This window comes from Providencia sp. PROV261, from assembly GCF_028477945.1.
Taxonomy (GTDB): Bacteria; Pseudomonadota; Gammaproteobacteria; order Enterobacterales; family Enterobacteriaceae; genus Providencia; species Providencia stuartii.
In genome coordinates this window covers 57,672-115,342 of record NZ_JAMPMC010000012.1, presented here as the reverse complement: position 1 = coordinate 115,342, position 57,671 = coordinate 57,672, and the positions used below count along the sequence as shown (strand labels likewise).

The following is a 57,671-nucleotide window of genomic DNA, read 5'->3' as shown; positions in this document are numbered from 1 at the left end:
CAACCATCTTTTTTCATGCTGGAAACAAGATCATCGTAATTATATTTCACACCAGTACCTAGTTCTGTTTTATTGTATGAAACTGTATTTTGCGAAAAACTAATTTCATTAGCGTCAAATGAGATTGCATTTCCTTTTGGTGGAGTCACATCAGGTTTCACATTTGGCTTACCTGTAACTTTATTTCCTAAATAATCACCTGATACCGCCAATCCACCAAGACCAACATTGATACTACCCTCAGCTATTTTACCATCTGCAATTTGTGCAAGACCAGTTCCAGTCTGATAAGAGCCTCCTGAAATCAAAGCTAGCCGCATTATTTGGCTAACACGTCCCGGACCAGCCAATAAGGCATCGGTACCAATCATCGCTTGCCATTCCTGTCGAGCTTGAGTACTTAACTGACTTAATGCTTGATTATATTGCTTATCTAAGTTAGGTCCAACATGACTGGTTTCTTTCAATATATCCGCTATTTGTTTTTGTGCATCTGCTTCACTAACTCCCCTTAATTGCAATTGCACACCAACAGCATTTAAATACTCAACTAAAACAGCTTGTTCTTTTTCATTTAGCAATCCTTTACTATTTCTTTCAATCAAGCTATTCGTATATTTATCTTTATCTATCAAATGGATGATGTCTAAAGATGCAGATTTAAGGTTTTTTCCTGCCTCTTAGTCATCAAGTGCTTTATTCAGTGTAGCTCGTTCATCTTGGCTTAAGCGGTTATTCTCAACTACTAATAATCATTCAGTATTCTTGTTTTCTTTGCTCATAATTGGATTTAATCTAAAAAATAATGGTTAAATAATTATTCCTCTAAATAATACACCCCATGAGAACCTTCTAGAGATGCATAAATATTCATCGCTTCTTCTCCTTCTGCTATGTACTCTACATCAATGGGCTCAGGAGGAACGTTTGGATTATTAAAATCTCTTTGTAAGAATTCTTTATATTGCTCAAGAATATAAATTAGCTGTTCTATCGTAAGGATAACTCTTTGTTCTTTAACGTATTCACAAGCAATAAAAACTAAATTATTTGTTACCATTACCCAGTGAGCATTACCTATACCAAAAAAACCATCTGGTGCTCTGCTGGATTCTAGGTTAGTTAAATTATTAATCCAAATCTCAATAGAATTTAGGGAATATTGAATATCATCAGATAACCAGCCTGCTAACTCTCGAGAACCATAGCCTAAAGTGGTTTTATCAGTTGATAACCATAATTTATTACCTACTGGTGTGAAATCTTTACTGTTATTATTCCACCAGAAATTTATTTTATCATTTAGCATTGGTATTCCTACTATCAAATACGGGCCATGCAGTCGCACCTGAACCATCAGGTTTACCATAATAACCTTCTATCTTAACACCACTATTCGAATATCCAGTCCATCTTTCTGTATTTGGTATATTTGTTGAATTTTTTAAATGCGCTTTCAATTTCTTGTGCTGTTTGTCTTTTTGACCAATATTCAGGGAAAAATGTTGTTTCCCCTTGCTTTTTAATCCATTGACCAGATCGAAGGATCTCGGACGGATATATATCCTTTTGAAACCCCATTAGCATCAGGAGTACCTGTCCATGATTCAACCCTTACATTTGGATCACGCAAATAGTGCCCACTGGATGCTACTTTTGTTCCATTTTTATATGTCTTAACTTCTCCGTTAAGAATATGATCAAGCCTAATGTATGCGGTTGGTGATTCTTTTCCAGCTTGTTGTTGTACAAGCTGTAGTGGGGTTGGTGAAGGTTTAAAATCGTCGAGATACTCACCAGCACTGTTAACCTTGCCAAGGCTTTCTTGTTTTATTTGTCCATTTTTACCAACACCGACGCTAATAATCTCACCAGTTTTAGCTGACTTAAATATTAATGTTGTAGTACCAGCAATATTCACCCCTGAATAAACAACTTCTGAATATTCAGGCGGAACGCCTAATGTTTCCAGTAATTCAGCACCAACAGTTTTAGTATATTTCCCTGTTACAACGGTATTCGAGCCAGCATACAAATTATCAAAACCAGACGAAGCAACGATGGTTCCAGTAGCACAAGTCACGACCCCCACACAACTTGCTCCACCAGCGATGATTTCAACAGCACCACCGCTAGCTTGAATTAATCCCATTCCTCGCTCTGTGAGCTGATAGGTTCCATCCATATAGGTTGCCCCATCAATAATGGCTCTAGCATTATCATATTGAAATAATGGAATGGAATACGTAATTGTTGCCCCAGTGTTTGGGTCAACATAACTTACTGTAAATTGCTCATTCGCAAGCTTATCACGTAATTCAGCATACTCTGGCTGATTACCAATTTGTTCCAGCTTTTCGTAATACGCTTTTTCAGGGGGACCTTCTGCAAATCCAGCAGAACATTTTAGTAACGCACAGGATGCGGCATCTAGCTCTTCTTTTTTGCAATACTGTAGTGGTCAACAAAAATTGGTCACCGTTTTAGAGTTTTCCCAATACAATCGTTCTGATTCATTGGGTGTTAAGCCACTGTTATATTGATGGGGTCTAAGCTGACTATAATACCCGATGATATATCGTGTTATTTCTTGCTGTGCTTCTATGGAATTACGGTAGCCTAAAATGGGTACCCATTCTGTCTTTAAACTTCGAAAAAATCGCTCCATCGGCGCATTATCCCAGCAATTACCTCGCCGAGATAAACTTTGCTTTATCTGATAACGCCATAATAATTGGCGATATTGGCGGCTTGTATAATGACTTCCTTAATCTGAATGAAACAGGATATTCCTTGGCTTACCTCTTGATTCAAAAGTCATTGATAATGCTTTTTCTGTTAGCTGGCTATCCGGTGAAAATGACATCACCCACCCAAACTTGGTTTGGCTCCGTGACCGCAAATTGACGTCTGAGATGATTCGGTATTTCAACGTGCTCTTGAGTCGTTTTTTTATATCGATGCTTCGATGTTTGACAACTCACCAAGCCAAGTAATTTCATTAACTTACTTGCACGATAGCGCGTTAAAGGAACCTGTTTTGTATTCGATACAATGTCAGCAATAGTACGAGCACCAGCAGAACCGTGACTACTTTCATGGGCTTCTCGAACAAGAGCCCGAAGCCGTGTTTGTTCCACTGACGGTATCTTTGAGCGATGACGCCAATATTGATAGCTACTGCGATGAACACTGAACACGTTACACAGTTGTTTAATACTAAAGCGCCGACTGAGTTTCTCGATCAGCGAGAATTGTTCAGAGAGTCCGACATCACCAGCGCTGTAGCCTTTTTTAAGATCTCATTATGCTCTTCAAGTCGTGCAATTTTCTTTTTCAATTCACGGATTTCGACTTGTTCTGGCGTCATGGGTGACGCTTTCGGTGAAATCCCTTTGCGTTCTAGCTTGAGTTGCCGAACCCATTTGTCCATGGTTGATTTACCGACGCCCATGGCGTTGGCGGCCTCGACTACGGAGTAGCTTTGGTCAAGCACCAGTTGAGCGGCTTCAAGTTTAAATTCAGCACTGAAAAGTCGTCTTATACGTTTCGCCATAATTATCACCTATCTGTTTATGAAGTGATGATATCACCTCTGACTTGGTGACCAAATTAACTATGCCACTACACTGTTATTTGATTGGTATCTTGAAGCGGATACAAGGCTGATTGGGTTAATTGACACTATCCCATCAGTAATGGCTTCATCTAGCGAGCTACGTAAGAAAGAGAGCTGATTACGGATGGTTTTTAATACCGTTGTTTGTTTTTGTATCCAGTTTTTTAGGAGCGCTGGTGTGAGTGATGAAACATGTAATTGGTGAAAATCAAACAAGGCGCTTTGGCATTATCTCGATAGTCTTTTTTAATAATCCGAGTGTGATGAAACTCGATAAGCTCTGTTGAGACGTGCTGTAAATCATTAAGTTCATCAATTCCCTTATCAAGGTTGCCATGAAAATCATCCATTTCACGCTGCCACCATGCGTTGACTAATAACTTGAGTTGCTGCTGAAAAAAGGCAATGTGTTCCTTGGTCATCTTGGGGCTTCCTGAATATTGGACTTGCCAGTGATTATATTGACTATTGAGGATTAAGGCTAATGATCGGGCTGCATGCAGTTGCTTTGTTTTGAGACTTAAGCGGATATCATGGCGAGCGTTTGTGGTCGGGATGGTTTTACGAAACCACCACGTATTAGCACGTTGGTAAAGGTAGTGGGGGAGCTTTAATGTCGTCATGCGGTACATTCCTGCGGCACAATTTCGACATGATAGAAAGAAAAACGACCTGAAACTTGTTAAGAATCAGGTCGTTAGATAGTGGGGCTGGCGTCCCTGTGTTTTGTTTTTTATTTCTATGATTTAAATGTTTTTTTTGTTTGTTTCTTTCGTTTAGGGTTCAATAAAGGAACCTAAAAGTAATGCGAGAATAGCTTCTACTTTTCCGGGGCTAAAATCTTAGTTAGTGCAACCCTGAGGAGTTGAACTCACAAAGCATAGCCGTGCTTATCCCGAGTCTATCTGCCATATGCAAGATGCAAACCATTTACCTGCAACCAAGCCTTTTCTCAATTTTGACAAAACTTGTAAGCGTTGAAGTACAGAATTTAATCACAAATAATATAACCGTTTGATAAATAGTATATTATTAGAAAAAACTGAGTGCAAAAGAAAAATAGCACTTTTTGCAAAAATAGTTCTATGCCAGTGCTGACCTGCTTTTACAGTTGCTTCTTACAAATCTGTCTGAAAAAACACCAATCTTTGATCAATTCTGGCTTTTTAGGAGTTGATCGTCATAAGCGATCTGAAGATACTACATCCATCAAAACAACAATGGAGAAATGTATGGCAGAAATAAAAAGATTTATCCGTTTACCTGAAGTGCTACAAAGAACCGGATTTAGTAAGGCTTGGATTTATCGAATGATCAAAGACAAGAGTTTTCCATCACCTATTAAAACTGGTTCGCGTTCTATTGCATTCATCGAAAGTGAAGTCGACCAGTGGATTGATGAAAAGATTCTTTATTCACGTAATCAAGCTGCTTAAAAATAAATATCACATACTATTTATTATTACTTATATTGACACACAGCTTCTAGTGTGAAGTGTCTCAAAATCGCATACAGAGCGTTTTAAGGCTATATATGAAAGGTATTATGTATTTAAAATAAAAGGCTAGATTTTTATCTGGCCTTTTTTGTTTTTATTTTTTATCTAAACGAATATAGTGATGAAAAAATCATTGGTTTGTTCTTGACAGGTAATATATTGAGAGATATAAAAAAGAAGATACAAAAAAAGCCAGATATTAAATCTGACTTTTTAAGGACTAAAAAAGTTTTCGCTGACTTTTTTTAGCCTTGTAATCAGTTAGAGGAATAACTTGATTACAAATATAATAGAGTATTAAATAATCTTTTTATATTTGTCAAATCTAAACCTAAGCTTTTTACAAGTCTTTAAAATACCTATTCCAGAATCCTTTTTAATCCTCGAAAGCAATAACGTTAAAACCTGCTGTATCGGGTATAGGAATACGAAGGTCCCTCAAGTGATGGTGAATCTTATAGTTATTGCGACAACGGTAAACCGGGAGCGATGTTGTCAGCCTGAATCGCCTTACCTAAAATTTATAAAGCATATAGCTTCTTTAGTAAAACGAGGAGTGCTTAAAAAATCAAGGTAGGGTTTGCGCGGGTCGCGGGGGGGAGTATCAGATTGGAAACGATCTGAATACTTTTTGAGTAATCAAAGCGCAATGAGCATTCTTTTTTCCTTTCTCTATCTCTTTAGCGATTTTAATTTTTCGCGTGGGGGGAGGGGGGGGGAATGCTCCAAGAAAAACTAAGTTTTCCTGACGGAAAACTACTACGACTGAAAGTCGCCATCTAAAACCCCAGAACCTACTCTGATAAAATTCTAGTACAACTAGTACAAAAATTTAATTAAAAAAATAAAACGCAAAACTAAATCTAAAATATTAAAACTTTCCTTGCACCAGCTAGCATTCACAACACTTTATCTTTTTATCCACTCACGAGACGAACCTTTAGATAAATTTAGATCGGTATAAAAGATCGATAATTGGGTATTGATAGGTTTTGGCAATCAAAGCGGTCTTATCGATCGGTGTTTAATTGTTTTTAACGATCGATTATTGCATTATGATAGGCAATGACTATCTCGATGTTTTTTTCGAACGGTACAAACGATATGACTGAGCGTGAAAATAATTGAATTCTAAGGTGTTTACAGGTCAAGCGTAGATCTGTGTCATTAGTGAGGAAAAAGGTATGCGCAAGCTTATGTTAGTAGCAGGTCTGGCTGCCATTTTGTCGGGTTGTGGCGATGATGGAATTTATGGCAACTACGTTAATCAACAATACGGTGTCAGACTTGATATTCAGAAAGACGTAATCAAGTTCAGAAATGGCGTTTTTACTGTTAAAAGCTGGGATGAAAGCCAAAAGCCTATTTATATCGCAAGAACTCAAAATAAAGATCTCGGTTCTTGGACTTTTAAATTAGAAAAAGTCAAAGACGGTGTGGTTTACCAAGGTGCGGTTTTTAAGAAAGATTAGAGGATTAGGAAATGGAAAACAATACTATTCAGTGCCCATACTGTCTGAAGGAAAGCCAGAAAGGGGTTCACGTATGTACAGGATGTATGGCGACAGTTTTGTACGGAACATACCCCAGCTGGTATGCTTTCGTTATTATTGTATTGTCCTTCGGTCTGTCTATCTTGATCGGAATGTCTACAGGAATGGCTGGAGCTACTATCAGCTTACCAATAATTGCGGTTGTTGGGTTTATTGCGGGCAAGGCGATATTCTCTGATAATATTGTTTTTAGAAGAAGAATGTAAAACACGCCTTCTAAGGTGATGGCTCGCAGAGCGAATCATCACCTATCTAAAGTTTATTTCCTTCATTGCGTCATCAAGTAATAAATCGGAACCCACTGACATAACCATCAGCGGGACCCCACGATCTATTACTTGACGATTTGACCACGCCGCAAATTTTACGCAAAGCTACCTATTAAGCAAAGCTACAAAAAAGATAATATATTATTTACCTTATCTTTATTTGCATTTTATTTATTGTGCAGTGTATCTATTTATGTAGCCGCTATTGACAAACATTTAAGATCGGTTATTTATTTAAATATAGATTGAGTTCGACTTTATTTTTGTTTTTCGGAAACTGAGGCAAGGTGTAATAGCGTATCCGCTATTTACCCAATCCTTCGGATTGCCCTATCTCGCTTTGCTCGTAGGGTTGAAAAAAATCTACCCTTCCGCCTAATCACCCTATCAAGAGTTGGCGGTAAACCATACAGTTTAATATTATAGGAGTGTTTGAAATGAATAATGACTTAGGTTTTATAAATAACATAGATGGTAAAGTTTTATTAGAGCATTATCAATATTTAACTAATGCTATATTGGGTGATGATGATGCGAAAAAAGAATTTGTGAAATATGAACATTATGAATTGGATTACTTAAGGTGTTATCTTGAAGCAAGTATCTATTTTTTAGGTGAAGCAAGAGATGAAGCAAATAGAGATGTTGAAATAAAAGATTTATACGAAGTTGTGGAGATTATCAATAAATTATCAAATAGAGCTAAAGTTGCTTTAGCTGAACATATTATATTGTGGTTTGAAGATATTTCATTGGTAGGTTCTTATAATACACTATTTAGATTTTTAATCAGGGAGAAAAAAATATTATGGTGTTTGTAGCTGTAGTAATGGTAATACTTTGTATTATGCTTGGTGGTTTTATGATTAGAAGCTGTACAGCAAAAACTAACTCATCAGGCGAAATGAAACAAACAATATCAGATGTTAAAAAAATCATAGATAAAAAGGAGTTGATAAAATACAAAAGGAGTCAAAGAAGATGATTGATCTAAGTAAGATTGATTTTAATGTAAAAGCAGAAATATTAGCACGATTCTTTTATTACATAGAGCAAGTTAGAGATATTCCATTTAGTGAAATAAATGATGATGAGCGTAGTTTTTGTTATTTTGTTGCTTACGACTATATGACAACACATATAAAGGCTGATGATTTATTACAAGCATTGATCGATGAAAATGATGAAGACTATATAAAATCTATAATAGATTATATGCATACAGGATTATAATATGGATACAGATAGAAAAAGAGGTCGCATAGATTTAACTCACGAAAAACGCAGAGATATATCTATACAGTTCAGAGTAAACAAAGCAGAGTTTGAATATTTAAAAAAACTTGTTGAAGCATCTGGGCTGGAAAGAGGTCATTACATTAGAAAAGAGATTTTAAGCGCGGAACCAGTTATTAAAAGGAAAATGCCTGAAGTAAACCAGAAGACCTATATACAACTTTCAGCTATAGGCAACAACATAAATCAGGCTGTTAAAAAATTAAATGGCAATGAGTATTTTGATAAAAATGAAGTTGATAAGCTTAATTTTAATATAAAGCAAACCAGTAGAAGGATAATAGAAATAAATAAAGACTTGGGGTATGTATGAAGGAAACGTAGCTAAGACAGGTAAGTCATTTAAAAATAGAGTTGATTACATTCTTAAAGATGATCATAGTTTCATTTGTAGTAATATGTTAGCAGATAAAGATAACGTTAGTGATTTAACTGATGAGTTTAAAACCGTAAGCAGTTTTAGACAAGATATAAAAAAACCAGTCTTTCACGCTTTTTTATCTCTTCCAAAGAATGAGCATTTAACAGATGAAAAATGGCAAGAGATAGCAAAAGACTATTTGAAAGAAATTAATATTGATATAGAAAAACATCAATATATTTGTGTGCGTCATAAAGATACTGATCAAGACCATATCCATATAGTAGCCAACCGTATTGGCTTAGACGGTTCTGTTTGGCACGGTCAGCACTCAGCATTTAATACAATATCAGCTTGTGAACGTTTAGAAGTAAAGCACAGCTTAACCATTACTAAAGGCTTGCAGGGGCAAAAATCAGACGTATCAGCACCAACCAAGAACGAGATCGAGCAAGCCCTCCGTACAGGTGAAAAACCAGCTCGTATCGTGCTACAGAACGCATTACAAGCGGCTATGACAGGAAAACCAGACCTTGAGACGTTCGTAGAACGTCTGCAGGCCGTAGGCATTGAACCAAGGTTCAATGTTGCCAGCACTGGCAACGTGGCGGGGGCTTCATTCAGTGTAAATGATATAGCATTTAAAGGCTCACAGTTGGGTAAAAAATTCAGTTGGAACACAATTAAAACGAAGGTGAAATATGACAAAAATAGAGATGATGAACTCGTTAGAAGATTCGCAGCAAGAAAAACAGATGACGAAAATAATATTGGACGATCACATACTAAACCAGATTTCAATGACAGTAGAGCCGTTGACGGAATCGATGATGATATTATCCGAATCAGTCAGCACAGCAATAAAACAAACGCAACAGACATTAACAAGGGTGAACAGCTCATTAGAAGCAACAACAACCGCTATAAACTCAGCGAAAAATATAATAGATCAACAAGCCCTAAAATTAGAAGAACAACACAAAAAACTGCACAAGTACTCAACAGAGTTAAAAAACAATACAATAAAGAACCAATCAGGCCTTATAATCAAGGTGGCTTCAATAGTTGGAGTTCTAAATTTATCAGCGGTTCTATTAGTAGGATACTTGATCATGCAGAAACAGCCACAACTGCTACCAATCAATTTAGACTCAAAGGTCGTGGCAAAATCAATAGTAGAGCAACTAAGATCGAAGAAATAAGAGATCGTTTAGGTATTAAAAAACCAGTTATTCAGCCGAAGAATAAAGAAAAAGTGATTAAAGAAGAAATAAAGAAAAAGCCTTTAGGGTTGCGTATGGATGAAAAAAGATTTAAATCGAAGCTAAAAGAAGCTCTTAAAAAAGAAACGCCTAAAAATGAGACAACACCACTTCAGCAGGAAGAGGATCAGCATTTAAAACCGAGAGGTTTTAAACCGCGATAAAAGAGGCTTTAAGCCTCTTTTATTAATCTCTGTGTAAATCAACCTAACGCACTATGTTTTTTGAATTAACTATCTTCTAAAAATAAACTGAAATTAAGTTATTATTGACTAATCTTAAATCCGTTTACTTGCAGAGTCCTTTTGTTGAGCATCAATATGAATAATTTTTGAAACTTTCTTACCTTCTTTTTCTGCGGCAATTCTGGCTTGTTGAACTTTTTGATATTTGTCTCCGATATAGCCAATATCAACTATTACGAAAAATGCACGTTCAGTGTCATCCCCTTTTTTATAAATTTCAAGCTGCTTTTCATATCCGTGCAATAACTTACCATTAGACGAGAGTTTTACTTCCACTAATACTTTTTGCTCGAAGCCTTGTGAAAGCTTAAAGTCAACGGGACCATTTCCTGAATCGGCTTCAGGGCTTATATCTAAGTTGTTTGCTTTACAATATGAATATGCAACGGCAAATAGCAAACGTTGGGCAGCTTTTTCTTTACGTGGCTTTTTATCATCAGCCCACATTTCTTTCCATAACCCTTTATTTTCAATGAGATCCTTGAATTGATTTAAAATGTCGCTTACAAGATGTTCAACATCATCCAAAGTTAGTTTTTTGTTATATCCTGAGAGATTAAAAGGGTATTTCTTGTCTATTGAAGATGCCAATCTTAACCAGAATAATTCGCCGTTTCTATCCGCTTTAAAATCGTAGGGCTCTTTTTCTACTTCTTTTATTAATGTTAGTAAATCCTCAAAGTATTCTTTTTTCTCTAAAGCTCTACGTTTGGCTTCCTCCTTTTGTTTTTTGGTCATAGATGCGAGGAGATTACCAATATTTGTATTGATTCTGTCTCTTAAATCAGTATTCTCCTTCATTGTGTGGACTGCACCACTCCAATCTGTAGAAATTGGTAAGTCTCGGACAATATCTTTAGGAACTAATATTAGTGGCTTATCTGTTAATGGATTATGGGGGGCGTTGTATTTATTCCCTTTAAAAGTGAATTCTTTTGTTGGGATTTTAAGTGTTGTATTTACTCTTTCAGAAAACTTAACTAAAGAATCAAATATTATATTGGTGGTCATATCACTGATTCGGTCAGCACCAATACCTTCTTCAAATAATGACATAACCATGAATAAATCAGGATCATCAATATCCATACTTACAATTTGATGAGCAGTTTTCATCGTGTTATTAACAAGCTGAGGCCCAAATCCTGAGCCTTTGGCTGATGAACCATAACCCAGACATGTCCATCCTATTTCGGAAAATGAAAATAATTTTTTTGCAGTTCTCCATGCAATATCACTGTCATTAGCTATTTTGCATGCACTAAGCAGCTTTATTATTTTTGTGAAAGTGTCGATGTATTTTTGATCTGCATCATCTTTCATTTCTGAATGTTTACTTTCAGGGAGCAGCATTGGGTCAATAAAAAGCAATGTATCTGATTCTAACAGAACATCAACAACATCTAATTGATCAAGTGTTGAAGGGGGAATTTTAAAGTAAGAAGAAATGGTATCAATTTTCTTAACTGTGCTCATATATAATCCTTTCTCATACAATATTTAGTTTTATAAAACAGAACGAGTCAGATTTAATTTATATATAAATTTTGCTGTATGGTTTCATTCCTGTTTTCTCCATTCACTTAGAATGCAAGAATGTAGACTTGATCACATTATTTTGAACATCTGAGCCTGTGTTGGGTGCTAATAACAATCCTAATATATCTAACCTGCTACAGTATGCTCATGCTCTGTACATTCCTTCGTGATGTTAGCACATTTTATTCGTAAGTTCAGGGCATTAAGCTGTCATGTGAGGGATTAGACAACTTAGTAGAACATTTCCATAATGACAAAAATTAATGGGGGTATCTTTGGAGGTATAACTAAAAGTAAAACAGGTTATTTTATTTAATAATTAATGAAATAATGTTTATGTATCGTTCCTCTTATCGCACCAGAACCGGATTAGAGTTTCAGAAGCAGATCAAGAAGAGCAGAAGATTCAAATCTCGCTAAGCAACAATCTTCTTAGTGGGAAAGATAACAAAATGAAAAATTTTAGATACAAAAAAAGCCCGTTTACACGAGCTTTTTATGCACCATACAATGCACCATAAAATCAAAACTACACTTCAAGTTATTGACTTCATTAAAGATTTGGCGGAAGCGTAGGAAGGTGTCGCTCTTTCACGCAGCAATTGCCTTATATTTCTGCGCCTGAACGTAATCTCCCCACCACTGCATCAGCTCTGTTCTTTCAGCAAGATACTCAGCACGATTGTAAGCGGCTATGATTTCATTGTTCTTAGTATGAGCTAAGGCTGATTCAAGCACCTCTGTTCTGAATTTACCACTTTCTTCAGCGGCCGTTCTTGCTATAGACCGCATTCCGTGAGCAACCAGTTCACCACCGAATCCCATACGGATAATTGCAGCATTGGCTGTTTGTTCATGCATGTGGTTAAGGGGGGCCTTGATGCTTGGGAAAACCCACTCTCTATGACCACTGATCGGTTTAATTGACTCAAGGATGCGCATAGCTTCTTTGCTCAGCGGAATCTTGTGAGGGCGCTTCATCTTCATAAACTCACCGGGGATATTCCAGAACCGATTATCTTCGTCTATATCACTCTAACGAGCACGGACAGCTTCTCCCGGGCGAACCCACGTAAGAAGCTGCCATTCAATTAGAAGACGTGTTTCGAGTCGTATGGAAGCGTTAGATATGGCGAGCATGAACCGGGGGAGTTCATTCGGTGGTAAAGCTGGCATATTTTGCTTCTTGGGTTTGCTGAATCTCTGGCCGAGATTGTCAGCAGGATTAAACTCAATAAGTTCTTCTGTCGCAGCCCAACGGAAAATTTCATTCAGACGTGAAATGATACGGCGCAGGGTTTCCAATACGCCTCGTTGTTCTATGGGGTCAAGGTGTTGTTTTAAGAGTTTGGGACGGATCTCTTTGATAGGAACGTTGCCTAAACCGGGGAAAATATTTCGTTCAAGGCTCCGCCAGATGTCTTCTGCGTGGTCTGGAGAGATACCAGAGGTCTTAACCTTCTCATCTAACCATTTCCTAGCAACCGCCTGTAGCGTGTGCTCAGTGGCATCCTTAAGAGCATTGGCTTTATCGCTGTTGTGAATCTGCGGATCGATACCATTTGCAAGCAACGACAAGTATTCATCACGTAAAGCCCGGGCTTTGGCAAGTGTGAGATGAGGATAGGTTCCTAAGCTCATCTTTGTTCGCTTTTTATTCACTGGCACTGCATACCTGAAATACCAATTTTTCCTACCACCCTTTGATAGGGGAGCGATTCGTAGCATCAGGCCGTCACCGTCAAAAAGGTTGATCTCTTTTTCTGCTGGCTTGGTATTTTTGATTTCAGTGTCAGTGAGTTTCTTGGCGATTTTTGCCATTTTTAGGACTCTCGATTTTGGGACCCTTTGCGTTGGGTCCCAAAAAGGGTGCCACAAGGAGTAGCTTCTAGCAAATTTCAGTAGACTTCTGTAGACGTAAAAAAGCCCGCAAGGCTGGTTCCATGCGGGCTCAGTAGACTTCAGTATACTTCAAACAACTAAAAAGTGGTGGAGCTGGCGGGAGTTGAACCCGCGTCCGAAATTTCTACATCCTCGGTACTACATGCTTAGTCTAGTCTTTAAATTCATTTGCCAGCTGCGGACAGACACGCCACCAACAAACTATCCTGATTAAATTTAACGCTTCAACCCCAGGCAAGGCATCCACGCGATCTCTTTTGGGTTTGACCTCTCTTGATCCCCGTCCTAAGAGCGGAGGCTAGGGAGAGAGGGCTCTATGCAGGTTATTAAGCTGCTAGTGCGTAGTTTTCGTCGTTTGCGACTATTTTTTTGCGGCTTTTATCGAGGCCAACCGCCCCTCGGCATGCACCTTGGGTTTCGCAAATCCCGTCGAATCCAGAATCAGCCCCAAGTTGTTAAGTGCAGTATAACAGAAAAATACTCTAAAAAGCTAGAACTTAGCGATTAGAATGTTTCATTATACGTGCTTTATCTAGTTTCCATTCGCGTTCTTTAATATCAGAACGTTTGTCGTGTGCTTTTTTACCTTTTGCAACGCCAATTTTGACTTTGCACCAAGCATTTTTCCAATATAAAGAAAGAGCAACGACAGTATAACCTTCACGGTTTACGCGACCATAAAGGGTGTCTAATTCTCGTTGGTTCAGTAACAACTTTCTGCTGCGTGTTGGGTCACAAACTACGTGAGAGGATGCAACATTTAAAGGTGTGATATTCGCACCAAATAAATAGGCTTCACCATCCCTAAGCAGGACATAGCTATCACCAATGTTCGCTTTACCAGCACGGAGCGATTTTACTTCCCAACCTTGTAGGGACAAGCCAGCCTCGAATTCATCTTCGATAGAATACTCGTGGCGAGCACGTTTGTTTAGGGCAATAGTTGCCGAACCAGGTTTATAAGCTTTTTTCTTTGTCATAGTTTGTTCATTATACTGTAAGCTGAAGTGAAATAAATCTTTCCGTGTTTAAAAATGTGCCGATTGTGCAATTATTGTGCTTAATCCGTTTTGTTTTTTGTTTAACCAATCAATAGTGGTATTATATGGGCAGTTTTTGGGGATAGGAATTGATATGCCACAGATTAGTCGCTCTGCGTTAGTCCCATTTAGCGCGGAACAAATGTATAAACTTGTTAATGATGTCATTGCATATCCAAGCTTCTTGCCTGGATGTGTAGGTAGTCGGGTGATTAGTCATAGTGATGATGAAATGACCGCTTCTGTTGAGGTTTCAAAAGCAGGTATCAGTAAGACCTTTGTAACCAAAAATGTGTTAGAGGATAACAAGGGTATCCATATGCAATTGGTTGAAGGGCCTTTTAGTAAACTAACGGGAGGATGGCGCTTTATACCTCTAAGCCCAGATGCTTGTAAGATAGAATTCCATCTTGATTTTGAGTTTACTAATAAGCTGATTGAACTTGCATTTGGCAAAATCTTTAAAGAACTTGCGAATAACATGGTACAAGCTTTTACGTTGAGAGCGAAGGATATCTATAGTGTCTGAGCTAAATGTTGAAGTCACTTATGCTTTGCCGGAGAAGCAATATCTATTACCAGTTAAGGTTTTGGAAGGTGCTACAGTTGAAGATGCAATAATGGCATCTGGTATCCTTGCATTACGGGCAGATATTGACCTTAAAAAAAATAAGGTGGGTATTTATAGTCGCCCTGCAAAACTGAGTGATAAGTTGAATGAGGGTGACCGAGTGGAAATTTATCGGCCTCTTATTGCTGATCCTAAAGAGTTACGCCGTAAACGGGCTGAAAAATCTAAAGATAGTAAAAAATAACTCTCTTTTTTGTGATTAAACCGAGTACTTGCTCGGTTTTTTATTGCCTGTTTTTGGATGGTTTAATCGGGCTGGTAGTATTACGGCTTAATCAGAATCTTTTCAACCAAATGAAAGAATTTTGCTATTATCATGTCTGGGTGCATATATTATGCCAGTACAAAAGCGCAGTATATTGACAGCATTCTATGAAAAGCGCTGTTGGTAATGAGAAGAACACTGGCGAAATAACGCCAATGAAATAGAGCTTAGCACTAGAGACAATGGCATTAGTGTAATAGAGGATAGGGGGAGACTCTTACTATTGCATTAAGTTGAGAGTTTTTATTACCTGTTGATGAGTGCCTTGATGGATTAAACGGTATTAATGTAATACGCGATACTCATGATGCCAGTCAAATAGAGTGCAGCAGTAAAAATAGCTTTTATTGAACAAATTGAGAGTTTTTGGTTTTGATAGTGCGTACTTTGAATGGCTAAGTGGCTAATTGTATTCATCGCAGCGCAATTTAGTGCTAGGTTTGAGAATTCTTTAGATAGCCTAAAGCAGCAATAACTACCTGTTTTATATTGATGACAGGTAGCTATTGTAAGGCTAATTAACAAATAAGTGGATAACGAATATCAGTTAACAAGCTTATTTGCTTAGCATCTTTTTAGTCGCGGGAGCTGCGGTTTGTGGCTGCTCTGAAACAGGTTCACTAGCTTCAGTGTTGCTAGAAGCCGGCTCAGCAGATACTGGCTGTGCATTTTCAATTTCTTTTGCTTCCATAGATTCCTGCTCTGAAAGATCCTTCTCATTTTTGATATCAGTCAGGATACCATTACGGTCAAAGCTAAGAGTCAAAGTTTGTTGCTTAACGGGATCATGACCAAGCTCTTGGCGGAAAACATAATACCAAGTTTGAGTACCAAACGGGTCGGTTAACATTGGTGTGCCCAAAGTATACGCGACCTGTTGCTGAGTCATTCCTTTTTGTATCTTAGCAACATCTTTCGCTGTCAGGTAATTACCTTGGTTAATGTCAGGGTGATAGACCAGACGCTCCATCATTGAACAACCTGATGACATTAATGCGAGTGATAGTGCAGCAGCAGTTAACAGTTTATAACGCATGGATATCTCATTCCTTTTGGAGTCAGAACATCAATGATAATCGACATTGATACATTTTAAAACCTTCCGTATTGACTCTAAGACCATAGGAGTGCAAAAAAGTTGTCAAAATTTATGCGGCAAGTAACTCTTTTGCATTTGCCAATGTGTTTTTGGTCACTTCACTGCCTGCTAATAAACGTGCAAGTTCTTGTAAACGTGATTTTTTATCAAGTAATTGCATATGTGTCTCGGTTTCTATGCCGTTCGTTTCTTTACTGACATAAAAATGATGGTGCCCACAACCTGCAACTTGGGGTAGATGTGTTACACACATGACTTGGGTTGATTCACCTAATTCACGGAGTAATCGCCCAACAATAGCAGCCGTTGGGCCGCTAATACCGACATCGACTTCATCAAAAATCAGTGCTGGTGTATCCATTTTTTTCGCTGTGATCACCTGAATAGCCAATGCGATACGTGATAATTCACCTCCAGAAGCAACTTTAGCAAGTGCTTGATGTGGTTGCCCTGGGTTTGTTGTGACATTGAACTCCACCTTGCTTGCCCCATCTGGCTGTAGATGCTCAGGGGTAAACTTAACATCAATAGTAAACCGACCATGAGGCATAGAAAGTTGATGCATACTATTAGTAATCAGTTGGCTCAGTTCTTGAGCATACTCTAAACGGATTTGGTGCAGATCTTGAGCACAAGCCATCGCATGTTGATGATCTTGGTGAACTTGCTCACTTAGCATTTCACAATCTTCATTTTGGTTGGCTATTTTTTCTTGTTCGTCTAATAACTGCTGATAAAGCTCAGGTAATGCCTCTGGCATAATATGATGTTTACGAGCAAGGCTAATTTGTTTTGATATACGCTGTTCAAGTTCATACAAGCGATTAGGATCCAATTCATACTGATCACAATAATGCCTTAACTCATCGCTTGCCTCGCTGACTTGAATAGATGCTTCTTCTAGCATATCGAGTAGACTAGAAAATTTAGTATCAAGGGATGCTAGCTCGGCTAATTCATGCTTGGCGCTGTTGAGTAAACTCAAAATATTAGCATCATCACTCTCGGACATAATTTGCATGGCATTTTGCCCAAGCGTTAAAAACTGCCCGTAATTAGCGAGTTGCTTATATTCCTGCTCAATACTTTCAAATTCACCTTGAACAGGTGAAAACTCAGCTAATTCTTTTAAATGATAATCAAGCAACTGTTGACGCGACTCACGCTCTTGCATCTGTTTTTGAAACATGGCGAGCTGTTGGCATGAATCATGCCACTTTTGCCATGCGTGTTTCATTTGTAAGAGACGCTCTTGTTGATTGGCATAGGCATCCAGCAGTGATTTCTGATGGTTATTATCGAGTAAAAGCTGATGTGCGTGTTGCCCATGGATTTGGATAAGCAGAGCGCCCAGTTCACGAAGCTGTGAAAGTGGCACCGCTGTACCATTAATAAAACCACGTGAACGACCATCTAACGTAATGGTACGCCGTAAAAGACATTCACTTTGATTATCAAGTTCATGTTCAATGAGCCACTTGGCAGCCATATCTGCATCCACTAAGGAGAAGCGTGCACATAAGTCAGCGCGTTGTGCGCCGGGACGTACCATATTGGCATCGCCGCGGCTACCTAAGCAGAGACCAAGTGCATCAATAGCGATAGATTTACCTGCACCAGTTTCACCTGTAATTGTGGTCATACCGCTACGAAAATCGATTTCCAGATCACGAACGATAGCAAAATTATTAATGGTAAGTTGGGTAAGCATCTGCGCTCTCCTGTGAAAATACACACCTGTGTTTGTATACAGTGTATCCTGTTTTTTTATACAGTAAAGAGGCAGATGAAAAAAAATTAGAAAGTTTTTTTGGCCCAGCCTAATTTTGAGCTTAACGTATTGAAATAGTTATAATCTTTTGGGTGAATAAGATTTAAACTTTTATTACTACGCTGTATGACGACTTCTTCACCATCTTGTATAGGAAGCATGATTTGGCTATCACAGCTCACTTCATAGTCAATATTACTGCGTAAAAATTTCAGGCAAATACGACTATCACTGCTGATCACTAATGGGCGTGAAGAGAGCGTATGTGGGAACATAGGGACGAGTACAATTGCATCAAGATTTGGTGTGAGAATTGGCCCTCCAGCAGAGAGTGAATAGGCTGTCGAGCCTGTCGGAGTGGCGATAATTAACCCATCAGAGCGTTGTGAAAAGGCAAAACGATCATCAATGTACACTTCGAATTCAATCATATGAGCGACTTTACCGGGGTGTAATACCACCTCATTAATTGCGCTACTTTTTCGTGCTTTCTGATTCGGTTTTATTACTTGTGCTTCCAGCAAAAAACGTTGTTCTTCATGATATTCGCCATCCAACACGCGAGATAATTGCTGTAAAGCATTATCAGGGTCAAGATCAGTGAGAAATCCAAGGTTCCCGCGGTTAACACCAATCACTTTATTATTGTAGCGAGATAGAATTCTAGCAGCCCCTAGCATGTTGCCGTCACCGCCAACAACAATAACTAAATCAGCCTGTTGACCAATCTCTGTAAGGTTACCTGTGTTCGCATTTTGTAGTTTTAAATCTTTGGCCACTTGTTTATCAATAATGGCATGATAATTTTTAGATAATAGCCAATTATAGATTAATTCATGGGTCGCTAAAGCTTCGGGATGACGTGGATGCCCCACAATACCGATAGTTCGAAAATTTGTTTTTTGCGTGTTATTACCCTTACGCATAATTTTTTGGCCTCTCATTGCGTGACGTCCCTTGAATCCCTGTTTTATATCCCCATAATACTCTAATAAATGGGATTAATGCTAAATACGCGGAGAAATTCATGAGTAGTAAAGAACAAAACATGCATGATGAGCAAGCCCCTGAGCTAAATGAAGAGCAAAAGTCGGAGTTAGAGCAAGAGCAAGAAGCGCAGCAGGCGGATCCACAGGCAGAAGTACAAGCGTTAGCAGCGCGTATTGCTGAGCTTGAAGAACAACTCGCAGCGTCACAAAAAGTGGAGCGCGAAGCGATGCTACGTGCACATGCTGAAATTGAAAATATCCGTCGTCGTACGGAGCAAGATATTGAAAAAGCGCATAAATTTGCGCTTGAAAAGTTTTCAAATGAGTTGTTACCCGTGATTGATAACTTAGAACGTGCTATTGATGCCGCTGATCATGAAAGCGAAACATCAAAAGCAATGTTAGAAGGCTTAGATTTAACTCTTAAAACCTTTTTAAGTGCTGTCGGGAAATTTGGTATTGAAGTCGTTGGTGAGTCCAATGTGGCCTTTAACCCTGAAGTCCATCAGGCAATGACAATGGTTGAATCGCCTGACCATCAACCAAACCAAGTGATTGATGTGATGCAAAAAGGTTATCTTTTAAACGGTCGCTTATTAAGACCTGCAATGGTTATCGTTTCTAAGTAATTAACGCATAACTAAATTGAAACCGGGTGAGCAATAGCGACCCGGTTTTTTTGTCACTCAAAAAGTTAAGCTTCGATAACAGGCGTCCAATCGATGGCTTCAAGCCCTTGCTGCTGCAATAGTTGATTCGTTTGTGAGAAGTGCCCACAACCTAAAAAACCCCGGTGAGCTGACAACGGCGATGGGTGAGGGGCTTTTAGTACATGATGGCGCTTAGTATCAATGATACGGCCTTTCTTTTGGGCATGTGAACCCCACAACAAGAAAACAACGCCTTCTCTATGCTCATTAATGGCAGCAATCACTTTATCTGTAAAAGTTTCCCACCCTAAATGGGCATGAGAGTGCGCATTGCCTTGCTCTACGGTTAATACTGTATTTAACAAGAGCACCCCTTGTTGCGCCCAACTCAGCAGATAGCCATGATTGGGGCGTTTAAACCCAGGGATGTCATTTTCTAACTCTTTGTACATATTGACCAATGAGGGAGGGGGCTTAATTCCCGGAAGAACCGAAAAAGATAAGCCATGGGCTTGACCCGGACCATGATAAGGATCTTGACCCAAAATGACGACTTTAACATCGGCAAGCTCGGTATATCTAAAGGCGTTAAACACATCTTGCTGTGGGGGATAAATAATTTTTCCTTTTTGACGTTCGTTCGCCACATAGGCAAGCGTGTCTTTAAAATAAGCCTGTGTTTTTTCTGAGCCAATGACGTCGTGCCAAGTAGGTGTGTTTGACATGAAAATTCCTATAACAAACAAATTATGTCTATAAGCTTACAGTTTAAGACCCAAGAGATAAAGGCGAGCTTTTGTCTATTTGATTAAAAATTTTTTTAAAAATAACTAAAAAAATTGATTTTTATAAATAATAAAAATTGATTTAAAACATAGTGTTGGGTGAATGACGGTTAATTACCTCTTGAAATTGTTGATAAATATCAAAGAAGCTGAGGGTTCTAGCTGGTATATAGTGTGTAGAAACATTGGTTAGACCAAATATTTTATTGGCAGTCAAATGAGTGGATTGATCCCAATCCTACCCGAACGTGGAGGTCGACATGATTACTGGTATTCAAATTACTAAAACTGACAATGCAGCGCTATTGAACTCTTTTTGGTTACTTGATGAAGAGAAAAATGAAGCGCGTTGTGTTTGTGCAAAAGCAGATTATAACGAAGGACAAATTGTTGCTAAGGATGAGTTAGGTGCTTTTGAGTACCGTGAAGTACCTTTAGAAGTTAAGCCAACAGTCCGTGTTGAAGGTGGTCAACACCTGAATGTCAACGTTTTAAGCCGTGAAACCTTAGAAGATGCGGTGAAAAACCCTGAAAAATATCCACAGTTAACAATTCGTGTTTCTGGTTATGCAGTGCGTTTTAACTCTCTGACACCAGAACAACAACGTGACGTGATCACTCGTACTTTTACTGAAAGCCTGTAATTGTTGTATTGTTCAAGGTAGAAGTATTAGTTTAAAATTAATTCAAAAAGCCATTGAATTCAATGGCTTTTTTATTCTTCTCTAATAAAGTACATTCTTTTTCCCTGCTGAAATTTCGCCTTTAATGATCTCCCTTATCACATCTTCAATGGGGAGAGTCTATGTCTTCTATCAATCAGAGTATCCAAACTAACTCATTAAATGAAATATCGTTAATTAAAGAAAGCATTAATATCTATCAGAGAAAAAGTGGTGTATTGGCACTGTGCTCTGAACAAAATCAATGGACGCAGACGCTATCGCCAAAACAACTTTTAGGCCCACATGCTCAATCGCATGATTATCTTATTGGGTTAATTGCTTATGGGGTCTATCTTAAAGATTGGAAAAATCTGCATGGTGTTGAGCGCCTTAATGCTCTGCAACTCAAAGAAATTGGCATTGATCCAAGCTTACTACGCGATAAATCAACAGGTTTTGAAGCTAATATTTGTCGCTTTAATGATTTGTATATTATTAGTTTTGCTGGTTCTGATGAACTCGTTGATTTCTATGCTGATTTACGACAAGGGCTGGGCTACTTTGAACCGCAATATTTTCAAGCGGTAAATTTAACCAACATTCTACATCGGGTCTCTAAAGGGAATATGATTTGTATAGGTCACTCTTTAGGCGGCGGATTAGCCACATTTGCAGCTCTTGCAAGCCAGACACCTTGCATCGCCTTTAGCTCTGCTGGTGTTTCTGCGAATACTATCAAGCAGATTGGTATGGATTACGAGACCGCAAAACAAGTGGCAAAGGATGGTCTCGTTCGCTTTTATGTGGTTCGTTATGATTGGTTAGATTTGTTGCAGTCAGTGATGCCATTTCCTCCCGCCTTAGGTAACAAAATTGTGTTGGATTACTATAAAGGGGAAAAAACGTGGCGGGATTGGCTCCCTCATCGTCTGTTAACACGTAACTTTATCGCCCATACGATGCCAAAAATTCTCAAAATGATGTGTCATTTTACACCGTGGGTAAATAAACAGGCGATGGTTAATGATGATTTTAATACACAGTTAGAAGAATTTAGCTGCAATTTTGCATTGAGTCATGACAGCACTCTGGCAGATTGGCAAAACAGCTGTGAAAACAGTATTAAGCAAGGCAATGTGACTGAATTTTCTACCTTGCTTTCAATGAGAAATAAACCAGCGAATTTTAATGAGCTACTAGGGTATGCCGTTCGTTCGACTGATCCTCGCTTTATGAAAATTCTTCTGAGTTCTGCTTACACAGATGAAATCAGAAAAACGTCATTGCCACAAAATCGCACTTATTTGCATTTAGCGGCGCAGTCAGGAAGGTTAGAGCAACTGGAAGTTTTATTAGCTGAAGGGGTAGAAATCAACGCAGTAGATGATTTAGGTAACACATCGTTACATGATGCATTAGGGAGCCATGCATTATCAGTTGCTGAGTTTTTACTGAGCCAAGGTGCTGATTGGCGTATTAAAAACTATCAGGGGTATGATTGCCGTGATGTTTTAGTAAACCATATGATTAAAGTGGATATGTTATCTGCGCAAGGAAAAAGAATGCGTGAAAAATTGCAGATGGTAATGATGCAATAAAAAACGGGCCGTAGCCCGTTAGTTGCATTATTCAGCGTTATCGCGAGTTGGTGCCGTAGAAGAGGAATTTGGTTTACGGCGTTTGCCAATGTTCTTTTTGTCACGATGACGAACTTTGGTTTTCTTTTTGGACTCTTCTTCTTTTTTCTTTTTCTCTTTACGTTTTGCGAGCACTTTCTTAGATGGTTTTGGTTTATTCATCATAGATTCTGAAGGTGCTTTGGTGCTTGGGCGTAGACTATCGATGACTCGCATTTTAATGGGGTCTTCAATATAACGGCTGACTTTACCGAACAGCGGATAGTCATGAGCTTCTATCAGTGAAATAGCGGTGCCTTTGCGGCCTGCACGACCGGTACGACCAATACGGTGGAGATACACATCAGCGGTGCGCGACATGTCAAAGTTAAAGACATGACTGACATTATCGATATCAAGTCCTCGCGATGCAACATCGGTCGCTACGAGTACTTTGACTTGCCCTGTCACTAAACGACGAACGGCTTCATTACGTTTCGCTTGAGCCATTTCTCCTTCAAGGTAACAAGACTCAATACCTGCATCTCGTAACCATTGTACGACTTCACGGACACGCTCACGCTTACGAACAAAAACAATGGACTTAGTCACATCCTCTTGTTTTAGCAGATGGCACAACAAGGCTGTTTTGTGTTCTAAATTATCGGCACGATAGTAAAACTGTTGTATTTTTTTACGTTCGCGACGTGACGATTCGGCATCAATTTCAACAGGATCTTCTAGCAGTCGTTCAGAAAAATCACGAATAGCTTCGCCTTCAAGGGTAGCAGAGAACAGCATAGTTTGTTTACGCCAGCGTGTTTCACCTGCAATTGTTTCAATGTCATTGGCAAAGCCCATGTCGAGCATGCGATCAGCTTCATCAAGGATCAGGATTTCAACGGCGCGGCAGTCAAAATTTTCTTCTTTGATGTATTGAAGCAAGCGGCCTGTTGTCGCGACAACAATATCTTGGTTTTCGCTAAAAACTTCAGCATGGTTCATATACGCGACACCGCCTGTAATCGTAGCGATATCGAGATGGTTATGTGCACATAACTCTTTTGCTTGGTCTGCAACCTGCATGGCTAGCTCACGCGTTGGTGTTAATATCAGCACTCGCGGAGGACCGGACTTTTTCCTTGGAAAGTCAAGTAAGTGTTGGATGGCTGGCAGCAAAAATGCGGCGGTTTTACCCGTACCAGTAGGGGCTGAACCTAAAACGTCACGCCCATCCATTGCGGCAGGGATAGCGGCAGCCTGAATTGCAGTTGGGCGTTCATAGCCTTTGTCTGCCAGCGCGTTGATCAGGCTTTCATCGAGTTCAAGTTCAGTAAATGTGGTTGCAGTCATGATATACCTCTATTTGGGGCGCTGATTATAAACAGGTTAGCCAAATTGTTCATCAGAAAATATCGATCTTTTAGCAAAGTGTACCTGTTTTAAGTTTCAACGGGCAGTGATATTGCCAGAAAGCGTGCTTTTCCGAGGTGAAAAGCACGCGATGGGGGTTAGCTGAGGATATTAATTAACCAAGTATGATAAGGGATACCAACTAAATCAATTAAAACAGCACCACTTAGCGGAACGATCATGAACGCTTTCATTGAGACATGTTTATAGCGTTCGCACACAGAGGACATATTTGCCATTGCATTAGGTGTCGCTCCTAATCCATGCCCCATTAATCCAGCACACATAACAGCGGCATCGTAATCTTTGCCTAAAAGTTTAAAGATCACGAATACAACCAATAGAACGAGGACAACCACTTGGGCGAATAGAATAATAAAGAGTGGTAAGGCAACGTCTTTGAGCTCCCAAATTTTTAGCGACATCATTGCCATGGTTAAGAATAGGCCGAGAGAGACCTCAGAAATTAAATCAACAGATTTTTGGTTGATTTTAAATAGGTTAACTTGGTCATTAATATTACGAATAATAATCGCAATGATCATAGCACCGACATAGCTAGGCAAAGAGAAGCCCGTTGCTTTGGTAAATTGTGCAGATGCGAATTGACCAATTACCATGATCCCGAGTACCAAAGCGAGCATTTTCAAAAAGGCATGGGCGTCAATGGACTCAATCTTACCTGCAATGGTCTCTGTTACTTTTGGGCTTTGCACTGACTCATCCGCTTGGATGGTCACCTTATATTTTTTAATCAGGAAAGAGGCAATGGGGCCGCCTAGTAGGCTACCGGTGATTAAACCAAAAGTTGCCGCTGCAATCGCCGCAACCGTCGCTGACTGCACACCTAAGCCTTCTGCCATTTGACCAAATGCAGCAGCACCGCCATGGCCTCCTGTTAATGAAACACCACCTGCCATAACGCCAATGACTGGGTCAATGCCTAATAAATGCGCCAGTCCGGCACCAAACGTATCTTGGAAGATCACTGTAAACCAGCAAATAAACAGATAAATAAACAGGAGCTTACCGCCGTTTTTGAGAATGCGAAAGCTGCCATCAATACCAATCGTGGTAAAGAAGGCAACCATTAAGAAGGTTTGCAAACTCGTGTCAAACTGGATTTCAGCTAAATTAAAGGATTTTAGCCCCCAAATAATCAGGCTTACTAAGAAGCCACCAATTACTGGGGATGGGATACAAAAACGTTGTAGCCATTCGATACGTTTTTTTAAATGGATGCCCATAAGCAGGCACAATACAGTAAGCAGAAGTGTAGATAATGTGTCTAGTTGTAATGTCATATAATTTTCCCGGTGTGCCCGCTTTCACAATTTGTCGTCTTTAGCGGCTAACCGCACCCTTATTGATACTTTAAAGGTTGCTTGTACGCTGCCTAGCGACAGTTTTGAAATCCCAAAGCCTATTTCTACTTAGCTGATTAACTAAAGAAGAACATGCTAGAGATCTATCATTGCCGCTTTATTTTTTGTCAGTACTTTTTCAAATACTGTTATTGTTATATCGCTACAAATTGAGTCTACGGGCGATTTATCAGTCGCGTTATTGTGTTTATTAGAATAAAAATTGGTAAATCAAATAAGCTGCTAATTTTGAAGTATGATTATCGATATCGAATTCTGGGTTGCACTCTGCAATATCAAAGAGTGCAATTTTGTTGCTGGCTTTAATCACCGAAAACAGTTCATCAAAGATCTCAGTAGTGATCCCTTTCGCTGCGGGAGCGCTGACTCCAGGCGCAATTGCGGCAGAAAAGACATCCAGATCAACGGTTACATATAAATAATCGACGTTATTAATAAACTGTTGAAGCCGCTCTATGGCCTTAGGTAATTGACTGTGATTTAGTTCTTTATCACGAATATATTGGCAACCTAATTTATCCGCCGTATCAAATAACACTTTCGTATTACCATGATCAGCAATACCTAAACAGAGATAATTAAATGGGCGATGATGCTGCTGGCATAAGTGTGCCGATTGTAAAAAAGGTGTGCCGGAAGTGGCTTCAGGTGCCGTTCGTAAATCAAAATGCGCATCAAAATTAATGATACCTATTGTTTTTGTAGGCTGGGTTTGAGCGATGAAGTCAAACAGTCCTTGAAAGCTGGCAAAAGCCACTTCATGACCGCCACCTAAAACAATGGGGGTCTGATTTGATGATAAAATATTGATAAGTTCATCCGAAAGACGACGTTGCGCTGCTTCTAAATCGCCATCGTCACAGCGAACAGTGCCGGCATCCCGGATGGACAAGGGGTGATGTATCGGAAGGCCAGCCAACTGCTGACGGATTGCATCAGGTCCTGCTTTGGCACCGAGCCGTCCTTTATTGCGCCTAACGCCTTCGTCAGATGCAAAACCAATTAAAGCAAACTGTGCAGGGGTATTTTTATTCATGACTTGATGGATACGTAGGTGCTCCTCAGTATCACCATCAGTACGGCCTTGCCAGATAAAAGGTGCTGCCATAATTACTCCATATTAATTAGTTTAGTCATGTTATGAGCTGCTTTGCAGGTCTCAGAGATAAACTCGTCAACTCGATGGGTTGAACGAAATTCAGGTGCCATCACAGAGACGACGGCAATCACATCGTTTCCTTTAAAAATAGGGGCTGAAACGCCTAAGACTCCTTCATCTATTTCACTGCATGAAACGCCATATCCTTGCTGGCGGATTTGCATCAGTGCATTTTTTAATTGCGTTATACTTTCAGGGGAGAGTAACTGTTCTTTATGAGTTTCAAATACTAATGATTGGTAGTCTTCATCTCGAAAGGCGAGCAAGGTTTTCGCGCTAGCGCCTTTAATTAGAGTATTACCACGGCCAATGACAAAAGAGCAGCGTAAGGCTTGTGAACTCTCAATCATGTCAACACAGATAGTTTCACATAGGTTTGATGTAATAATAGCGACCGTTTCTTGGGTCTTTTTACTCAGAGCTTGGAGTTCTAGTTGGGATGAATTCATGAGTAAGCTGTGGTGATAGTATTTTTCTTGAGTTTTGATACTCTGCGCACCAACAGTGTAAGTGCCATATTGTTTTGCATGGGTCACAAATTCCCAATTTATGAGAATGGCTAATAATCGATAAACAGTAGAAACTGGAATATTTAATGCGTTAGAAATCACTTGCGGAGTTACCGGAGCCGCGCTTGCAGTGATGTAAGATAAAATATTCAATGTCCTGTTAATACTGTTCATGGTATCCCCTTTTTTTCGAACTTAGCAGTAAAAATTTTGATGCTCAAATAATATTCTCATAATGTGAGAATTATTTTGTAGAAAAAGTGTAAAATTTGCATTCTTAAATTGTCACATAATGAAAGATTGATTGATTAATATACGATTTAGAGTGGTTGAATAACGTGAAAAAAAGCTATCGCAAAGGTGGTTTTACCTTTAAGCAGTTTTTTGTTGGTCATGACCGTTGCGCTATGAAAGTCGGAACCGATGGAGTATTACTTGGCGCATGGGCACCTGTTCAGCAGGCTAAAAAGGCGTTAGATATAGGGAGCGGCAGTGGACTCATTGCGCTAATGCTCGCACAACGCAATCAGCAAATGACCGTTGATGCTGTTGAACTAGATAAAGCAGCGGCTCAACAGGCACAGGAGAATTTCGCTGAGTCAAAGTGGGGAGAGAGGCTACAGATTTTTGAGCAAGATATAACGCAGTTTAGTGTATCAAGGCAAAAAGCGTATGATTTGATTGTCAGTAATCCACCTTATTTTGAGCCATCAGTATCATGCAGTAGTGAACAACGAGAGCAAGCTCGCTATACCGCGACGTTAACCCATCAGGCATTATTAGATAGTGCGATGGATTGTTTAACCACAGATGGCCTATTTTGCCTTGTATTACCCTATGATGTCGGTGAAAAAGTTGAGCTTATGGCGCATCGTAATGGCTGGTTTACTGCTTATCGCGTTAATATTCGAGATAAAGCAACGACGCCATTTCACCGTATGTTGTTGGGATTAAAGCGGGAATTAGTTGAGCCAGAAATTTCAACGTTAGTGTTAAAAGAAGCAGACAATAACATCTATACTGAAGACTTTCAGCGGCTTATTCGGGATTTTTATTTGAAATATTAATAGCCAACCCTCAGGTTGGCTAGGTATGAGATTACGGTTTGAGTACGGTGGGGCCTGAATGCTCCAGTAGATCAGGGTAGTCTAACGTATAGTGTAGCCCGCGGCTCTCTTTACGCTCTAAAGCGCAGCGAACCATCAGTTCAGCCACTTGGACGAGGTTTCTCAGTTCAAGTAAGTTATTAGAAATACGGAAATTGGCATAATAGTCGTGAATTTCTTGCTGTAACAAATGGATGCGTCGCAAGGCGCGTTCTAAACGCTTAGTGGTTCGTACGATCCCCATATAATCCCACATAAATAGGCGTAGCTCATGCCAGTTATGTTGAATCACAACTTGCTCATCTGAGTTGTGTACACGGCTATCATCCCATTCAGGGAGAACGGGAATATCCTCGATCTGCGTGATCGCATGGCAAATATGCTGTGAGGCGGACCATCCGTAAACGAGGCACTCTAACAGCGAGTTAGATGCCATGCGGTTGGCTCCGTGTAACCCTGTATAACTGACTTCACCAATGGCATAAAGGTTGGGGATATCGGTCATACCGTTTTGATCGACGCTGACACCGCCACATGTGTAATGGGCTGCGGGTACAATGGGGATCGGCTCTTTCGTCAGATCCAAACCAAGTGTTATCAGTTTTTCATAGATGGTAGGAAAGTGGCTTTGAATAAAATCAGCGGGTTTATGGCTAATATCAAGGTACATGCAATCAGCACCTAAGCGTTTCATTTCATGATCGATCGCTCTCGCAACAATGTCTCTCGGCGCTAATTCACAGCGTGGATCATAGTCGGGCATGAAACGGCTTCCATCAGGGCGTTTCAAATAGGCTCCTTCACCACGTAACGCTTCCGTTAATAGAAAATTGCGAGCTTGCGGATGAAAGAGGCAGGTTGGATGAAATTGATTGAATTCTAAGTTAGCGACACTACATCCAATACGCCATGCCATCGCAATGCCATCCCCAGAAGAGATGTCGGGATTTGTTGTGTATTGATAGACTTTTGCGGCGCCGCCTGTAGCCAAAACAACGATTTTTGCTCGGATCGTTTCAACGTGCTCTTTTTGCCGATTCCAAACATAGGCACCGACAATACGGCTTTCGCCTGCTAATCCGATCTTATCGGAGCGAATGAGATCAACCGCATTATAGCGCTCTTTAACATGGATATTCGGATGCGCAAAAGCGAGGTTGACGAGAGTCGTTTCAACCTCTTTGCCAGTTGCATCTGCATGGTGAAGGATCCTGCGATGGCTGTGTCCACCTTCGCGAGTGAGGTGATATTGGGTTTCACCTGTTTCAGTCACTTCCGTGTCAAATAGTACGCCTTGATCAATTAACCACTGAACGCACTCTTTGGCATTCGAGGCGATAAATTCGACGGCCTCTCTTTCACAAATACCTGCGCCTGCAATTAAAGTATCTTCTACATGGGATTCAATGCTGTCGGTATTATCGAAAACGGCTGCGATTCCACCTTGTGCGTAATAAGAAGCCCCTTCATTGAGTGTGCTTTTACTTAGGAGAGTAACTTTATGAAAAGGAGCAAGTCGTAAAGCGGCGGAAAGCCCAGCGACACCGCTGCCAATAATCAGAATATCAGTGTAATGCTGTGTGGGATCGTTCATAAGTGTTTGCATGTTGTATATACTCGTCGTTTCTACCCATAAGGGGCAGCATAAAACCCGTTATACAGACGGTTGCGCCCTAAGAAGTGGCAGGCCTAGCCGTTTACGGCAGAGAGCAGTCACAGTATAGTATCTATTGGAAGTTTCATGTTAGCCTATCAGGCTTGGCAATGCTATTTGTGAAATAGCGTTCAGCCTTGTATATCTACTAGGGGGTTGAGTCAGGTTTGGTACTTAGGGTAAATAAAGCGGTGTGATACGTAGAATAATGTATAAATTAGCGATAAATTAATTAGGATCACTTAGATCCTCTATCGGTAGTCACACGGTTTTTTGTCAATTTTTTACTATTTTTATGTATTAAATTGAACTTCACTTGTTTTTACTACTCAAAGTAACGCTTGCTTTAGGAAGGGAGACATGATCAAGTTAACAAATTTACAGCCTGAGCGCGGGAGATTTTCCCAGTAATGAGCGAGCAACTAACGGACCAGATGTTGGTCGAAAAAGTCCAAAAGGGCGATCAAAAAGCGTTCAACTTACTGGTTGTAAAATACCAGCACAAAGTTGCAAGCTTGGTTTCCCGTTATGTACCACAAGCGGATGTACCTGACGTTGCTCAGGAGTCTTTTATCAAAGCTTATCGTGCGATAGGGTCGTTTCGCGGTGATAGTGCTTTTTATACTTGGCTATATCGTATTGCGGTAAACACGGCTAAAAATTATTTAGTCGCTCAAGATAGGCGCCCACCCGCGTCAGATCTTGAAGCAAGCGATGCAGAAAACTACGAAACTGCAAGCGCTTTGAAAGAAATATCGAACCCAGAGAACTTAATGTTGTCTGATGAATTGAAGAAAGTAGTTTTTCGAACCATTGAGTCGTTACCTGAAGATTTAAAAATGGCAATAACACTCAGAGAACTTGATGGTTTAAGCTATGAAGAGATCGCCGAGATCATGGATTGTCCTGTAGGCACCGTGCGTTCGCGTATCTTTAGAGCAAGAGAAGCTATTGATAATAAAGTACAGCCACTGATCCAGCAGCACTAATATGTTTGTGTTTATTGAATTGTTTTTTGGAACACAAGATAACGTGCAAAAAATAGCGAAATCAGGGCATTAAACTGTAATTGTGATGCAATTAACTGAAGGTATTCGGGCATGCAAAGAGAGAAACTTTCCGCAATGATGGATGGTGAAGTTCTAGATGTAGAACTGTTAAATGCCATTTCATGTGATTCAACGTTACAAAAACGTTGGGAGAGCTATCATCTTATTCGTGATACTCTGCGTAATGACACACCTGATGTCATCAATTTTGACATAGCGGGTAAAGTCGCCGCAGCATTAGAGAATGAAGTTGTGCGTATTAATCCTCAGGTAGTTGTTGAGTCACAGCCTGAACCTGCAACATGGGGCGCGATGCCGTTCTGGCAAAAAATTCGTCCATGGGCAAGTCAAATCACCCAAATTGGTGTTGCAGCATGTGTATCCCTTGCTGTTATCGTTGGGGTGCAGCAGTATAATCAAAGTAATTCAACGGAATCGGTGATTGATGAACCTGTGTTTAACACCGTTCCCGTTGGAGCAGGCGCACCTGTGAGTTTAAATTTCTCTGATGGTCAACTTTTTGGTAACGAGCAACAAATGCAACAAGTTGAGCAGCAAAATCAGCGTGTAAATGCAATGCTACAGCAATATGAAATTGAAAGACGTTCAATGCTTAATCAGCAATATCATGATAATGATGATATTACTACAGCACCCGCTGGAGCTAAAGCGCGCTAATGAATAAGTGGTTATCCGTCATCTGCCTGGCGGGCAGCCTGATTTTATCTAATCAAGCTTCGGCATCTCAACAAGATGCCGAAGCTCTCTTTAAAGAGATGGGGAGCGCTGCCCAAAATCTTTCCTACGAAATGTCTTTTATGTCCTTTAGTCCCAGAAGCATCGTGCCTGTCCGTTATCGACATGGGATCATTAATAATGTTCCTGTCTCTCAAATGATCCAAATGGATTCTACGCGGCGTGAAATAGTGCAAAAAGGGGAAAGGATCAGTTATTTTGAACCCGGTTTTGATGCCTTCAGCTTAAATGGGAAGCATATTGTCGATAATTTGCCTTCGGTATTATTTGCTGATTATGACAAAATCAAACCGTACTATAATTTTATCGATGCGGGGCGAACCCATATCGGTGATAAGCCTTCACTCGTTATTCGCATTATTTCTAAAGATAACTCTCGTTTTAATTATGTTCTTCTGATTGATGAAGAAAATAAGTTGCCATTACGGGTCGATCTCTTAGATAACAATAACCAAACGTTAGAACAGTTTCGCGTCATTTCAACAGTGCTAGACAGCAAAACGGTGAATGACTCTCTGGTGAATTTAAGTAAGATTAATTTACCACCGCTGCTAGTCTCCCCTCAGGATAATCGTCCGTCATTTAAATGGCGTGTTGGACTTTTACCTCCTGGGTTTGAAGAAGTCTCTCGTTCAAAACGTAAACTTGCCGAAAATGATGAGGTAGAGAGCGCATTATTTAGTGATGGCTTATTCACTTTTTCGGTTAATGTCACTAAAGCTGAGCAAGGCTTGCCTTTAGAACAACCAGTCCAAAATGGCCGCCGCACAATTTATACAATGACTCAGAAACAAAATGTGATTACCATAATAGGTGAACTGCCGTTATCAACGGCACAGCAAGTCGCTGCAAGCATTCGTTTTCAGGAGTAGATGATGATAAAAGAGTGGGCAACAGTTATTCGTTGGCACCAAGGAAGGGCGTTATTGCGTTATGGGGCTTCTTCTGGGTGTGGTAGCTGTAGCGCGCGCGCGGCATGTGGTTCATACGCATTGAGTAAAATAGGGCCAAATACCGAACATCAGCTCGAAGTTGACATTGAGCAACCTTTAGTTGTTGGGCAAAAAGTGGAGGTTGGAATTCCTGAAGGGAGTTTGCTGCGCTCTGCTATGCTCGTTTATTTAACCCCGTTGATTGGCCTATTTCTGGTTGCAGCGTTAGTACAATTAGCGGGTTTTGAACAAGTCTGGGTTGCTCTTTCTGGTGTCGCTGGTGGCTTTTTAGGCTTTTTTTTAGCGCGTAAAATCGCCTCTTATTGGCGGGATGAGACTGCATTTCAACCAGTTATCTTACAAATAGGCTTACCCCCCAACGAACTGTCAGTTCAAGTTGATTGCTGAGTGAAACCGCCTTGCTTGATAGGCGGTTTGGCGAGTTCAGCGCTCCTATCTAGCAAAAACCCGCATAGTTTACAGTTGTTTTACATTGAACCTTTGTGTTACAGAGATCTTCTATGTAAAATGCAGCTAATTAGTAATCTTGTGATAATCATAGCATTTTAGTTCTGCGGTACCTATTTATGCAGAGCTGATTTTGTAGGCAATTTAAAAGAAGATATTACCTTGAAAATCAATAACATAAGAAACTTTTCTATCATTGCTCACATCGACCATGGTAAATCCACGTTGTCTGACCGTATTATTCAGATTTGTGGTGGTTTAACGGACAGAGAAATGGCGGCTCAGGTTCTAGACTCTATGGATTTAGAACGTGAACGCGGAATTACAATCAAAGCGCAAAGTGTGACGCTGGATTATAAGGCCTCCGATGGTGAGACCTATCAATTGAACTTTATCGATACCCCAGGCCACGTTGACTTCTCTTATGAAGTATCACGCTCATTAGCTGCCTGTGAAGGTGCGCTGCTCGTTGTTGATGCGGGGCAAGGGGTTGAAGCTCAAACGCTGGCTAACTGCTATACAGCGATTGAAATGGATCTTGAAGTTGTTCCTGTGTTGAACAAAATCGACTTACCAGCGGCTGATCCTGAACGCGTTGCAGAAGAAATTGAAGATATTGTGGGCATTGATGCGCATGATGCGGTACGTTGCTCGGCAAAAACGGGGATTGGCGTTCAAGATGTTATTGAGCGTTTAGTGCAATCTATCCCTGCGCCAGAAGGTGACGCAGAGGCACCTTTACAGGCGCTTATTATCGACTCATGGTTTGATAATTATTTAGGTGTTGTATCACTTATCCGTATTAAAAACGGTACGTTACGCAAAGGCGATAAAATTAAGGTGATGAGCACGGGCCAAGTGTACAACGCGGATCGTCTTGGTATTTTCACACCAAAACAAATTGATCGCGACTCTCTCAGTTGCGGTGAAGTTGGTTGGTTAGTGTGTGCGATTAAAGATATCACAGGGGCACCTGTCGGGGATACTTTAACGGGCGCTCGTAATCCTGCTGATAAAGCATTACCTGGGTTTAAAAAAGTTAAACCTCAAGTTTATGCAGGTTTATTCCCAGTCAGTTCAGACGATTATGAAGCATTCCGTGATGCACTAGGCAAGTTGAGCTTGAATGATGCGTCACTCTTTTATGAGCCTGAAACCTCTAGTGCTCTTGGCTTCGGATTCCGTTGCGGGTTCCTTGGCCTGCTGCATATGGAGATCATTCAAGAGCGCTTAGAGCGTGAATACAATTTAGATCTGATCACCACGGCTCCGACCGTTGTGTATGAAGTTGTGCAAACGAACGGTGAAATCGTTTATGTCGATAGCCCCGCTAAGTTGCCACCATTGAATAATATCGAAGAGTTGCGTGAGCCAATTGCTGAATGTCACATGCTGATGCCTAAAGAGTATCTTGGCAACGTTATTACACTTTGTGTGGAAAAACGCGGCGTTCAGACAAATATGGTCTATCATGGTAATCAAGTTTCATTAACGTATGATATTCCAATGTCAGAAGTGGTATTGGATTTCTTCGATCGCTTGAAATCAACATCTCGTGGTTATGCTTCTTTGGATTATGCATTTAAGCGTTTCCAAACGTCAGACATGGTTCGTGTTGATGTTATGATCAACGGCGAGCGTGTGGATGCCTTGGCATTGATCACTCACCGAGCTAACTCACAGTATCGTGGTCGTGAATTGGTTGAAAAAATGAAGGATTTAATCCCTCGTCAACAGTTTGATATCGCGATCCAAGCTGCAATTGGTAACCATATTATTGCTCGCTCTACCGTTAAACAATTGCGTAAAAACGTACTGGCTAAATGTTATGGTGGTGATGTTAGCCGTAAGAAGAAACTGTTGCAGAAGCAGAAGGAAGGTAAGAAGCGCATGAAGCAAGTGGGTAATGTTGAATTACCTCAAGAAGCTTTCCTCGCTATTTTGCATGTTGGTAAAGACAACTAAAATTACAAGGAGTCTCAATGGCTAACACCTTTGCCTTGATCCTAACACTGGCGACAGTGATTACGGGGATTATTTGGTGTTTAGATCGCTTTAAATTTTCGCCTGAGCGGAAGAAAAAGCTCAAACATATACAGGAAGTGAGTCAAGGCTCATTAACTCAAGATGAGATGGATAAAGCTGTACGCCGTCCATCGTGGGTTGAAACAGGCTCCTCGATTTTCCCAGTATTAGCGATTGTATTGGTGGTTCGTTCATTTATTTATGAACCCTTTCAAATTCCATCTGGGTCAATGATGCCAACGTTGTTGGTTGGGGATTTTATGCTGGTTGAGAAGTTTGCTTATGGTCTAAAAGATCCCATTACGCAAACGACGTTAATTAAAACGGGAAAACCTGCGCGTGGTGATATTGCCGTATTTAAATATCCAGAAAATCCAACAATTGACTATGTAAAACGGGTTATTGGCTTACCGGGTGATAAAATTGTTTATGATCCAAACGCTAAAGAGCTGACAATTTATCCGAATTGCGCAGATAATAACTGTACGAAACAACTTCCAATAAAATATGGTCCGTTAGCGCCGAGTGAGTGGACCATGTTTTTCAATGTGGAGTCTTTGGTCGATAGCCAAAAAGGTAACTATGAAATTCCTCTTGACGAACCATTGCCAAGAAATGCATTACGTCAATATCAAAGAAGTGAAACTCTCGATACCGTCGAGCACCAGATTTTGATTATTCGTCAGGCCATTACGGAATCTCGTTACATACAGCCTAATATGCCGCCAAATGAGTGGATTGTACCTGAGAAACACTACTTCATGATGGGGGATAACCGAGATAATAGCTCAGACAGCCGTATGTGGGGCTTTGTTCCAGAACAAAATTTGGTTGGTCGCGCTGTATTTATCTGGCTAAGTCTTGAGAAACAAGAAGGTGAATGGCCGACAGGTATTCGCTTTAGCCGAATTGGGCCACTAGGTTCATAAGGTAGATTTATACGGGTTTTCGTGTGAAAACCCGTATAAACCGAAGCATTATTGTTTATCTCAGTGTACAATATAATTTAAATTAATATTTATTGGCTTCTTAATTAACTCTTATCATTTTATTCATTAATAGTGTTATGCTGAATTTTAAGCTTAGTTCTATTATATAAATGAAAGATAAAAGCGTTAAGAGTCAGTGCAAACGCAACAGTTTTGTTTTTTACAGGTCTGTTGCGTGTGCTTTTTTGTCAATCAGAGAAATGGCTGAACGCGCATGAACCCCTCTTTACTTGAGCAATTGCAACGAAAACTTGGTTATAAGTTTAATCAACACGATCTTTTAATTCAGGCGCTTACGCATCGCAGTGCAAACAGTAAGCATAACGAGCGCCTAGAGTTCCTTGGCGATTCTATTTTAAGTTTTGTGATCGCAAATGATTTATATCATCGCTTCCCGAAAGTGGATGAAGGAGATATGAGTCGCATGAGAGCAACGCTAGTGCGCGGAAATACACTGGCGGAAATTGCTCGTGAATTTGAGCTTGGCGAGTGTTTACGTTTAGGGCCAGGCGAACTAAAAAGTGGCGGTTTCCGCCGTGAATCTATCCTCGCTGATACAGTGGAAGCATTGATCGGGGGGATCTTTCTCGATAGTGATATCCAAACAATAGAAAAAATTATTTTAGATTGGTATCAAACTAGGTTGAATGAAATCAGCCCGGGTGACAAGCAAAAGGACCCGAAAACGAGACTACAAGAATATCTACAGGGGCGTCATTTGCCTTTGCCTAACTATATCGTTGTCCAAGTTAAAGGTGAGGCTCATGATCAGGAATTTACTATCCACTGCCAAGTCAGTGGTATTGAACAACCTATTAACGGGGTTGGTTCAAGTCGACGTAAAGCTGAGCAGGCCGCTGCGGAGCAAGCATTGAAAATTTTGGAGATTGAATGAGTGAAAAATTACCCCACTGTGGCTTTGTAGCTATTGTTGGGCGACCAAATGTCGGTAAGTCAACGCTATTAAACCAGCTATTGGGGCAAAAAGTTTCAATTACGTCGAGAAAGCCTCAAACGACGCGCCACCGTATTATGGGGATCCATACTGAAGATGAATATCAAATCATCTATGTGGATACGCCAGGCCTGCATATTGAAGAAAAACGTGCAATCAATCGTTTGATGAACCGTGCAGCTTCAAGTTCAATAGGGGATGTTGAGCTAGTTATTTTTGTCGTAGAAGGCACGAATTGGACTGACGACGATGAAATGGTACTCAACAAATTAAAAGGTCTTCGCTGCCCTGTGATTTTAGCAATTAACAAAATTGATAATGTCACGGATAAAACAGTGCTGTTACCGCATATTGGCTTTGTCAGCCAAAAAATGAACTTTTTGGACGTTGTGCCAATTAGTGCTGAAAAAGGTAAAGGCGTTGATACGATTGCAAAAATTGTTAAGCAGCACATTCCTGAAGCTGAGCATCATTTCCCTGAAGATTATATTACCGATCGCTCTCAGCGATTTATGGCATCAGAAATCATTCGTGAAAAATTGATGCGTTTCTTAGGTGATGAACTTCCTTATTCTGTGACTGTTGAAATTGAGCAGTTCAAAATGATGGAAAGGGGGGGATACCATATCAATGGCTTGATCCTTGTTGAACGTGAAGGCCAAAAGAAAATGGTGATTGGTAATAAAGGTAGTAAGCTTAAAACAATCGGTACGGAAGCCCGCATCGATATGGAAAAGCTGTTTGATACCAAAGTACACCTTGAACTGTGGGTTAAAGTGAAAGCTGGCTGGGCGGATGATGAACGCGCATTACGCAGCTTAGGCTATGTTGATGACCTAAAATAAATTTATTGGTGAAATTGTGAGTGGCTGGCAACGTGCGTTTGTACTCCATTCTAGACCCTTTAGTGAAACGAGCTTATTAGTCGATTTCTTCACTGAGGGGGAAGGCAAAATCCGCTTATTAGCAAAAGGGGCTCGCCGAAACCGTTCACCTTTTAGGGGCTGCTTGCAGCCCTTTACACCTTTGTTAATCCGCTGGGGTGGCAAAGGTGAGATTAAAACATTAACCCATGCAGACCCTATTTCACTCTCATTACCACTAACGGGAACCGTACTTTATAGTGGGTTATATCTCAATGAATTAGTGACGAGAGTCATTGAATTTGGTACTCCGTATTCAGCATTATTCTTTGATTACCTTTCTTGCTTACAATTACTTGCTGCTAGTGAACACACACCTGAAGCTGCGTTACGCCAATTTGAGCTAGCCTTGTTATCCTACCTTGGTTACGGTGTTGATTTTCTTCATTGCGCAGGTAGTGGCGAGCCTGTTTCAGACACAATGACTTACCGTTATCGAGAAGAAAAAGGTTTTATTGGTAGTTTAGTCATCGACCAACTTAGTTTTACTGGTAAACACCTTAAAGCCTTAGCAGCACGCGAATTCCCCGACAGTGACACACTGAGAGCGGCTAAACGCTTTACTCGTATAGCCTTGAAACCCTATTTAGGTGGAAAACCGCTAAAGAGCCGCGAACTATTCCGACAATTTACTAAGCCCCCTGTTGGTAATACACCAAAATCATGAGCTAAGTGTGACCGACAATGGTCAGTATGCCAAATCAAAATCTGCACCACGCCGATATTTTACGAGCCGCTTCTCAAAATCTAATAAGCTTGCTGAAAAAATCGTCAAAATATGGAAAGGCGCTCGAAGCGATAGAGATTTATTCCCACTCAATATTAAATTGCAGTAGGATAGGGGCATTGAGCGTACTTGACTGTATTTATGATAGGGAGTGAAAAATGGCTGAGCTTTTGTTAGGTGTAAACATAGATCATATCGCAACAGTGAGAAATGCACGGGGAACACAGTATCCTGATCCTGTACAAGCCGCATTTGTTGCAGAACAAGCAGGAGCTGATGGTATTACTGTGCATTTGCGAGAAGATCGCCGCCATATTACTGATAGGGATATTGAGCTGCTAAAAGAGACTATTCAAACCAGAATGAACCTTGAAATGGCAGTGACAGAGGAAATGATTAACATTGCATGTCGAGTGAAGCCTGCATTTTGCTGCCTAGTACCTGAAAAGCGTGAAGAGGTCACGACGGAAGGGGGGCTTGATGTGGCGGGGCAATTACCCAAAATTACTGATGCTGTTAAACGCTTGACTGAAGCCGGTATTCAAGTATCTCTGTTTATTGATGCTGATCACACTCAAATTGATGCGGCGCAAGCAGCAGGTGCACCATTTATTGAGATACATACAGGTGCATATGCAGATGCGAAAACGGAGCAAGAACAAGAAATCGAATATCGTCGAATTCGTGATGGCGTAGCTTATGCTGCAGGGAAAGGCCTAAAAGTGAATGCGGGCCATGGTTTAACTTATCATAATGTTCAGCGGATCGCGCTATTACCTGAAATTTATGAATTGAATATCGGGCATGCCATTATTGGGCGAGCGTTATTTAGCGGCCTAGCGAATGCGGTGGCAGATATGAAAAAACTACTCAGAGAAGCGCGTTACTAATGGCAATCGTAGGTCTTGGTACGGATATTGTTGAAATAGCCCGAATAGAAGCGGTGATTAAACGTTCAGCTGACAGCTTAGCGAAACGGATATTGACTGAAAATGAATTTGCGCAGTTTCAACAACAAGCTCAGCCAGCTCGTTTCTTAGCAAAACGTTTTGCGGTTAAAGAGGCGGCAGCTAAGGCGCTCGGTACCGGAATTCGTAATGGATTGGCCTTTAACCAATTTGAAGTCAGTAATGACTCTTTGGGGAAACCGCTACTAACATTGGTGGGGGAGGCTGAAAAACTAGCGCAGCGTATGAACGTAACGCATATTCACGTATCTATTACGGATGAGCGCCATTATGCCGCTGCGACGGTGATTATTGAAAGTGTGTAATTGGCACACAATAGGCTCAATAACTCTTCTTATCCAGAGGGCATATTTGATAAGAAGAGGATGATACCTCGCCGTTATGCGGCGGGGGTAATCAACACTCAGCGATAGCGCTGGGTCGTGAGTAAGTGTCTGGGAACAGGTAGAAAGTGCTAATAGGCTAAATTTTATCAGCATGATGGATCATGACAAACTTATCCCATAATTGTTCTTGTGTTTCAATATGTTGTGGGTCTGTGATAATCGTATTGTTGATAGGGCAAACCGATTGACAGGTCGGTTTATCATAGTGGCCGACACATTCAGTGCAGAGATCTGCATCGATTTCATAAATTTCGTCACCCATATAGATAGCATTATTAGGGCATTCGGGTTCGCACATATCGCAATTGATACATTTTTTAGTAATTAATAGTGCCATTTCAATCAGTTAAATCTGTTACCATAAATAATTCTAATGAGGTGACTAATTCTACACGGAAATAGGGAAATTAAATACTAATTCTATCAATTTCACCTAACATCTTCTTTTTATGTTAAAAAATTGTATTATTTATTATGCATAACTGGAAAAGGGATAAGCGTGGCTATAATTTCCATAGCAAAGATAATAAACATTGTTCAATATGATAACATTTATTATTATGTGCTAAATAGAATGTGTATTAGTAAGATTATCTTAGAGAGTATGAGCTATCTCTATTTAATAGGGAAAAATAGAATAAACACATCGAAGTCGATTGTATTAAGTTAGCCTATTTTTTAGATATACAATTTTTTGTATTATTTAGTGTTCTTTGTTATGTGTCATTAGTTTATTATGGATTAAAGGTTTGGCATTACAGTGACTATAAATTTTAGACGGTGGGGTTTTGTTATTTATCGGGTTAATTAATATTGAAAACGCTGACTGTAAGGCTTATCTAAAATTATCTTATTTAGTGTGGTTGCTTTAATCTTATATAAGAGATAACTGTTAAAATAAAGGATTGGGGTTACCAATCCTTAAAAGGAACTCTTTAGCTATCAAACACTATTATTTTACAATTACGACAGAGAATGATTCCCAATTTTTTGATTTTTCATACTGGTAGTAATAGTATAAAATGCCGTTGATAACGAAGAACGACGCTGTTCTAATTTGCATGCCGTTAGCGTTAAAAGTAAAGTCGTAAACATTTTCAAGATTGCCATTATCTAAAACAACAAAGAATTGAATGGTCTTTTCTTCTAAATTATAACCATAAATATACTGTTTATTCAGCGTTAAATCTTGTACATATTGTAGATTGCTAAGGTAGCTGTTTAATTTCCCTTTATGGATAGGAGCACTTGTATCAATAATCCCTTTATCACTAACATTATAAATAAAGTAGGCCTTATCTTGAGGAGTATGGCCTAAGAAGAATATTTTTTTTGCAGCAGTGTAGACAAGCGTGGTTGGGTAAAACTGTTCAAATATACCCGCTTGAATACCTGATTGGATCAGAGACATATCAGCTCCTTTATTTATTAGTAAGTTAAATTGTTTATAAGCACTTTAATATTATGAAAATAAGGCATATTTAAAAATAATCATTATTATTAGCTTATTTCATATTTTTAAATGTTATTGTAATAATTGAATTTATAAATATTCACAACTGGTTAAGATTGTGATAGTAATAAGAAAAAAATGGTTAAGGTTTTCATTATGTTTGAAAGTTTTGGTGTTTTGAATTTCTGGACTTATATGGCAGGGTTGATTTTTATCATCATAGTGCCGGGACCAAATTCATTATATGTTTTAAAATCAAGTACATCTCATGGTACTCAAGCAGGGTATCGGGCAGCATTAGGCGTATTTACCGGTGATGCAATACTCATTTTTCTCTCATTTATTGGGGTTGCGTCAGTGATAAAAGCGTCACCTACACTTTTTATGGTCGTAAGGTATTTAGGCGCGGCGTACCTGTTGTACTTAGGTTGCAAAATTCTTTATGCGACTTTTAAGCAAAAAAAATTAGCAAGTTCAGATACTGAGCCAATGGTGGTTAAATCAGAGAAAATTTTTACGCGTGCGTTGATCCTAAGCTTAACTAATCCAAAAGCGATTCTATTTTATATCTCCTTTTTTATTCAATTTATTGACTTTAATTACTCGCACGCTTGGGTTCCATATTTGGTGCTCGCGTCTATTTTGGAGCTTGTCAGCTTTATTTATCTTAGTCTGCTGATTTTTAGTGGTTATCTTATCGCGCGTTTTTTACGTGAAAAACAAATATTGGCTAAATTGGGTAACTGTGCGGTAGGAAGCTTTTTTATGGGGTTTGCTGCAAAATTAGCGATTTTTAGTAATTAAGGCGAGATTTTGCCTTGTTCACACTGTTGTCTATTTATCAGTTATCGTGGCACATCAAAACCACGGTAACTTCCTCTCTATGCAGTGATTGATAAATTTCCTCATTACCGCCCTACAGCAACTCAAATAATTTACGGTATAATCTATTTAAATAGATAGATTAGAGGTTGCTGTGACACAAGCCGAAGTTGATGAGTTCTGGATGAAGCGCGCTTTAGAATTGGCGAAAAATGCTCAAGATGCAGGAGAAATACCTGTTGGTGCTCTATTAGTGAAAGATAATCAATTAATTGCATCGGGTTGGAATCGTTCAATCGAAAGTCATGACCCTACAGCTCACGCAGAAATAATGGTGTTACAGCAAGGTGGTCGTGCGCTTAGTAATTACCGATTATTAGACACAACACTTTATGTAACGTTGGAGCCGTGCATTATGTGTGCTGGCGCATTAGTACATAGTCGAATAGGGCGTTTAGTCTATGGGGCGAGAGACTTTAAAACCGGTGCTTGCGGTTCATTTATTAATATCTTAGAGCGCCCCGGATTAAATCATTATGTGGATGTGAAGGGCGGGGTTTTAGAAGAAACCTGCTCAGCGATGTTAAGTAATTTTTTTAAAATGCGTAGAGCACAAAAGAAAGCGCAGAAACAGATGTTGGCGCAAACAGAAGGTGAGTGCGGAGGATGTCAGCAGCAAAAATCACCTTAATCCCTCTTTCATAATAATTAGCTATGATTAAGTTTCTAATTATTTGTTGTTACTGGCTCTGTAGGCTCCTTGGCATGGGAGCCTTCCTGTGTATAGGGCGAAAGAAAATATTGCCCCAAAGTGAGCGTATCCTTCGGGGGAATAGCGGGTAACTTCTGCTGTACTGGGGTAGATTGAACGTGTTTTAGGCTAACCTTTTCTTGGTGGGGATTTTGTGTTGAAGATGCTTGTGGTGCGTTTGAGGTCACATCATCCTGTTTTGCGGTGTCTGCATTTTCAACAGCCTGCTTCTGCTCGTTAGGCGTTGTAAGAGGCGGAAATAAAATGAGCGATTTTTCCGCAATCGCTAGTGCACGCTGTTTTTTGTCTTGGTTTTGTAAATACCCAACCAAACTTTGATGGTAGCGGCGAATATTTTCAACATAGCGGTAGGCTTCGTGACCCCGTGCGTAACCATAGTTAAGTTGAGAATAATATTTTTTTTGTGTTAGAAGAGGTAACCTTGATTTCACATCTAGCCAGCGGTCAGGATCACCTCCTTGCATTTCAGTTAGCTTTCTAACATCTTGCATGTGGCCATAGCCCATATTATAGGCGGCTAAAGCAAACCAAATTCTATCGTCATCAGCAATGGATACTGGCAGGCGCTGCATCAGATATTCGAGATAGGCAGCTCCTCCTTTAATACTCTCCTCAGCGTCTAACCTATCAGCGACACCCATGGTTTCCGCCGTTGGTTTTGTAAGCATCATTAGTCCACGTACACCTGTTGGTGAGGTAGCCAAAGGATCCCAATGGGATTCTTGCCATGCAATAGCGGCTAAGAGTTTCCAATCAAGGGTCGTGGCATATTTTTCAAATAGTGGCTGATAATTGGGCAGTTTTTTGTTGATAGCATTAATAAATGAAATGGTATCAAAATAATCGAATGAACTAACGTGACTGAAATATTTTTCATCAAGTCTTGCGAGTAAGTCTATTTCATTACTGACATTGAAAAAGTCGAGAAGGGCAGCGTTTAGGCTATCGTCATTAAGACGTTTCATATACCAAGTAATGGCGTGATCATCGACTAAATCGAATCCAACAGCAATTTCTGGATGAATGCGTTGTTGGAGGGCAACGGAAATTGAATCTTCGAGTGTATAGTCAATCAGCCCTTCGGCAACCATTTCTAACAATTGATTGGTTGTGTATTCGGTAGTTTCTTGCCAAGTCAGCTCTGGGTATTTACTGGCTAATGATTTGAGGGTGCTGGCGTGTGCAGAGCCTGCCATAACCACCAATTTTCCTTTAATATCATTAAAGCTCTTAGGGCGAGTAGAACCTTTTCGGTAGACCAATTGCTGTGTCACATTTAGGTAGCTTGGCCCAGTTTTCATTTTTTGTAATCTATCTTTATTATAGAGCAGACCAGCAACCCCGATATCTGCATTCCCCTCTTCAATATCATCAAAAATAAGCTCGACGGTGGGTCTCATGGTGATGATTAGTTTTACGCCGAGGTAATCGGCAAAGCTTTGTACAAGCTCATAATCAAAACCATGCAGATTCGCTTCATCGTCAAGATAAATCAGGGGGGAGCTAATCGCGCTGACTCGCAATTCACCTCGAGAGAGGATTTGATTGAGTTGATTATTTTGTGTATTGGGCCAGCGGAGATTCAGTCCGATAATCATGGCCGCAACAAGCGCAATAATCCCAATAATGAAATAATTAACCTTGATGTTATTCAAAAAAAATATCTCGTATGTATACCCTTTATACTTCAAGTCCAGATTGCTTTGCACTGTTTAGCAATCGAAGCTGCTATCCAAGCGAGTCAATAGATGAATGTTGCTATCTCTCAATCGCCCAGAAAATTGTGGGTGTTTGTATGCCGGTGTTGTAATAAAAATTGTTATAAGTAATGGTTATATTTCCAGTGTTTGGACATTTTGCTCAACAATTATGATCCGTGCAACCAATATTGTGCTATTTCGTTCCTAATAATTTTTAACGGTTTGCTTTATTTTTAGTCACGCAAACGGTTTCGTATTGATTCGCATTGCTCTATAATGTGTTCCGGTTCCCCTGCTTTTATGATCAGGGCTGGCGTTTAAATGAGAGAATTTAAGACTATGGAAATTTTGCGTGGTTCACCTGCTCTATCAGCATTTCGTATTGCTCGCCTGTTGGCGTTGTTTGCTGAAAAACAGCTTTCTGTTACGGATATTTATGCTGAATATATGCACTTTGCTGAACTATCAGCGCCTTTAAGTGAAAGCGAGCAAGGCAAACTGCGTAGTTTGCTGAAATACGGTCCTTCTCTCGCGGAGCACGAGCCTTTTGGTAAACTCATATTAGTGACACCACGCCCAGGAACAATTTCTCCTTGGTCATCTAAAGCGACAGATATTGCTCACAATTGTGGTTTATCTCAGGTCGAAAGAATTGAACGTGGTATTGCTTATTATGTGCAAGCCGATTCATTATCACAAGCACAGTGGCTAGACGTTGCAGCGCTACTACATGACCGCATGATGGAGAGTGTTTTTGGCTCTTTTGAGCAAGCTGAGGCACTGTTTGTTCATCATCAACCCGCACCAATGAAAGTTATTGATATCAGTCGTCATGGTCGAACTGCCCTCGAAAAAGCTAACGTAGAAATGGGGTTAGCACTTGCTGATGATGAAATTGATTACCTTCTAAATGCATTCACTGAGTTAAAACGCAACCCAACGGATGTTGAACTGTATATGTTTGCACAGGCAAACTCAGAACACTGCCGCCATAAAATTTTTAATGCAGATTGGATCATTGATGGTGAAAAGCAGCCTAAATCGCTGTTTAAAATGATTAAAAACACCTTTGAAACGACGCCAGACTATGTGTTATCTGCTTATAAAGATAATGCGGCAGTGATGGAAGGATCTTCCGTGGGGCGTTTCTTCCCAGAATCAGATAGCCGTACTTATCGTTATCATCAAGAAGATGCTCATATTTTGATGAAAGTCGAAACACATAACCACCCTACAGCGATCTCTCCATGGCCGGGGGCAGCAACGGGCTCGGGCGGTGAAATTCGTGATGAAGGGGCGACAGGGCGCGGTGCCAAACCGAAAGCAGGTTTAGTTGGTTTCTCAGTATCGAATTTACGTATCCCTGGGTTTGAGCAGCCATGGGAAGAAGATTTCGGCAAACCGGAACGTATCGTTACCGCTCTCGATATTATGCTAGAAGGGCCATTAGGTGGCGCGGCGTTTAATAACGAATTTGGTCGCCCAGCACTATTAGGTTACTTCCGTACCTATGAAGAAAAGGTTAACAGTCATAACGGTGAAGAGCTACGCGGCTATCATAAACCTATTATGTTAGCTGGAGGGATTGGCAATATCAGGGCGGATCACGTGCAAAAAGGTGAGATCCCTGTTGGAGCAAAACTCATCGTCCTTGGTGGGCCATCAATGAATATCGGTCTTGGTGGTGGTGCCGCATCTTCTATGGCTTCTGGTCAATCAGATGCTGATCTGGATTTTGCATCAGTGCAGCGTGATAACCCAGAAATGGAGCGACGTTGCCAAGAGGTTATTGATAATTGTTGGCAGTTGGGTGAGAACAACCCCATTTTATTTATCCATGATGTGGGAGCGGGTGGCTTATCGAATGCCATGCCTGAATTAGTGAGTGATGGGGGCCGTGGTGGTTGCTTTGAACTGCGCAAAATTCTGAATGATGAGCCTGGAATGAGCCCATTAGAAGTATGGTGTAATGAGTCTCAAGAGCGTTACGTCTTAGCCGTTGCTCCAGAACAAATGGCTCTATTTACGGCAATTTGTGAGCGTGAGCGTGCTCCTTTTGCAGTAATTGGTGAAGCAACCGAACAGCGTGAATTAGTTTTAAAAGATGCGCATTTTAATAATCAACCTATTGATATGCCTCTTGATGTGCTGTTAGGTAAAACCCCTAAAATGTTGCGTGATGTGAATACATTAAAGGCACAACCAGGGGCGTTAGATAGAACGTCTATCCATTTAAATGAAGCAGTAAAACGCGTGTTGCATCTTCCAGCCGTCGCGGAAAAAACATTTTTAATTACTATTGGTGACCGTACAGTGACTGGTATGGTTGCGCGTGATCAGATGGTTGGGCCTTGGCAGATCCCTGTCGCGGACTGCGCGGTCACAACAGCGAGTCTTGATAGCTACTATGGCGAGGCTATGTCAATTGGTGAAAGAACCCCTGTTGCATTGTTAGACTTCGCCGCTTCTGCCCGTATGGCGGTAGGGGAAGCATTAACTAATATTGCTAGCGCATATGTGCAAGATCTAAAACGAGTAAAACTTTCAGCTAACTGGATGGCGGCGGCGGGGCATCCCGGGGAAGATGCAGGTCTGTATGAAGCTGTGAAAGCGGTAGGCGAAGAACTGTGTCCTGCTTTAGGGTTGACTATCCCTGTTGGTAAAGATTCGATGTCAATGAAAACACGTTGGCAAGATAATGGTGAAGAGCGTGAAATGACATCACCACTATCACTGATTATTAGCGCATTCGGTCGTGTTGAAGATGTGCGTTTGACGGTGACACCTGAATTAAAAACGGACGTTGACTCTGCCTTAATGTTAATCGATCTTGGTCAAGGGCATAATGCTTTAGGCGGCTCGGCTCTTGCGCAAGTTTACCGTCAGTTAGGTAACAAAGCACCGGATGTGCGCGACCCTAAATTACTATCTGGTTTCTTTGCCGCTATCCAACGCTTATTGTCAGAGCAAAAACTGCTAGCATACCATGACCGCTCTGATGGTGGTCTGTTCGTGACATTAGCTGAGATGGCATTTGCAGGCCATTGCGGTATTAATGTTGATATTAGCGAATTTGATGAAGATATTCTCGCCGCGCTGTTTAATGAAGAGTTGGGCGCCGTTATCCAAATTAAACAGCAAGATAAGCAATATGTTGAAAATTGCTTTGCTGAAGCGGGTTTAGGTGAATGTTTACATTATCTAGGTACGGTCACCCAAGAAGATGCATTAGTGATTAATAGTCGTGATACTGTTGTTTATCAGGAATCTCGCAGTACATTACGTGAGTGGTGGGCTGAGACAACATGGCAGATGCAACGCTTACGTGATAATGAGGTGTGTGCAGATGAAGAGCATAAAGCGAAGTTGGATAGCCAAGACCCTGGTCTAAATACTCAGCTTACTTTCGATATTGCAGAGGATATCGCAGCACCTTATATCCTGTCTGGTGTACGCCCTAAAGTTGCGGTGTTGCGCGAACAAGGTGTTAACTCTCATGTGGAAATGGCAGCTGCTTTTGACCGTGCTGGTTTTGATGCGGTTGATGTCCATATGAGTGATCTGCTCGCGGGGCATCTATCATTGGCAGGCTTCCAAACCTTAGTTGCATGTGGTGGCTTCTCATACGGTGACGTATTAGGTGCTGGGGAAGGTTGGGCAAAATCAATCCTGTTTAATAACCAAGTACGTGATGAATTTGCTGCTTTCTTTGCTCGTCAAGATACATTATCCCTTGGCGTGTGTAATGGTTGTCAAATGATGTCCAATTTATATGAGTTGATCCCAGGAGCAGAACTGTGGCCTCGTTTTGTACGCAATCGCTCAGAACGATTTGAAGCGCGCTTTAGTTTGGTTGAGGTAGCTAAGAGCCCTTCCTTATTGCTTCAAGATATGGTCGGTTCACGCATGCCGATTGCGGTATCTCATGGTGAAGGTTTGGTTGAGGCGCGTAATCCTGCCCATATTCAGCAATTGGAAAATCATTCATTAGTAGCACTGCGCTTTGTGAATAACTATGGGCAGGTCACAGAGCAATACCCTGCTAACCCTAATGGCTCAGTGAATGGTATTACTTCGGTGACATCAATGGATGGCCGCGCAACAATTATGATGCCGCATCCTGAGCGTGTATTCCGTACTGTAAGTCACTCTTGGCACCCAGAAAATTGGGGTGAAGATGGCCCATGGATGCGTATTTTCCGTAATGCGCGTAAGCAATTAGGCTAAGCAGCCTGAATCTGATAGCCCCGTAATACGGGGCTATTTTTTCGTCGTTGCCGATTAGACAGGAACGGTTTCAATGATAGCAATATGGCTTTCTGTTGGAATAATTCGGTTGATTTTTAGACCTGCTTGCGAGAACAATGCGTTAAATTCAGCTTCTGTATGCTCGTTACTATCTTGAATAACACTAAAGCATATAAGCTCTAATTCCTTTCCAAAATGGGGGCGATTATCTTCGGGGATAATCGCGTCCATGACCAGTAATTTTGAGGTTGGTTTCATGGCGCGACGGATGGTTTTAAATATCTCAATAAGCTTATCATCACTCCAATCATGAGTTATGTATTTCAATAGGTAGATATCAGCTTCTGGACACTGTTCAAAAAAAGAGCCGGGTTGTAATGTCCAACGGGTATCATCTTTGAGCCGATGTAGAATATTTTTTTCTAGCACATGTTTCCTATCAAATAGGATACCCTTTAATGACGGATTACGTGCCAATACTTCAAGTAGCAGGTTGCCTAAGCCGCCAGCAATATCGGCAACAATGATATTTTCTGGGAAAGTATAATTTTTTAGGATAAATTCGTTTTCAATTTTTGATAAAGAAGCTTGCCCTTCATCAAAGCCTTCTGGTTGGTCAGCATTCTTTTCCCAGTAATCAAAGAATGTACTTCCGAATAAATCTTCAAATACGCGCTTACCATAAGCGGATTGTGTGAACTCTGCGCTCGTTAGCCAAAAGGTTTTATCAGTCAACCAGAGAATAGCAGGGCGCAATGAGTAGGGGTGATCAGTGCATAAAAAGGTCGCTTCTGGCGTTAATGCGTAATGAGTGCCATCTAAACAAGTAAAAATTTTACGGGTTGCGAGTACTCGAAGAATTTTTTTCACGACTCTCGCATCTGCCTTTATTTCAGCAGCCAGTTGCTCAACGGTCTTTGCTTCCTGCATTAAATGATCCGCAATATTTAACTGCACCGCGGCGCGTAGTGCTGCTTGAAATACAAAACCAATAGTTTGCTCAAGCACATACAACGCGGCTTGCATATCGTTCTGCTCTATTGTGTTACTTGATTGCATATTCATAAATTTCCTCATCGAATCTTTATTATCAAATCAATAAGTAAAAGTTAAGTATTGTCGTGAAGTATAGATTAGTAAAATTATTTCTTGGAAAGTACTCTTAATTTTTATCAATAAAAATTAGGGGTGCCATAGTGTTTATTATTTTCGCTTTAATTTGAATTTCTGTTGGTCTCGCAATAAATATCAATTTTATTAATTATTCTGAGGTTTTTTTATTCAGGTGATGAGGTTTTTTTCGAGGTGTATAAAATTGGCGACAAACCCCTTATTTGGGTGTCTCCAAATGGAGACATTTAATTTGTTGAAAAATAAAAATAATTTTCTATGCTGTGGTGGGTGTCTTTAAAAGGAGACAGTATAGAGGAAAGAAAGAAAAATTTTAGAGGTGAAAAAGAAGAAATAAGAAACCGAAAAAATAAAAGTGCTTATCTTTCAATTAATTAATAAATACATTGAAAAGTTGGCACGATGTGTGCATAATAATATTCAGTTGCTCATTCAACATTATTATGTCGGTCCACATTAGGGTGGGAACATACCACATAAAGCAAGAATGATGCCAAAGTAAGGTGCCTACCGTCCAACAGCACAGATATTCGCTTTCGAGCCTTATCAAACACAGGGCGACACGTGGAGTGAGGCACCACCTATATGATTATAAAGAGATAATCATATATCACATCAGTAAATCGCTGGCGGAATAAAGTTGAACTCTTTATTCCGCCTTCCTGTATTTATCCCCCCATAATTTTTCTTGTTTATTCTCAATGAGATTGGCACATTGCTTGCTGTAACTAGCGTGACTCTTATGAAATAAGAGGGAAAATCGAACTGTGGTGATCATCAAGTTCACGTAATTCATTCAGTTCTGTTACCATGGAACCTCGTTTAACAGGTGTGAGATGAATGCATTGAGTAAATGGCGTCTATTTCCGCGCTCCTTGCGCCAATTGGTTGTCATGGCATTTTGGTTAGTGCTATTGCCACTATTGGTTCTGGCTTATCAGGCTTACCAAAGCTTGGAGCAATTAAGTAATCAAGCTGCTCAAATCAATAAAACAACACTTTTAGATACCCGGCGAAGTGAAGCGATGGGAGGGCTAGCTTTAGAAATGGAAAGAAGCTATCGCCAATACTGTGTTTTGAAAGATGCTTCATTACATACCCTCTACCTCAAGCAGTTTTCTGATTATCAACAGATGTTTGAGCGACAAAAAACGATACTGCCTAAAAATGCAGATACATCGGCACTGACTCGCGCGTTGGAAGAATTAAAAACGGTAGTTTGTGAGAATAGTGAACCGCCTAAAGAAGTCACCGCAGCATTAAGCCAATTCTCAGAGCAGAATAATGCATTAATACAAGAGACCCGCGACGTAATATTTAGTCGAGGGGAGCAATTACAAAAAGCAATTGCCAATAAAGGACAGCTTTTTGGTTGGCAGAGCCTTATCCTTTTTTTATTGAGTGTGCTCTTAGTTGCTTTGTTTACTCGAATGATTATCGGGCCAGTGAAAGGCATCGAACGTATGATCAACCGATTAGGCACAGGCAGAACGCTGACAAATAATTTAAAATTATTTAAAGGGCCTCGAGAGTTACGCTCGTTAGCGCAGCGGATTATCTGGTTAAGTGAACGCTTAGCTTGGTTAGAATCGCAGCGCCATGAGTTTTTGCGGCATATTTCCCATGAGCTGAAAACACCATTAGCAAGTATGCGTGAAGGCACTGAATTACTGGCCGATGAAGTGGCGGGGCCGCTTACCGAGTCACAAAAAGAGGTTGTAGAAATTCTTGATAACAGCAGTAAGCATCTTCAGCAACTTATTGAGCAGCTTCTTGATTATAATCGTAAATTAGCAGATAGCCCGCCAGAAGCACAACATGTTGATTTGCAAAAATTGATTGAAGACATTGTTATGGCTCATAATTTACCTGCGAGAGCGAAAAATATTCAAACGGATATTCGTCTACGTATTGACCATTGCCTTGCTGAACCAACGCTACTAGGACGGGTTATTGATAATATCTACTCCAATGCGGTGCACTATGGCAGTGAATCAGGTAATATTTGGATCACAAGCCGCAGAATAGATAATAAGCTTGTTATTGAAGTTGCTAATACTGGCACACCAATTCCTGAGTCAGAACAAAGTATGATTTTTGAACCTTTTTACCAAGGGTCGCTTGTGAGAAAAGGAGCTGTCAAAGGCAGCGGATTGGGGCTAAGTATTGCACATGATTGCATTAAGCAAATGGGGGGTGAACTTTCACTAGTACCCAATAAATTAGCAGATGTCTGCTTTAGAATTGAACTGCCTTTAACTGCAGAGAATGAATAATAATGGCAAATAGGTCTACAGATGTTTTGGTTGCATTACGCTTTGCGGTGTTACCAAAGCGATATATCGGGTTAACGAAAAAAAACTCTACATTCATCCAAAAGCAAAAAGCGGTGCATATAGGCGCGTTATTGTTGTCACTCATTTTAACGGGGTGTACGACTCAAAATGGGCAATCTTCTTTAGATACGTTAGCTCAAGTTGTTGTCCCTGAAGTTAAAGTGACCGATTACCGCTATGCGGCATGTGAGGGCGTTTGGGAAAATTATCAGCCTAATGCGCGAGAAAATGCACTTTTTTGGTTGAGGATGATGGACTGTGCCGATCGTCTCGACCCTGCTACAGCACGCAAGCAGGCATCACAGATACAGATTGAAAATTGGTCGGACGCATTTCAGCACAGTATCTTAATGGGCGCGGCTGAACCCACAATTGCTGAACGACGCAAAATGGTCGACAGTATGAACACTTTTAGCCTTAATTTCCCCACGGCAATTCGCCCGTTATTACAACTTTGGCGTGAACAACAGGTACAAACAATTAATCTTGCTGAAGCCAATTCTCGTTTTAAGCGGCTACAGCAAGATACAGACAATAAACTTGACCGTATGAAAGAAGAAAATGCCAGACTGGTATTTGAACTGAATACAACCTCACGTAAATTAGAAAATTTAACTGACATTGAGAGACAACTCTCCTCTCGCAAACAAATTACCAATGAAACGGAAAAAGAGGTTGAAGCGGTAGATAAAAAGCAACCAAAAGAAGCGGCTAAAACGGAAAAACCAGTCGCTGAGGATGGTAACTCTTCAACTAATAACCCATCGGAGAATGAGCGCAATGACCAACCGTAAATCAGCAAATCTTCTGCTGGTGGATGATGATCCTAGTCTGCTGAAATTACTGGGTATGCGCTTAAGCAGTGAAGGTTTTAAAGTCACCACCGCGGAAAGTGGGCCAGAAGCGCTAAAATTGCTTCAAAAAGAAAAAATAGAGTTGGTGATTAGTGACTTGCGAATGGATGAAATGGATGGAATGGCTCTGTTCGATGAGATCCAGAAGCAACACCCTAATTTACCCGTGATAATCCTCACTGCCCATGGCTCAATTCCCGACGCCGTTGCAGCAACACAGCGCGGCGTATTTAGTTTCCTAACCAAACCTGTTGATAAAGATGCGCTCTACAAGGCCATTGATGAAGCATTGGCATTATCTTCAACACCAATCAGTGATGAAGAGTGGAGCGAAGGCATTGTTACCCGCAGCCCGTTGATGATCCGACTGTTAGAACAAGCCCATATGGTCGCGCAATCGGATGTGAGCGTATTAATTAATGGGCAGAGTGGTACAGGTAAAGAGGTCTTAGCACAGGCAATCCATAAGGCAAGCCCACGGGCACGCAAGCCATTCATCGCGATTAACTGCGGCGCATTACCAGAACAATTACTTGAATCTGAGCTATTTGGTCATGCAAAAGGGGCCTTTACAGGGGCTGTGAGTAGCCGAGAAGGGCTATTCTTTGCCGCAAATGGGGGAACGCTATTTCTTGATGAAATCGGCGATATGCCAATGCCGCTGCAAGTTAAATTATTACGCGTATTACAAGAGCGCAAAGTACGTCCTCTTGGCAGTAATCGTGATTTAGATATTGATGTGCGTATTATCTCTGCAACACACCGTAATTTACCGAAGGCGATGGAAAAAAATGAGTTTCGTGAAGACCTCTATTATCGTCTGAATGTGGTGAATTTGCGCATCCCAGCCCTGAATGAGAGGGCGGAGGATATACCTATTTTAGCTAACCATTTACTACGTGAATCGGCATCTAGGCATAAGCCGTTTGTTCGTAGCTTCTCGACAGAAGCTATGAAGTGTTTGATGTCAGCCAGTTGGCCGGGCAACGTACGTCAATTGGTTAACGTCATTGAGCAATGCGTCGCATTGACGACAACACCTGTGATCAGTGAAGCGCTGGTTAGCCAAGCGTTACAAGGTGAAAATACGGCACTTCCAACGTTTGTTGAGGCACGTAACCAATTTGAGCTTAACTATCTACGTAAACTATTACAGATGACAAAAGGGAATGTGACACAAGCCGCTCGCATGGCAGGCAGAAATCGTACTGAATTTTATAAATTATTGGCACGTCATGATTTAGAGGCTAATGATTTTAAAGAATAATTGGCCTTATCATCTAAATTTATCGTGTTTAAGTCACTCAATTTATCGCTGCCGTGGTAATGGCTAGTGAAGAGTGAATTAAGGTATCAATATCAATGCTCGGGAGAAGAAATACCTTATGAGCCGTAAGCTTAATATTTCACTAGCTCAATTAAATTGGTTAGTTGGCGATATTGAAGGCAACTGTGAACGCATGTTGCAAGTTTTTGAAGAACAAAAGAATATCGCTGACATTGTTGTGTTCTCTGAGCTGTCACTCACGGGGTATCCACCGGAAGATCTTTTATTCCGTGCGGATTTTACCCAACGTTGTTTAGTGCAATTAGAACGCTTACAAAATGCGAGCACGGAAACAGCGATTGTTGTTGGTCACCCGTGGACAGAAGCGGGGAAAATGTATAACGCCCTCTCTTTTTTCTACCAAGGAAAACTCCTCACCCGCTATTTCAAACAAGAGCTGCCAAACTATGGTGTTTTTGATGAGCTTCGCTATTTCTCTGCGGGGGATAAAACCGGTGTGGTTGACTTTAAAGGTTACCGTATAGGCTTATTAATTTGTGAAGATATTTGGTTCGATGGGCCAGTGGATGCCGTTAAGCAAGCCGGTGCCGAACTATTGTTGACGATTAATGCCTCCCCATATGATCGTAACAAGGATCATAGTCGGAGTGATTTATTGGTAAGGCATTGCCAGCGTACACAATTACCTATCATCTATTTGAACCAAGTGGGCGGTCAGGATGAGTTAATTTTTGATGGTGGCTCTAAAGTGCTGGCGAGTGACGGTAAAATCACACATCAGCTGGTTGATTTTGATGAGCAAATCGTTAATTGCCAGTTTAATGAGTTATCCGCGGTACCGATGGAAAAGCTAGCACCAGCACTGTCACCAGTTGCACAGGTTTATCAAGGCTTGGTGATGGCAACTCGCGATTATATCAATAAAAATGGTTTTAATGGCGCTATACTCGGTTTATCCGGTGGGATTGATTCGGGATTAACAGTGGCAATAGCGGTGGATGCGATTGGCAAAGAACGCGTTCAGGCCGTGATGATGCCATTCCGCTATACCTCAGAAATGAGTATCCATGATGCCAAAGAGCAGGCTGAATTGCTTGGCGTTGAGTTTGATATTGTCTCAATCGAACCTATGTTTGATGCTTTTATGTCACAACTTCAACCAATGTTTGAAGGTACTGCTGTTGATACTACCGAAGAGAATTTACAGGCGCGTTGCCGTGCTGTTATTTTAATGGCGATGTCCAATAAGCGCCGTCGTTTAGTTTTAACGACCAGTAATAAAAGTGAATCTGCCGTTGGCTATTCAACCTTATATGGTGATATGGCGGGCGGTTTTGATGTTTTAAAAGATGTACCAAAGACATTGGTTTTTGAGTTAGCGAAATATCGTAATACGATCTCTCCTGCGATACCGCAACGTGTGATCGATAGGCCACCATCGGCGGAGCTGGCACCAGGGCAGCTCGATCAAGATAGCTTGCCGCCATACGATATTTTAGATGCGTTACTTGAAGCTTATGTGGAAAAAGATTATTCCGTGGCACAATTGATTGAGCAAGGCTTCGATGAAGCAACGGTTCATCGCGTTGTGCGTCTTGTCGATATTAACGAATATAAACGCCGTCAAGCGCCAGTTGGACCACGCATTACGGTGCGTAATTTCGGAAAAGATCGTCGTTATCCAATCACGTCAGGTTTTGGCCGTAAAAACTGGTCATAACAGGAATTATTTATGAAAAAAATTGATGCAATTATTAAGCCTTTTAAGCTGGATGATGTCCGAGAAGCGTTAGCGGAAGTGGGGATCACTGGGATGACGGTAACAGAAGTCAAAGGTTTTGGTCGTCAAAAAGGTCATACCGAGCTTTATCGTGGCGCCGAATATATGGTGGACTTCCTGCCTAAAGTCAAAATTGAAATTGTTGTGCCCGATGATATTGTCGAAAGCTGCGTAGAAACTATTATGCAGACGGCACAAACTGGCAAAATTGGTGATGGCAAAATTTTTGTCTACGATGTTGCTCGCGTGATCCGTATTCGTACTGGTGAGCAGGACGAAGAGGCGATTTAATTTCCATGCTTTTTTCGCGGCTCTAGTCACATTTCAAGGGAGCTGCGCCATCGACCCCTACTTACTACGCATTATTTAGGGAATGGTCGTGGGGCAAACATCATGGAATAGCTTAGTCATTATTTAATAAAAAGCGGTAACGGCATAAACACAGGAATGGGATTAAAAGAGTGTTTAGTATGCAAAACCGTTACCGCGAAATTTAAATAGGTTATTTAAATTAATTTAAAGGTAGAACTTTATGAGGGCCAAAGCACTCATAATGAATATTCTCTGCTGAAACGCCCATCTCAATCAGTTGTTTAGCGATGTATTGCATAAAGCCAACTGGACCACAGAAATAGAACTGCATATTTGGAACGTCTAACCACGCTTTAACCTGCGAAAGATCCATTAAGCCACTAAATTGATAATCAAATCCTTGTTTGTCTTCTGCACGTGGCTGATTAAACCAAACAGCGGATTGGCTATGTGGATGGTGAGCAAGGTGTTTATTTACCTCATGATGGAACGCATGAACGGCACCATTTTCGGCG

Annotated in this window: 52 protein-coding genes, 1 other RNA gene and 3 pseudogenes (2 of these 56 cut by a window edge); 32 read left to right on the top strand and 24 right to left on the bottom strand. The window is 40.6% G+C overall.

Annotated elements, in window-relative coordinates; all coding sequences use genetic code 11:
* The 6 genes and pseudogenes from PR675_RS08485 to PR675_RS08460 form a co-directional block, all read right to left on the bottom strand.
* On the bottom strand, positions 1-635 hold the 5' portion of the coding sequence (locus tag PR675_RS08485) for a hypothetical protein (RefSeq protein ID WP_272582726.1). Its footprint begins 301 nt before the window's first position; the window shows 635 of its 936 coding nt (coding positions 1-635); it begins with the start codon at positions 633-635; its stop codon lies off the left edge, out of view.
* Between the two features lie 182 nt (positions 636-817).
* Positions 818-1,309 carry a hypothetical protein gene (locus PR675_RS08480; protein WP_272582725.1) on the bottom strand — a complete coding sequence of 164 codons (492 nt, stop codon included), beginning with the start codon at positions 1,307-1,309 and terminating at the stop codon, positions 818-820.
* 213 nt (positions 1,310-1,522) lie between these two features.
* Positions 1,523-2,185 (bottom strand): hypothetical protein, encoded by a 663-nt coding sequence (locus PR675_RS08475; protein ID WP_272582724.1) that lies wholly within the window; start codon positions 2,183-2,185, stop codon positions 1,523-1,525.
* Positions 2,186-2,461: 276 nt separating this feature from the next.
* A pseudogene (locus PR675_RS08470) lies at positions 2,462-3,556 on the bottom strand (IS3 family transposase).
* A 72-nt stretch (positions 3,557-3,628) separates the two neighbouring features.
* Positions 3,629-3,847 (bottom strand): annotated as a pseudogene (locus PR675_RS08465) (integrase); the annotation flags it as partial.
* Positions 3,784-4,242 (bottom strand): DUF6538 domain-containing protein, encoded by a 459-nt coding sequence (locus PR675_RS08460; protein ID WP_102781221.1) that lies wholly within the window; start codon positions 4,240-4,242, stop codon positions 3,784-3,786. The pseudogene PR675_RS08465 and the gene PR675_RS08460, both read right to left, overlap by 64 nt.
* Positions 4,243-4,851: 609 nt before the next feature.
* Between PR675_RS08460 and PR675_RS08455 the strand changes: the two genes are divergently transcribed.
* From PR675_RS08455 to PR675_RS08425, 7 genes are all read left to right on the top strand, one after another.
* Positions 4,852-5,055: a helix-turn-helix transcriptional regulator gene (locus PR675_RS08455; RefSeq protein WP_272582728.1), complete on the top strand. Its 204-nt coding sequence runs from the start codon at positions 4,852-4,854 to the stop codon at positions 5,053-5,055.
* A gap of 1,247 nt (positions 5,056-6,302) precedes the next feature.
* Positions 6,303-6,590: a hypothetical protein gene (locus PR675_RS08450; RefSeq protein WP_272582723.1), complete on the top strand. Its 288-nt coding sequence runs from the start codon at positions 6,303-6,305 to the stop codon at positions 6,588-6,590.
* Between the two features lie 11 nt (positions 6,591-6,601).
* Complete coding sequence (locus tag PR675_RS08445) at positions 6,602-6,877, top strand: hypothetical protein (RefSeq protein ID WP_134948989.1); 276 nt, start codon at positions 6,602-6,604, stop codon at positions 6,875-6,877.
* A 500-nt stretch (positions 6,878-7,377) separates the two neighbouring features.
* Positions 7,378-7,761, top strand: coding sequence for a hypothetical protein (locus PR675_RS08440; protein WP_272582722.1), 384 nt, complete (start codon positions 7,378-7,380; stop codon positions 7,759-7,761).
* 160 nt (positions 7,762-7,921) lie between these two features.
* Complete coding sequence (locus PR675_RS08435; RefSeq protein WP_134948990.1) at positions 7,922-8,173, top strand: hypothetical protein; 252 nt, start codon at positions 7,922-7,924, stop codon at positions 8,171-8,173.
* Between the two features lies 1 nt (position 8,174).
* Complete coding sequence (locus tag PR675_RS08430; RefSeq protein WP_272582721.1) at positions 8,175-8,549, top strand: plasmid mobilization protein; 375 nt, start codon at positions 8,175-8,177, stop codon at positions 8,547-8,549.
* Positions 8,542-10,023, top strand: a complete 1,482-nt coding sequence (locus PR675_RS08425; RefSeq protein ID WP_272582720.1) for a relaxase/mobilization nuclease domain-containing protein — start codon at positions 8,542-8,544, stop codon at positions 10,021-10,023. The genes PR675_RS08430 and PR675_RS08425 overlap by 8 nt, the downstream gene beginning before the upstream one ends.
* A gap of 114 nt (positions 10,024-10,137) precedes the next feature.
* On the opposite strand, the gene PR675_RS08420 is transcribed toward PR675_RS08425, so the two are convergent.
* From PR675_RS08420 to smpB, 4 genes and pseudogenes are all read right to left on the bottom strand, one after another.
* A complete protein-coding gene (locus PR675_RS08420) occupies positions 10,138-11,580 on the bottom strand; it encodes a hypothetical protein (protein WP_134948993.1) in 1,443 nt (480 codons plus the stop codon).
* Between the two features lie 654 nt (positions 11,581-12,234).
* Positions 12,235-13,464 (bottom strand): annotated as a pseudogene (locus tag PR675_RS08415) (integrase arm-type DNA-binding domain-containing protein).
* Positions 13,465-13,630: 166 nt separating this feature from the next.
* Positions 13,631-13,994, bottom strand: a transfer-messenger RNA (tmRNA) gene (ssrA, locus tag PR675_RS08410).
* 48 nt (positions 13,995-14,042) lie between these two features.
* Entirely contained in the window at positions 14,043-14,525 is a 483-nt protein-coding gene (smpB, locus tag PR675_RS08405; RefSeq protein ID WP_004921558.1) for an SsrA-binding protein SmpB, read from the bottom strand.
* 154 nt (positions 14,526-14,679) lie between these two features.
* Between smpB and PR675_RS08400 the strand changes: the two genes are divergently transcribed.
* Together PR675_RS08400 and PR675_RS08395 are read left to right on the top strand one after the other, a co-directional pair.
* Positions 14,680-15,114 carry a type II toxin-antitoxin system RatA family toxin gene (locus PR675_RS08400; RefSeq protein WP_014656346.1) on the top strand — a complete coding sequence of 145 codons (435 nt, stop codon included), beginning with the start codon at positions 14,680-14,682 and terminating at the stop codon, positions 15,112-15,114.
* Positions 15,107-15,400 (top strand): RnfH family protein, encoded by a 294-nt coding sequence (locus PR675_RS08395; RefSeq protein WP_060561153.1) that lies wholly within the window; start codon positions 15,107-15,109, stop codon positions 15,398-15,400. The genes PR675_RS08400 and PR675_RS08395 overlap by 8 nt, the downstream gene beginning before the upstream one ends.
* A 637-nt stretch (positions 15,401-16,037) precedes the next feature.
* On the opposite strand, the gene bamE is transcribed toward PR675_RS08395, so the two are convergent.
* From bamE to nadK, 3 genes are all read right to left on the bottom strand, one after another.
* Positions 16,038-16,517, bottom strand: coding sequence for an outer membrane protein assembly factor BamE (gene bamE, locus PR675_RS08390; RefSeq protein WP_004921543.1), 480 nt, complete (start codon positions 16,515-16,517; stop codon positions 16,038-16,040).
* Between the two features lie 112 nt (positions 16,518-16,629).
* Positions 16,630-18,291 carry a DNA repair protein RecN gene (recN, locus tag PR675_RS08385; RefSeq protein WP_036941037.1) on the bottom strand — a complete coding sequence of 554 codons (1,662 nt, stop codon included), beginning with the start codon at positions 18,289-18,291 and terminating at the stop codon, positions 16,630-16,632.
* Positions 18,292-18,377: 86 nt separating this feature from the next.
* Positions 18,378-19,277 (bottom strand): NAD(+) kinase, encoded by a 900-nt coding sequence (gene nadK / locus PR675_RS08380; protein ID WP_060561183.1) that lies wholly within the window; start codon positions 19,275-19,277, stop codon positions 18,378-18,380.
* Positions 19,278-19,378: 101 nt separating this feature from the next.
* On the opposite strand from nadK, the gene grpE reads away from it, so the two are divergent.
* Positions 19,379-19,969, top strand: coding sequence for a nucleotide exchange factor GrpE (gene grpE / locus PR675_RS08375; RefSeq protein WP_004921530.1), 591 nt, complete (start codon positions 19,379-19,381; stop codon positions 19,967-19,969).
* 65 nt (positions 19,970-20,034) lie between these two features.
* On the opposite strand, the gene ung is transcribed toward grpE, so the two are convergent.
* Positions 20,035-20,715 (bottom strand): uracil-DNA glycosylase, encoded by a 681-nt coding sequence (gene ung / locus PR675_RS08370; RefSeq protein WP_004921528.1) that lies wholly within the window; start codon positions 20,713-20,715, stop codon positions 20,035-20,037.
* A 320-nt stretch (positions 20,716-21,035) separates the two neighbouring features.
* Between ung and grcA the strand changes: the two genes are divergently transcribed.
* On the top strand, positions 21,036-21,419 hold the full coding sequence (gene grcA / locus PR675_RS08365; RefSeq protein WP_004921525.1) for an autonomous glycyl radical cofactor GrcA: 384 nt from the start codon (positions 21,036-21,038) through the stop codon (positions 21,417-21,419).
* Positions 21,420-21,580: 161 nt separating this feature from the next.
* On the top strand, positions 21,581-23,038 hold the full coding sequence (locus tag PR675_RS08360) for an ankyrin repeat domain-containing protein (protein WP_060561152.1): 1,458 nt from the start codon (positions 21,581-21,583) through the stop codon (positions 23,036-23,038).
* Positions 23,039-23,065: 27 nt separating this feature from the next.
* Here PR675_RS08360 and srmB read toward each other — a convergent pair whose 3' ends face one another.
* The 4 genes from srmB to PR675_RS08340 form a co-directional block, all read right to left on the bottom strand.
* A complete protein-coding gene (gene srmB, locus PR675_RS08355) occupies positions 23,066-24,409 on the bottom strand; it encodes an ATP-dependent RNA helicase SrmB (protein WP_060561151.1) in 1,344 nt (447 codons plus the stop codon).
* Between the two features lie 158 nt (positions 24,410-24,567).
* Positions 24,568-25,773 (bottom strand): sodium/glutamate symporter, encoded by a 1,206-nt coding sequence (gltS, locus tag PR675_RS08350; protein WP_014656340.1) that lies wholly within the window; start codon positions 25,771-25,773, stop codon positions 24,568-24,570.
* 271 nt (positions 25,774-26,044) lie between these two features.
* Positions 26,045-26,962 carry a formimidoylglutamase gene (gene hutG, locus PR675_RS08345; RefSeq protein WP_040133320.1) on the bottom strand — a complete coding sequence of 306 codons (918 nt, stop codon included), beginning with the start codon at positions 26,960-26,962 and terminating at the stop codon, positions 26,045-26,047.
* A gap of 2 nt (positions 26,963-26,964) precedes the next feature.
* Positions 26,965-27,696 carry an IclR family transcriptional regulator gene (locus tag PR675_RS08340; RefSeq protein WP_060561150.1) on the bottom strand — a complete coding sequence of 244 codons (732 nt, stop codon included), beginning with the start codon at positions 27,694-27,696 and terminating at the stop codon, positions 26,965-26,967.
* 164 nt (positions 27,697-27,860) lie between these two features.
* Between PR675_RS08340 and trmN the strand changes: the two genes are divergently transcribed.
* A complete protein-coding gene (gene trmN / locus PR675_RS08335) occupies positions 27,861-28,589 on the top strand; it encodes a tRNA(1)(Val) (adenine(37)-N(6))-methyltransferase TrmN (RefSeq protein WP_004921501.1) in 729 nt (242 codons plus the stop codon).
* Positions 28,590-28,620: 31 nt separating this feature from the next.
* On the opposite strand, the gene nadB is transcribed toward trmN, so the two are convergent.
* Positions 28,621-30,222 (bottom strand): L-aspartate oxidase, encoded by a 1,602-nt coding sequence (gene nadB, locus PR675_RS08330; protein WP_014656336.1) that lies wholly within the window; start codon positions 30,220-30,222, stop codon positions 28,621-28,623.
* Between the two features lie 470 nt (positions 30,223-30,692).
* On the opposite strand from nadB, the gene rpoE reads away from it, so the two are divergent.
* From rpoE to acpS, 11 genes are all read left to right on the top strand, one after another.
* On the top strand, positions 30,693-31,271 hold the full coding sequence (gene rpoE / locus PR675_RS08325; protein ID WP_004921494.1) for an RNA polymerase sigma factor RpoE: 579 nt from the start codon (positions 30,693-30,695) through the stop codon (positions 31,269-31,271).
* Positions 31,272-31,382: 111 nt separating this feature from the next.
* Complete coding sequence (gene rseA / locus PR675_RS08320; RefSeq protein ID WP_014656335.1) at positions 31,383-32,009, top strand: anti-sigma-E factor RseA; 627 nt, start codon at positions 31,383-31,385, stop codon at positions 32,007-32,009.
* Positions 32,009-32,959 (top strand): sigma-E factor regulatory protein RseB, encoded by a 951-nt coding sequence (gene rseB, locus PR675_RS08315; protein WP_004921489.1) that lies wholly within the window; start codon positions 32,009-32,011, stop codon positions 32,957-32,959. Before rseA ends, rseB begins: the two co-directional genes overlap by 1 nt.
* A gap of 3 nt (positions 32,960-32,962) precedes the next feature.
* Positions 32,963-33,427 carry a SoxR-reducing system protein RseC gene (gene rseC / locus PR675_RS08310; protein ID WP_014656334.1) on the top strand — a complete coding sequence of 155 codons (465 nt, stop codon included), beginning with the start codon at positions 32,963-32,965 and terminating at the stop codon, positions 33,425-33,427.
* Positions 33,428-33,655: 228 nt separating this feature from the next.
* Positions 33,656-35,452 (top strand): translation elongation factor 4, encoded by a 1,797-nt coding sequence (gene lepA / locus PR675_RS08305; protein WP_036943946.1) that lies wholly within the window; start codon positions 33,656-33,658, stop codon positions 35,450-35,452.
* Between the two features lie 17 nt (positions 35,453-35,469).
* A complete protein-coding gene (lepB, locus tag PR675_RS08300; protein ID WP_004921482.1) occupies positions 35,470-36,441 on the top strand; it encodes a signal peptidase I in 972 nt (323 codons plus the stop codon).
* Positions 36,442-36,715: 274 nt separating this feature from the next.
* Complete coding sequence (gene rnc, locus PR675_RS08295) at positions 36,716-37,396, top strand: ribonuclease III (protein ID WP_004921478.1); 681 nt, start codon at positions 36,716-36,718, stop codon at positions 37,394-37,396.
* Positions 37,393-38,301: a GTPase Era gene (gene era / locus PR675_RS08290; RefSeq protein WP_004921475.1), complete on the top strand. Its 909-nt coding sequence runs from the start codon at positions 37,393-37,395 to the stop codon at positions 38,299-38,301. Before rnc ends, era begins: the two co-directional genes overlap by 4 nt.
* Positions 38,302-38,317: 16 nt before the next feature.
* A complete protein-coding gene (gene recO / locus PR675_RS08285; RefSeq protein WP_004921473.1) occupies positions 38,318-39,046 on the top strand; it encodes a DNA repair protein RecO in 729 nt (242 codons plus the stop codon).
* A gap of 218 nt (positions 39,047-39,264) precedes the next feature.
* Entirely contained in the window at positions 39,265-39,996 is a 732-nt protein-coding gene (pdxJ, locus tag PR675_RS08280; protein WP_004921469.1) for a pyridoxine 5'-phosphate synthase, read from the top strand.
* On the top strand, positions 39,996-40,379 hold the full coding sequence (acpS, locus tag PR675_RS08275) for a holo-ACP synthase (protein WP_004921465.1): 384 nt from the start codon (positions 39,996-39,998) through the stop codon (positions 40,377-40,379). Before pdxJ ends, acpS begins: the two co-directional genes overlap by 1 nt.
* A 157-nt stretch (positions 40,380-40,536) precedes the next feature.
* On the opposite strand, the gene PR675_RS08270 is transcribed toward acpS, so the two are convergent.
* Complete coding sequence (locus PR675_RS08270; protein ID WP_004921463.1) at positions 40,537-40,797, bottom strand: YfhL family 4Fe-4S dicluster ferredoxin; 261 nt, start codon at positions 40,795-40,797, stop codon at positions 40,537-40,539.
* 615 nt (positions 40,798-41,412) lie between these two features.
* Positions 41,413-41,871, bottom strand: a complete 459-nt coding sequence (locus tag PR675_RS08265; RefSeq protein ID WP_004921460.1) for a hypothetical protein — start codon at positions 41,869-41,871, stop codon at positions 41,413-41,415.
* Between the two features lie 198 nt (positions 41,872-42,069).
* On the opposite strand from PR675_RS08265, the gene leuE reads away from it, so the two are divergent.
* Positions 42,070-42,717 (top strand): leucine efflux protein LeuE, encoded by a 648-nt coding sequence (gene leuE / locus PR675_RS08260; protein ID WP_014656332.1) that lies wholly within the window; start codon positions 42,070-42,072, stop codon positions 42,715-42,717.
* 172 nt (positions 42,718-42,889) lie between these two features.
* A complete protein-coding gene (gene tadA / locus PR675_RS08255; protein ID WP_004921454.1) occupies positions 42,890-43,426 on the top strand; it encodes a tRNA adenosine(34) deaminase TadA in 537 nt (178 codons plus the stop codon).
* A gap of 35 nt (positions 43,427-43,461) precedes the next feature.
* On the opposite strand, the gene mltF is transcribed toward tadA, so the two are convergent.
* Positions 43,462-45,105 (bottom strand): membrane-bound lytic murein transglycosylase MltF, encoded by a 1,644-nt coding sequence (mltF, locus tag PR675_RS08250; RefSeq protein ID WP_239686466.1) that lies wholly within the window; start codon positions 45,103-45,105, stop codon positions 43,462-43,464.
* Positions 45,106-45,546: 441 nt separating this feature from the next.
* On the opposite strand from mltF, the gene purL reads away from it, so the two are divergent.
* Positions 45,547-49,434 carry a phosphoribosylformylglycinamidine synthase gene (purL, locus tag PR675_RS08245; RefSeq protein ID WP_060561148.1) on the top strand — a complete coding sequence of 1,296 codons (3,888 nt, stop codon included), beginning with the start codon at positions 45,547-45,549 and terminating at the stop codon, positions 49,432-49,434.
* A 54-nt stretch (positions 49,435-49,488) separates the two neighbouring features.
* Here purL and PR675_RS08240 read toward each other — a convergent pair whose 3' ends face one another.
* Positions 49,489-50,520 (bottom strand): methyltransferase, encoded by a 1,032-nt coding sequence (locus PR675_RS08240; RefSeq protein WP_060561147.1) that lies wholly within the window; start codon positions 50,518-50,520, stop codon positions 49,489-49,491.
* A gap of 902 nt (positions 50,521-51,422) precedes the next feature.
* Between PR675_RS08240 and PR675_RS08235 the strand changes: the two genes are divergently transcribed.
* The 5 genes from PR675_RS08235 to glnB all read left to right on the top strand — a co-directional run bounded on the left by PR675_RS08235 (position 51,423) and on the right by glnB (position 57,135).
* A complete protein-coding gene (locus PR675_RS08235) occupies positions 51,423-52,862 on the top strand; it encodes a sensor histidine kinase (protein WP_014656328.1) in 1,440 nt (479 codons plus the stop codon).
* Positions 52,863-52,864: 2 nt separating this feature from the next.
* Entirely contained in the window at positions 52,865-53,716 is an 852-nt protein-coding gene (gene qseG, locus PR675_RS08230) for a two-component system QseEF-associated lipoprotein QseG (protein ID WP_004921434.1), read from the top strand.
* On the top strand, positions 53,703-55,043 hold the full coding sequence (gene glrR, locus PR675_RS08225; protein ID WP_004921431.1) for a two-component system response regulator GlrR: 1,341 nt from the start codon (positions 53,703-53,705) through the stop codon (positions 55,041-55,043). The genes qseG and glrR overlap by 14 nt, the downstream gene beginning before the upstream one ends.
* 118 nt (positions 55,044-55,161) lie before the next feature.
* Positions 55,162-56,784: an NAD+ synthase gene (locus tag PR675_RS08220; protein ID WP_014656326.1), complete on the top strand. Its 1,623-nt coding sequence runs from the start codon at positions 55,162-55,164 to the stop codon at positions 56,782-56,784.
* 12 nt (positions 56,785-56,796) lie between these two features.
* A complete protein-coding gene (gene glnB / locus PR675_RS08215) occupies positions 56,797-57,135 on the top strand; it encodes a nitrogen regulatory protein P-II (protein WP_004921424.1) in 339 nt (112 codons plus the stop codon).
* Positions 57,136-57,355: 220 nt separating this feature from the next.
* Here the strand turns inward: glnB and hmpA are convergent, their stop codons facing one another.
* A protein-coding gene (gene hmpA / locus PR675_RS08210) for an NO-inducible flavohemoprotein (RefSeq protein ID WP_004921414.1) crosses the window boundary here: on the bottom strand, positions 57,356-57,671 show its 3' portion. It continues 884 nt past the right edge of the window; the window shows 316 of its 1,200 coding nt (coding positions 885-1,200); the start codon falls outside the window, past its right edge — the gene reads right to left on this strand; its stop codon occupies positions 57,356-57,358.

Bases quoted from the DNA above. Each gene is read 5' to 3' on its own strand.
- PR675_RS08435 (WP_134948990.1), top strand. From the start codon at position 7,922: ATGATTGATCTAAGTAAGATTGATTTTAATGTAAAAGCAGAAATATTA.
- PR675_RS08445 (WP_134948989.1), top strand. From the start codon at position 6,602: ATGGAAAACAATACTATTCAGTGCCCATACTGTCTGAAGGAAAGCCAG.
- PR675_RS08265 (WP_004921460.1), bottom strand. From the start codon at position 41,871: ATGTCTCTGATCCAATCAGGTATTCAAGCGGGTATATTTGAACAGTTT.
- bamE (WP_004921543.1), bottom strand. From the start codon at position 16,517: ATGCGTTATAAACTGTTAACTGCTGCTGCACTATCACTCGCATTAATG.
- PR675_RS08360 (WP_060561152.1), top strand. From the start codon at position 21,581: ATGTCTTCTATCAATCAGAGTATCCAAACTAACTCATTAAATGAAATA.
- PR675_RS08220 (WP_014656326.1), top strand. From the start codon at position 55,162: ATGAGCCGTAAGCTTAATATTTCACTAGCTCAATTAAATTGGTTAGTT.
- PR675_RS08460 (WP_102781221.1), bottom strand. From the start codon at position 4,242: ATGACGACATTAAAGCTCCCCCACTACCTTTACCAACGTGCTAATACG.
- acpS (WP_004921465.1), top strand. From the start codon at position 39,996: ATGGCAATCGTAGGTCTTGGTACGGATATTGTTGAAATAGCCCGAATA.
- PR675_RS08455 (WP_272582728.1), top strand. From the start codon at position 4,852: ATGGCAGAAATAAAAAGATTTATCCGTTTACCTGAAGTGCTACAAAGA.
- nadK (WP_060561183.1), bottom strand. From the start codon at position 19,277: ATGCGTAAGGGTAATAACACGCAAAAAACAAATTTTCGAACTATCGGT.
- lepB (WP_004921482.1), top strand. From the start codon at position 35,470: ATGGCTAACACCTTTGCCTTGATCCTAACACTGGCGACAGTGATTACG.
- PR675_RS08475 (WP_272582724.1), bottom strand. From the start codon at position 2,185: ATGGATGGAACCTATCAGCTCACAGAGCGAGGAATGGGATTAATTCAA.
- rseB (WP_004921489.1), top strand. From the start codon at position 32,009: ATGAATAAGTGGTTATCCGTCATCTGCCTGGCGGGCAGCCTGATTTTA.
- leuE (WP_014656332.1), top strand. From the start codon at position 42,070: ATGTTTGAAAGTTTTGGTGTTTTGAATTTCTGGACTTATATGGCAGGG.
- hutG (WP_040133320.1), bottom strand. From the start codon at position 26,962: ATGGCAGCACCTTTTATCTGGCAAGGCCGTACTGATGGTGATACTGAG.
- glnB (WP_004921424.1), top strand. From the start codon at position 56,797: ATGAAAAAAATTGATGCAATTATTAAGCCTTTTAAGCTGGATGATGTC.
- PR675_RS08450 (WP_272582723.1), top strand. From the start codon at position 6,303: ATGCGCAAGCTTATGTTAGTAGCAGGTCTGGCTGCCATTTTGTCGGGT.
- smpB (WP_004921558.1), bottom strand. From the start codon at position 14,525: ATGACAAAGAAAAAAGCTTATAAACCTGGTTCGGCAACTATTGCCCTA.
- ung (WP_004921528.1), bottom strand. From the start codon at position 20,715: ATGTCAAACACACCTACTTGGCACGACGTCATTGGCTCAGAAAAAACA.
- PR675_RS08240 (WP_060561147.1), bottom strand. From the start codon at position 50,520: ATGAATATGCAATCAAGTAACACAATAGAGCAGAACGATATGCAAGCC.
- PR675_RS08440 (WP_272582722.1), top strand. From the start codon at position 7,378: ATGAATAATGACTTAGGTTTTATAAATAACATAGATGGTAAAGTTTTA.
- rpoE (WP_004921494.1), top strand. From the start codon at position 30,693: ATGAGCGAGCAACTAACGGACCAGATGTTGGTCGAAAAAGTCCAAAAG.
- mltF (WP_239686466.1), bottom strand. From the start codon at position 45,105: ATGATTATCGGACTGAATCTCCGCTGGCCCAATACACAAAATAATCAA.
- grcA (WP_004921525.1), top strand. From the start codon at position 21,036: ATGATTACTGGTATTCAAATTACTAAAACTGACAATGCAGCGCTATTG.
- rseA (WP_014656335.1), top strand. From the start codon at position 31,383: ATGCAAAGAGAGAAACTTTCCGCAATGATGGATGGTGAAGTTCTAGAT.
- glrR (WP_004921431.1), top strand. From the start codon at position 53,703: ATGACCAACCGTAAATCAGCAAATCTTCTGCTGGTGGATGATGATCCT.
- PR675_RS08420 (WP_134948993.1), bottom strand. From the start codon at position 11,580: ATGAGCACAGTTAAGAAAATTGATACCATTTCTTCTTACTTTAAAATT.
- PR675_RS08480 (WP_272582725.1), bottom strand. From the start codon at position 1,309: ATGCTAAATGATAAAATAAATTTCTGGTGGAATAATAACAGTAAAGAT.
- PR675_RS08235 (WP_014656328.1), top strand. From the start codon at position 51,423: ATGAATGCATTGAGTAAATGGCGTCTATTTCCGCGCTCCTTGCGCCAA.
- pdxJ (WP_004921469.1), top strand. From the start codon at position 39,265: ATGGCTGAGCTTTTGTTAGGTGTAAACATAGATCATATCGCAACAGTG.
- qseG (WP_004921434.1), top strand. From the start codon at position 52,865: ATGGCAAATAGGTCTACAGATGTTTTGGTTGCATTACGCTTTGCGGTG.
- rseC (WP_014656334.1), top strand. From the start codon at position 32,963: ATGATAAAAGAGTGGGCAACAGTTATTCGTTGGCACCAAGGAAGGGCG.
- PR675_RS08425 (WP_272582720.1), top strand. From the start codon at position 8,542: ATGTATGAAGGAAACGTAGCTAAGACAGGTAAGTCATTTAAAAATAGA.
- rnc (WP_004921478.1), top strand. From the start codon at position 36,716: ATGAACCCCTCTTTACTTGAGCAATTGCAACGAAAACTTGGTTATAAG.
- PR675_RS08430 (WP_272582721.1), top strand. From the start codon at position 8,175: ATGGATACAGATAGAAAAAGAGGTCGCATAGATTTAACTCACGAAAAA.
- era (WP_004921475.1), top strand. From the start codon at position 37,393: ATGAGTGAAAAATTACCCCACTGTGGCTTTGTAGCTATTGTTGGGCGA.
- PR675_RS08400 (WP_014656346.1), top strand. From the start codon at position 14,680: ATGCCACAGATTAGTCGCTCTGCGTTAGTCCCATTTAGCGCGGAACAA.
- purL (WP_060561148.1), top strand. From the start codon at position 45,547: ATGGAAATTTTGCGTGGTTCACCTGCTCTATCAGCATTTCGTATTGCT.
- srmB (WP_060561151.1), bottom strand. From the start codon at position 24,409: ATGACTGCAACCACATTTACTGAACTTGAACTCGATGAAAGCCTGATC.
- nadB (WP_014656336.1), bottom strand. From the start codon at position 30,222: ATGAACGATCCCACACAGCATTACACTGATATTCTGATTATTGGCAGC.
- gltS (WP_014656340.1), bottom strand. From the start codon at position 25,773: ATGACATTACAACTAGACACATTATCTACACTTCTGCTTACTGTATTG.
- PR675_RS08270 (WP_004921463.1), bottom strand. From the start codon at position 40,797: ATGGCACTATTAATTACTAAAAAATGTATCAATTGCGATATGTGCGAA.
- PR675_RS08340 (WP_060561150.1), bottom strand. From the start codon at position 27,696: ATGAACAGTATTAACAGGACATTGAATATTTTATCTTACATCACTGCA.
- recN (WP_036941037.1), bottom strand. From the start codon at position 18,291: ATGCTTACCCAACTTACCATTAATAATTTTGCTATCGTTCGTGATCTG.
- grpE (WP_004921530.1), top strand. From the start codon at position 19,379: ATGAGTAGTAAAGAACAAAACATGCATGATGAGCAAGCCCCTGAGCTA.